The 56,438-nt window shown below is 72.3% G+C and carries 49 protein-coding genes and 2 tRNA genes (2 of these 51 running past the window's edge); 17 read left to right on the top strand and 34 right to left on the bottom strand.

The genetic code is table 11. The features are described from left to right. The 3 genes from ACIP4Z_RS10830 to ACIP4Z_RS10840 all read right to left on the bottom strand — a co-directional run. On the bottom strand, positions 1-448 hold the 5' portion of the coding sequence (locus ACIP4Z_RS10830; protein ID WP_401306491.1) for an HD-GYP domain-containing protein. The gene continues 896 nt to the left of window position 1, outside the view; the window shows 448 of its 1,344 coding nt (coding positions 1-448); it begins with the start codon at positions 446-448; its stop codon lies off the left edge, out of view. A gap of 317 nt (positions 449-765) precedes the next feature. After that, the gene (gene rsrA, locus ACIP4Z_RS10835) at positions 766-1,089 is read right to left on the bottom strand and encodes a mycothiol system anti-sigma-R factor (protein WP_355347335.1); all 324 of its coding nucleotides are present in this window, start codon (positions 1,087-1,089) and stop codon (positions 766-768) included. After that, entirely contained in the window at positions 1,086-1,751 is a 666-nt protein-coding gene (locus ACIP4Z_RS10840; protein ID WP_391044361.1) for a sigma-70 family RNA polymerase sigma factor, read from the bottom strand. The genes rsrA and ACIP4Z_RS10840 overlap by 4 nt, the downstream gene beginning before the upstream one ends. Before the next feature lie 408 nt (positions 1,752-2,159). On the opposite strand from ACIP4Z_RS10840, the gene ACIP4Z_RS10845 reads away from it, so the two are divergent. Continuing rightward, a complete protein-coding gene (locus ACIP4Z_RS10845) occupies positions 2,160-2,759 on the top strand; it encodes an XRE family transcriptional regulator (RefSeq protein WP_355347341.1) in 600 nt (199 codons plus the stop codon). On the opposite strand, the gene ACIP4Z_RS10850 is transcribed toward ACIP4Z_RS10845, so the two are convergent. Together ACIP4Z_RS10850 and ACIP4Z_RS10855 are read right to left on the bottom strand one after the other, a co-directional pair. After that, on the bottom strand, positions 2,698-3,405 hold the full coding sequence (locus tag ACIP4Z_RS10850) for an alpha/beta family hydrolase (protein ID WP_401306495.1): 708 nt from the start codon (positions 3,403-3,405) through the stop codon (positions 2,698-2,700). The genes ACIP4Z_RS10845 and ACIP4Z_RS10850 overlap by 62 nt on opposite strands. Next, positions 3,405-4,220: an SOS response-associated peptidase gene (locus ACIP4Z_RS10855; protein ID WP_401306498.1), complete on the bottom strand. Its 816-nt coding sequence runs from the start codon at positions 4,218-4,220 to the stop codon at positions 3,405-3,407. Before ACIP4Z_RS10855 ends, ACIP4Z_RS10850 begins: the two co-directional genes overlap by 1 nt. Before the next feature lie 108 nt (positions 4,221-4,328). On the opposite strand from ACIP4Z_RS10855, the gene ACIP4Z_RS10860 reads away from it, so the two are divergent. From ACIP4Z_RS10860 to ACIP4Z_RS10875, 4 genes are all read left to right on the top strand, one after another. Further along, on the top strand, positions 4,329-5,042 hold the full coding sequence (locus ACIP4Z_RS10860; RefSeq protein WP_355347350.1) for a M50 family metallopeptidase: 714 nt from the start codon (positions 4,329-4,331) through the stop codon (positions 5,040-5,042). Positions 5,043-5,287: 245 nt separating this feature from the next. Beyond that, positions 5,288-6,757: a 3-phosphoshikimate 1-carboxyvinyltransferase gene (gene aroA / locus ACIP4Z_RS10865; RefSeq protein ID WP_401306501.1), complete on the top strand. Its 1,470-nt coding sequence runs from the start codon at positions 5,288-5,290 to the stop codon at positions 6,755-6,757. An 8-nt stretch (positions 6,758-6,765) separates the two neighbouring features. After that, positions 6,766-7,767, top strand: a complete 1,002-nt coding sequence (gene rsgA / locus ACIP4Z_RS10870) for a ribosome small subunit-dependent GTPase A (protein ID WP_355347356.1) — start codon at positions 6,766-6,768, stop codon at positions 7,765-7,767. A gap of 99 nt (positions 7,768-7,866) precedes the next feature. Then, entirely contained in the window at positions 7,867-8,190 is a 324-nt protein-coding gene (locus ACIP4Z_RS10875) for a multidrug efflux SMR transporter (RefSeq protein ID WP_355347359.1), read from the top strand. Positions 8,191-8,226: 36 nt separating this feature from the next. Here ACIP4Z_RS10875 and ACIP4Z_RS10880 read toward each other — a convergent pair whose 3' ends face one another. Beyond that, a complete protein-coding gene (locus ACIP4Z_RS10880; RefSeq protein WP_401306506.1) occupies positions 8,227-8,775 on the bottom strand; it encodes a TetR family transcriptional regulator in 549 nt (182 codons plus the stop codon). A gap of 145 nt (positions 8,776-8,920) precedes the next feature. Here ACIP4Z_RS10880 and hisN point away from each other — a divergent pair, with 145 nt between their 5' ends. Further along, positions 8,921-9,730, top strand: coding sequence for a histidinol-phosphatase (hisN, locus tag ACIP4Z_RS10885; protein ID WP_401306509.1), 810 nt, complete (start codon positions 8,921-8,923; stop codon positions 9,728-9,730). A gap of 207 nt (positions 9,731-9,937) precedes the next feature. After that, positions 9,938-10,387, top strand: coding sequence for a cyclic nucleotide-binding/CBS domain-containing protein (locus tag ACIP4Z_RS10890; protein ID WP_401306512.1), 450 nt, complete (start codon positions 9,938-9,940; stop codon positions 10,385-10,387). 131 nt (positions 10,388-10,518) lie between these two features. Here ACIP4Z_RS10890 and ACIP4Z_RS10895 read toward each other — a convergent pair whose 3' ends face one another. Further along, positions 10,519-11,970, bottom strand: a complete 1,452-nt coding sequence (locus tag ACIP4Z_RS10895; protein ID WP_391044803.1) for a catalase — start codon at positions 11,968-11,970, stop codon at positions 10,519-10,521. A 187-nt stretch (positions 11,971-12,157) separates the two neighbouring features. Between ACIP4Z_RS10895 and ACIP4Z_RS10900 the strand changes: the two genes are divergently transcribed. Further along, positions 12,158-12,568: a Fur family transcriptional regulator gene (locus ACIP4Z_RS10900; RefSeq protein WP_355347371.1), complete on the top strand. Its 411-nt coding sequence runs from the start codon at positions 12,158-12,160 to the stop codon at positions 12,566-12,568. Here ACIP4Z_RS10900 and ACIP4Z_RS10905 read toward each other — a convergent pair. The 5 genes from ACIP4Z_RS10905 to ACIP4Z_RS10925 form a co-directional block, all read right to left on the bottom strand. Further along, on the bottom strand, positions 12,534-13,862 hold the full coding sequence (locus ACIP4Z_RS10905; protein WP_401306515.1) for a HEAT repeat domain-containing protein: 1,329 nt from the start codon (positions 13,860-13,862) through the stop codon (positions 12,534-12,536). The genes ACIP4Z_RS10900 and ACIP4Z_RS10905 overlap by 35 nt on opposite strands. Positions 13,863-14,137: 275 nt before the next feature. Continuing rightward, positions 14,138-14,211: transfer RNA gene (locus ACIP4Z_RS10910), tRNA-Met, on the bottom strand. A gap of 175 nt (positions 14,212-14,386) precedes the next feature. Continuing rightward, positions 14,387-16,324 (bottom strand): tetratricopeptide repeat protein, encoded by a 1,938-nt coding sequence (locus ACIP4Z_RS10915; RefSeq protein WP_401306517.1) that lies wholly within the window; start codon positions 16,322-16,324, stop codon positions 14,387-14,389. A gap of 249 nt (positions 16,325-16,573) precedes the next feature. Further along, a tRNA-Met gene (locus tag ACIP4Z_RS10920) sits at positions 16,574-16,647 on the bottom strand. A gap of 82 nt (positions 16,648-16,729) precedes the next feature. Continuing rightward, the gene (locus ACIP4Z_RS10925; protein ID WP_355347431.1) at positions 16,730-19,621 is read right to left on the bottom strand and encodes a UPF0182 family protein; all 2,892 of its coding nucleotides are present in this window, start codon (positions 19,619-19,621) and stop codon (positions 16,730-16,732) included. Positions 19,622-19,753: 132 nt separating this feature from the next. On the opposite strand from ACIP4Z_RS10925, the gene ACIP4Z_RS10930 reads away from it, so the two are divergent. Continuing rightward, on the top strand, positions 19,754-20,311 hold the full coding sequence (locus tag ACIP4Z_RS10930) for a PPA1309 family protein (RefSeq protein WP_355347380.1): 558 nt from the start codon (positions 19,754-19,756) through the stop codon (positions 20,309-20,311). 72 nt (positions 20,312-20,383) lie between these two features. Here ACIP4Z_RS10930 and ACIP4Z_RS10935 read toward each other — a convergent pair whose 3' ends face one another. The 4 genes from ACIP4Z_RS10935 to ACIP4Z_RS10950 form a co-directional block, all read right to left on the bottom strand. Beyond that, positions 20,384-21,457, bottom strand: a complete 1,074-nt coding sequence (locus ACIP4Z_RS10935) for a PDZ domain-containing protein (RefSeq protein ID WP_401306521.1) — start codon at positions 21,455-21,457, stop codon at positions 20,384-20,386. A 101-nt stretch (positions 21,458-21,558) separates the two neighbouring features. Next, the gene (locus tag ACIP4Z_RS10940) at positions 21,559-21,738 is read right to left on the bottom strand and encodes a hypothetical protein (RefSeq protein ID WP_355347386.1); all 180 of its coding nucleotides are present in this window, start codon (positions 21,736-21,738) and stop codon (positions 21,559-21,561) included. Between the two features lie 126 nt (positions 21,739-21,864). Continuing rightward, a complete protein-coding gene (locus ACIP4Z_RS10945) occupies positions 21,865-22,344 on the bottom strand; it encodes a molybdenum cofactor biosynthesis protein MoaE (RefSeq protein ID WP_401306525.1) in 480 nt (159 codons plus the stop codon). A gap of 87 nt (positions 22,345-22,431) precedes the next feature. Continuing rightward, on the bottom strand, positions 22,432-23,535 hold the full coding sequence (locus ACIP4Z_RS10950; protein ID WP_355347392.1) for an SDR family oxidoreductase: 1,104 nt from the start codon (positions 23,533-23,535) through the stop codon (positions 22,432-22,434). 167 nt (positions 23,536-23,702) lie between these two features. Here ACIP4Z_RS10950 and ACIP4Z_RS10955 point away from each other — a divergent pair, with 167 nt between their 5' ends. Further along, positions 23,703-25,145, top strand: a complete 1,443-nt coding sequence (locus tag ACIP4Z_RS10955; protein ID WP_355347395.1) for a zinc-dependent metalloprotease — start codon at positions 23,703-23,705, stop codon at positions 25,143-25,145. Continuing rightward, positions 25,142-25,681 carry an NUDIX domain-containing protein gene (locus ACIP4Z_RS10960; RefSeq protein WP_391044330.1) on the top strand — a complete coding sequence of 180 codons (540 nt, stop codon included), beginning with the start codon at positions 25,142-25,144 and terminating at the stop codon, positions 25,679-25,681. The genes ACIP4Z_RS10955 and ACIP4Z_RS10960 overlap by 4 nt, the downstream gene beginning before the upstream one ends. 112 nt (positions 25,682-25,793) lie before the next feature. Here the strand turns inward: ACIP4Z_RS10960 and ACIP4Z_RS10965 are convergent, their stop codons facing one another. The 4 genes from ACIP4Z_RS10965 to ACIP4Z_RS10980 form a co-directional block, all read right to left on the bottom strand. Continuing rightward, positions 25,794-26,555 carry an AIM24 family protein gene (locus ACIP4Z_RS10965; RefSeq protein WP_355348694.1) on the bottom strand — a complete coding sequence of 254 codons (762 nt, stop codon included), beginning with the start codon at positions 26,553-26,555 and terminating at the stop codon, positions 25,794-25,796. Between the two features lie 17 nt (positions 26,556-26,572). Further along, positions 26,573-27,256 (bottom strand): AIM24 family protein, encoded by a 684-nt coding sequence (locus tag ACIP4Z_RS10970; RefSeq protein ID WP_188285752.1) that lies wholly within the window; start codon positions 27,254-27,256, stop codon positions 26,573-26,575. A 6-nt stretch (positions 27,257-27,262) separates the two neighbouring features. Continuing rightward, positions 27,263-28,903 (bottom strand): TerD family protein, encoded by a 1,641-nt coding sequence (locus ACIP4Z_RS10975; protein ID WP_355348690.1) that lies wholly within the window; start codon positions 28,901-28,903, stop codon positions 27,263-27,265. A gap of 101 nt (positions 28,904-29,004) precedes the next feature. Beyond that, entirely contained in the window at positions 29,005-29,637 is a 633-nt protein-coding gene (locus ACIP4Z_RS10980) for a M48 family metallopeptidase (RefSeq protein WP_355348687.1), read from the bottom strand. 277 nt (positions 29,638-29,914) lie between these two features. On the opposite strand from ACIP4Z_RS10980, the gene ACIP4Z_RS10985 reads away from it, so the two are divergent. Together ACIP4Z_RS10985 and ACIP4Z_RS10990 are read left to right on the top strand one after the other, a co-directional pair. Beyond that, complete coding sequence (locus tag ACIP4Z_RS10985) at positions 29,915-31,108, top strand: ThiF family adenylyltransferase (RefSeq protein WP_401306608.1); 1,194 nt, start codon at positions 29,915-29,917, stop codon at positions 31,106-31,108. A 21-nt stretch (positions 31,109-31,129) separates the two neighbouring features. Further along, the gene (locus tag ACIP4Z_RS10990; RefSeq protein ID WP_355348681.1) at positions 31,130-32,479 is read left to right on the top strand and encodes an AarF/ABC1/UbiB kinase family protein; all 1,350 of its coding nucleotides are present in this window, start codon (positions 31,130-31,132) and stop codon (positions 32,477-32,479) included. Between the two features lie 95 nt (positions 32,480-32,574). On the opposite strand, the gene ACIP4Z_RS10995 is transcribed toward ACIP4Z_RS10990, so the two are convergent. The 5 genes from ACIP4Z_RS10995 to ACIP4Z_RS11015 form a co-directional block, all read right to left on the bottom strand. Continuing rightward, on the bottom strand, positions 32,575-32,760 hold the full coding sequence (locus ACIP4Z_RS10995) for a hypothetical protein (RefSeq protein WP_401306534.1): 186 nt from the start codon (positions 32,758-32,760) through the stop codon (positions 32,575-32,577). A gap of 105 nt (positions 32,761-32,865) precedes the next feature. After that, positions 32,866-33,114 carry a hypothetical protein gene (locus ACIP4Z_RS11000; RefSeq protein WP_188283322.1) on the bottom strand — a complete coding sequence of 83 codons (249 nt, stop codon included), beginning with the start codon at positions 33,112-33,114 and terminating at the stop codon, positions 32,866-32,868. A gap of 125 nt (positions 33,115-33,239) precedes the next feature. Then, positions 33,240-33,608 carry a WhiB family transcriptional regulator gene (locus ACIP4Z_RS11005; RefSeq protein WP_391044318.1) on the bottom strand — a complete coding sequence of 123 codons (369 nt, stop codon included), beginning with the start codon at positions 33,606-33,608 and terminating at the stop codon, positions 33,240-33,242. A gap of 155 nt (positions 33,609-33,763) precedes the next feature. After that, positions 33,764-34,135, bottom strand: a complete 372-nt coding sequence (locus ACIP4Z_RS11010; protein ID WP_355348677.1) for a hypothetical protein — start codon at positions 34,133-34,135, stop codon at positions 33,764-33,766. 133 nt (positions 34,136-34,268) lie between these two features. Beyond that, the gene (locus ACIP4Z_RS11015; protein WP_391044315.1) at positions 34,269-36,476 is read right to left on the bottom strand and encodes a UvrD-helicase domain-containing protein; all 2,208 of its coding nucleotides are present in this window, start codon (positions 36,474-36,476) and stop codon (positions 34,269-34,271) included. 250 nt (positions 36,477-36,726) lie between these two features. On the opposite strand from ACIP4Z_RS11015, the gene ACIP4Z_RS11020 reads away from it, so the two are divergent. Further along, positions 36,727-36,969 carry a mycoredoxin gene (locus ACIP4Z_RS11020; protein ID WP_355348671.1) on the top strand — a complete coding sequence of 81 codons (243 nt, stop codon included), beginning with the start codon at positions 36,727-36,729 and terminating at the stop codon, positions 36,967-36,969. Positions 36,970-37,088: 119 nt separating this feature from the next. Here the strand turns inward: ACIP4Z_RS11020 and nudC are convergent, their stop codons facing one another. The 4 genes from nudC to ACIP4Z_RS11040 form a co-directional block, all read right to left on the bottom strand. Beyond that, the gene (gene nudC / locus ACIP4Z_RS11025) at positions 37,089-38,009 is read right to left on the bottom strand and encodes an NAD(+) diphosphatase (RefSeq protein ID WP_391044313.1); all 921 of its coding nucleotides are present in this window, start codon (positions 38,007-38,009) and stop codon (positions 37,089-37,091) included. A gap of 84 nt (positions 38,010-38,093) precedes the next feature. Next, the gene (locus tag ACIP4Z_RS11030; protein ID WP_401306539.1) at positions 38,094-41,600 is read right to left on the bottom strand and encodes a UvrD-helicase domain-containing protein; all 3,507 of its coding nucleotides are present in this window, start codon (positions 41,598-41,600) and stop codon (positions 38,094-38,096) included. A 226-nt stretch (positions 41,601-41,826) separates the two neighbouring features. Beyond that, complete coding sequence (locus tag ACIP4Z_RS11035; protein WP_401306542.1) at positions 41,827-45,717, bottom strand: UvrD-helicase domain-containing protein; 3,891 nt, start codon at positions 45,715-45,717, stop codon at positions 41,827-41,829. Positions 45,718-46,076: 359 nt separating this feature from the next. Beyond that, positions 46,077-46,448, bottom strand: coding sequence for an MGMT family protein (locus tag ACIP4Z_RS11040; RefSeq protein ID WP_355348662.1), 372 nt, complete (start codon positions 46,446-46,448; stop codon positions 46,077-46,079). Between the two features lie 89 nt (positions 46,449-46,537). On the opposite strand from ACIP4Z_RS11040, the gene ACIP4Z_RS11045 reads away from it, so the two are divergent. Further along, positions 46,538-49,633, top strand: coding sequence for a YbhN family protein (locus ACIP4Z_RS11045; protein ID WP_401306546.1), 3,096 nt, complete (start codon positions 46,538-46,540; stop codon positions 49,631-49,633). A gap of 114 nt (positions 49,634-49,747) precedes the next feature. Here the strand turns inward: ACIP4Z_RS11045 and ACIP4Z_RS11050 are convergent, their stop codons facing one another. Continuing rightward, positions 49,748-50,338 (bottom strand): hypothetical protein, encoded by a 591-nt coding sequence (locus ACIP4Z_RS11050; RefSeq protein ID WP_401306549.1) that lies wholly within the window; start codon positions 50,336-50,338, stop codon positions 49,748-49,750. A gap of 396 nt (positions 50,339-50,734) precedes the next feature. On the opposite strand from ACIP4Z_RS11050, the gene ACIP4Z_RS11055 reads away from it, so the two are divergent. Beyond that, on the top strand, positions 50,735-51,427 hold the full coding sequence (locus ACIP4Z_RS11055; protein ID WP_401306552.1) for a hypothetical protein: 693 nt from the start codon (positions 50,735-50,737) through the stop codon (positions 51,425-51,427). After that, entirely contained in the window at positions 51,424-52,527 is a 1,104-nt protein-coding gene (locus ACIP4Z_RS11060) for a hypothetical protein (RefSeq protein ID WP_401306555.1), read from the top strand. Before ACIP4Z_RS11055 ends, ACIP4Z_RS11060 begins: the two co-directional genes overlap by 4 nt. Before the next feature lie 94 nt (positions 52,528-52,621). Here the strand turns inward: ACIP4Z_RS11060 and ACIP4Z_RS11065 are convergent, their stop codons facing one another. The 4 genes from ACIP4Z_RS11065 to ACIP4Z_RS11080 form a co-directional block, all read right to left on the bottom strand. Further along, complete coding sequence (locus ACIP4Z_RS11065; RefSeq protein ID WP_355348651.1) at positions 52,622-53,524, bottom strand: VCBS repeat-containing protein; 903 nt, start codon at positions 53,522-53,524, stop codon at positions 52,622-52,624. A 260-nt stretch (positions 53,525-53,784) separates the two neighbouring features. Next, a complete protein-coding gene (moeZ, locus tag ACIP4Z_RS11070) occupies positions 53,785-54,963 on the bottom strand; it encodes an adenylyltransferase/sulfurtransferase MoeZ (protein WP_355348647.1) in 1,179 nt (392 codons plus the stop codon). 212 nt (positions 54,964-55,175) lie between these two features. Beyond that, entirely contained in the window at positions 55,176-56,027 is an 852-nt protein-coding gene (locus tag ACIP4Z_RS11075) for a spherulation-specific family 4 protein (RefSeq protein WP_401306611.1), read from the bottom strand. A gap of 59 nt (positions 56,028-56,086) precedes the next feature. Beyond that, positions 56,087-56,438: the final stretch of an NAD(P)-dependent oxidoreductase gene (locus ACIP4Z_RS11080; RefSeq protein ID WP_188283310.1), read on the bottom strand. It continues 560 nt past the right edge of the window; the window shows 352 of its 912 coding nt (coding positions 561-912); its start codon lies off the right edge, out of view; the stop codon is at positions 56,087-56,089.

A 56,438-nucleotide genomic window follows, 5' to 3' on the forward strand; every position in this document is an offset into this window, starting at 1 on the left:
CGAGCGCGGCGGCGGTCGCGGGCAGCAGCGCGTACGGCAGGTCGGCGGCGGCCAGCGCGCGGGGGCCGTCGAGCAGCCGGGCGGCGAGCGCGGCGGCCCAGACGGCGACGGCCAGGTGGGCGGCGCGCCACAGCCGCCGTACGCGGCGCGGCTCCTGTTCCACGCGGCCCGCGAGCGAGCCGGGGACGGCCACCAGCGCGGCGGCGGCCGGGGGCAGCAGCAGGGCGGCGGCCAGCAGGACGGGCAGGAACGGGCCGACGGCGGCGGGCGGGTGGCGGCCCGCGGCGCGGTCGGGGAGCACGCCGGGCTCGCACAGCGCGTACAGGGCGGCGAGTACGGCGACGGTCCCCCACGCGGTGGCGGGTCGCAGGGCGGGCGCGGCGCACAGCGTCCCGGCGGCGCACACGGCGGCCACGGTGACCCGTGCGGGTGTCGGCATGGCGGACACGAGAGGCGGCCTCCTCCGTACGCGAACGTGCGCGAACGCGCGGCGGGCGCGGCCCGATTCGCTCCCGGCCCGTTGAGAGTCAGGAGGATAGGGCCGCGCCCGTCGTGGAAGAGGCGTTTGCCGGGGTTGGGCCGTCCGTGGGACCCGACGCTCACCCGCACGGGTGACGTGAGGCGTATGCGCCCTCGTCCGAACGCCCGAACCCCGTCCACAAGCGCAACGGGGTACGAGCCGGGACGAAGGGGTACCGGGGAGTGTCCCGGCGGTGGCCGACGGCGGCGGGGAAGCCCTGGCGCGCCCGGCGGTGGAGACAGGAGCTAGCGGGCCTCGGCCTCGGTCGGGGTGGCGAGGATGTCGGGCGCCTGGTCCGGGACCGGGGCGACCTCACCGGAGCGGATCAGCTCGATCCGCATCATGACCTTCGAACGGAGGTCGGTCGGCACGTCGTCGGAGCCGCAGCACCGCTTGACGAGCTTCTTGACGGCCTGTTCGAGGCCGTACTTCTCCAGGCACGGGTGGCACTCGTCGAAGTGCTCCTTGAACTTGGCGCAGCTCTCATCGGGCATCTCGTTGTCGAGGTACTCGTAGAGGTGGCCGAGCACCTCCGAGCAGTCCGTCTCATGTGCGTCGCCGCAACTCATGAATCCGCGCCCTTCTCATCCGCCGCGCCCGCGGGTACAAGACCGCGGTCCCGCGCATAGTCCTCCAGCAGCTCACGCAACTGGCGACGCCCGCGGTGCAGCCGGGACATCACTGTGCCGATGGGTGTTCCCATGATGTCCGCGATCTCCTTGTAGGCAAAGCCCTCGACGTCCGCGAGGTAGACCGCGATGCGGAACTCCTCGGGGATCGTCTGCAACGCCGCCTTCACGTCGGAGTCGGGCAGGTGGTCGAGCGCCTGGGACTCCGCGGAGCGCAGGCCGGTCGACATATGGGATTCGGCTCGTGCGAGCTGCCAGTCCTCGATCTCCTCCGAGCCGCTGCGCAGCGGTTCGCGCTGCTTCTTGCGGTAGGAGTTGATGAAGCTGTTGGTGAGAATGCGGTAGAGCCACGCCTTGAGGTTGGTGCCCTCACGGAACTGGTGGAAGGAGGCGTACGCCTTCGCGTACGTCTCCTGGACGAGGTCTTCCGCGTCGGCCGGATTGCGGGTCATCCGCAGCGCGGCCGAGTACATCTGGTCGAGGAAGCCAAGGGCGTCCCGCTCGAAGCGCTCGGTGCGCTCCGCGCTGCTCTCCTGTGCTGCCTCACCGGACGCACTCGCGTTTTCCGCCGTGCTGTCGTCGGTGCCGGTGACCGCACCCACCTCCTCAGAAACGTCAGCGCGCCCAAAAGCGGCCACGCCTGTTCCGGAGGATATCCCGCTGGAGATCGACGTGCCGGATGCGCCCTTGCCGTCGTCCTTGACCGGCCATTCGGCCCAGTTCAGGTAGGGCGCGGCTGCGTCCGGTCGCGCGGTGGCCTGTGCGGCCTCTGCGCGGGACCGGCAAGCGGCTGAAACCATGCGGCTGCCTCTCTCACAGATCTCACGGATTGCTTCGTCAATGCGGGATCGAATCGTTCTGCCGATTCGCACAACACCGGTATCGCGCGGCTCATTCCCGGTGGCACAGGGGGCGCGCGGGCGGATCGCGCGGAAGTCGCACGGCGGTCGTCCGCAGTCCGCGCCGGGGTCGTACGGCAAACGTGCTTGCTGGTATGGCAAAATCGACGCATGGCGGAGAAAGCACCCAAGGGCACGGACGACGGCGTCGAGCGCACTCTGGCCGAGGTCGGGCCGCGGTTGCGGGCGGCGCGGCTGGAGCGCGGGGTGACGCTGGCCGCGCTGGCGGAGGCGACCGGGATCTCGGTGAGCACCTTGTCGCGGCTGGAGTCGGGGCAGCGGCGCGCCACCCTCGAACTGCTGCTGCCGCTGGCCCGCGCGCACCAGATGCCGCTGGACGAACTGGTGGGCGCGCCCGAGGTCGGCGACCCGCGGGTGCGCACGGTGCCGCGCAAGATGGACCACATGACGGTGCTGCCGCTGACCCGGCACCCGGGCGCGCTCCAGGCGTACAAGATGATCATCGAGCCGAACAAGCCCTGTGAGCAGCGCACCCACGAGGGCTACGAGTGGATCTACGTACTCTCCGGGCGGCTGCGGCTGCTGCTCGCCGACAAGGATCTGGAGCTGCGGGCGGGCGAGGCAGCCGAGTTCGACACCCGGCTGCCGCACTGGTTCGGGCCCGCGGGGCACGAGACCGTCGAGGTGCTCAGTCTTTTCGGCCGCCAGGGCGAGCGGATGCATGTCCGAGCCCGGCCAGCCAGTCGCTGACGGCCCCGGTCAGCACGGCCAGCGCCGCGTCCTGCGTCAACTCCGCGCGCTTGGGTACGGCGAACGAGTGATCGCCGTACGGCACCTCGACCGGTTCGTACCCGGCGGGGAACTCCGCGGGCCGCCCGAAGGTGTCGTTGCCGCCCTGCACGATCAGCAGCGGCCCGGCCGCGGCGCCCAGGTCCAGCTCGGCCGCGCGGGACTTCTCCGGCTTCCCCGGCGGGTGCAGCGGGAAGGACAGCGCGAGGACGGCCGCGGCGCCCAGCTCCTTCGCCGTACGGCAGGCCACCCGGGCGCCGGCGCTGCGTCCGCCCGCGACCACCGGCAGCCCCGGCTCCGCCAGCGCGGGCCACACCGCCGTCCACCCGGTGTCCAGCGTCTTGGGCGCGGGCGCCAGCTTCTTGCCCGCCACCCGCCAGGGCTGCTCGACCAGTGCCACGGTCACGCCGTGCGCGGGCAGCGCCGCCGCGAGCGCGGCCAGGTCGCGGGCCTCGATGCCGCCGCCCGCGCCGTGGCCGAGCGCGAGGACCGCGCGGGCGGCGCGGGCGCGGTGCCAGGTGACGCGGGCCTCGCCCGCGGGGGTGCCGACCGTTTCCACCGACCGCTCGGGGGACGGGGACGCTGTGTGTGCTGCGCGTGCTGTCATCAGAACAGCGTCTCCTCCTCGGGTGCCTCCAGCTCCGTCAGCAGCTCCGGTCCGTTGTTCTTCACACTGCTCACACCGGTGCCGACCGGATAGGCGCGCATCAGGCCGCCGGGCGGCGGGGCGAGCAGGGCGCCGAGCGTGTCGGGGTCGGTGGTGGCCGGGTCGAGCCAGGCGTTCCAGCGGTCGGGGGTCATCATCAGCGGCATCCGGGGGTGGATGTCGGTGAGCGAGCGCGGACCCTCGCCCGCGTATCCGGCCAGGGTGTCGGTCTCGGCCGCCGTGGTGATCACCGTGCAGGTGGCCCACCAGGCCATCGGGTGGTCGTCGGGCAGCGTCCGGTCGCGCCAGAACTCGTACAGCCCGGCCATCGCCATCACCGAGCCGTCGGCGGGCGTCACGAAATACGGCTGTTTGCGGGACCGCTTCTTCCTGCCCTGCTCCTCCAGCGCGCGCTCCTCGGGCGCCGTCACCCACTCGTAATAGCCGTCGGCGGGTATCAGGCAGCGCCGGGCGGTGAGCGCGCGGCGGAAGGACGGCTTCTCGTGCACCGTCTCGGCCCGCGCGTTGATCAGCTTGGCCGCTCCTTCCGGCGACTTGGCCCACGACGGGACCAGGCCCCAGCGCAGCACGCGCAACTGTCTGACCGGTTCCGGGGAACCGGAGTCGCGCACGGGACGGTCAAGCACCGCGTAGACGTCCTTCGTCGGCGCGACGTTCCAATCGGGGGCGATGGTCTCGGTGGGGTCCCACTTACGGACTTCGAAGAGTCCTGCGAGATCCTCTGGTTTCCGGCTCGCCGCATATCGACCGCACATAGGTGCCAGACTGCCACGACCGTGGACCCGAACGGCCCACGGTCCGCCCTTTCGCAAGCCCCCGGCACTCCCCTCCGCAGCCCCCTAGTAGCAAGGACTGGCCACGTCATGAACGTCGCGAGCGTCACCGAGATGTGGGACCGGCTGACGGGGACACAGCCCGATCCCTCGCGCTGGCTGATCGGCGCGACGGCGCTGCTCGCGCTGGCGGCCGTACTGCTGCGGCGGGTGTGGCACGTCACGCGCAACGCGGTGACGATCGCGCACGAGGGCGGTCACGGGCTGCTCGCGCTGCTGACCGGGCGGCGCCTGGAGGGCATACGCCTGCACTCGGACACCTCGGGCCTGACCGTCTCGCGCGGCAAGCCGCACGGCGTGGGCATGGTGCTGACGGCCGCCGCCGGGTACACCGCGCCGCCGCTGCTGGGCCTTGCGGGCGCGGGGCTGCTGGCATCCGGCCACATCACCGCGCTGCTGTGGGGCGCGACGGCGCTGCTGCTGGTCATGCTCGTGATGATCCGCAACGCGTACGGGGCGCTGACCGTGGTGGTCACCGGCGCGATCTTCCTGTTGGTGTCCTGGCTGACCAAGGCGCAGGTACAGGCGGCGTTCGCGTATCTGGTGGTGTGGTTCCTTCTGGTCGGCGGCGCGCGGCCGGTCGCCGAGCTGCAACGTACGCGGCGCCGTGAGCGCTCCGGCACCTCGGACGCGGACCAGCTCGCCCGGCTCACGCACACTCCGGCGGCCCTGTGGCTGCTCCTGTTCTACGCGGTCGCGATCTGCTCGCTGGTGGGCGGCGCCCGGTGGCTGCTCCTCCAATAACGCGGTGACCGCGGTGACGGGAGTGACGGGGAACACCCACCGTGACGGCCGTGGCGGCCCCGGCGGAGAGAACGGCCGGGGCAACGGGGGCAGACCGGCGCACAGACCCACGGCACTGGCCCCGCGCATGAGCCCGGCGCACGACCCCGGCGCATGTGGCCGAGAGTGACAGCACCTGTTTCCGGCAGATTTCGCCGCATTCGGCGTCCTATCTCCCTGTGCCTGAGCCACTACGCTTGGGCCCCATGAGCGACAGCACCGCGCAGACCGCCCTCTGGCCGGCCCCGACCGCGCCCCGCGCCGTGGACGCGACCGTCACGGTGCCCGGCTCGAAGTCGGTGACCAACCGCGCTCTGGTGCTCGCCGCGCACTCCACGGAACCCGGATGGGTGCGCCGTCCGCTGCGCAGCCGCGACACGGTCCTGATGGCCGACGCGCTGCGCGCCATGGGCGTGCAGATCGACGAGACGGTCAACCCGTCCGGCGGCGAGGCGTGGCGGATCATCCCCGCCGGGCTGCACGGCCCCGCCCGGATCGACGTCGGCAACGCGGGCACCGTGATGCGCTTCCTGCCGCCGGTCGCCGCGCTCGCCGACGGCCCGGTCCGCTTCGAGGGCGACGCGCGGGCGTACGAGCGTCCGCTGCACGGCGTGATCGACGCGCTGCGCGCGCTGGGGGCCAGGATCGACGACGAGGGCCGCGGCTCCCTGCCGCTGACCGTGAACGGCGCGGGCTCGCTGTCCGGCGGGAGCGTGTCCGTGGACGCGTCGTCGTCCTCGCAGTTCGTCAGCGCGCTGCTGCTGTCCGCGCCGCGCTTCAACCGGGGCCTCGAACTGCGGCACACCGGCCGCAGCCTGCCGTCCCAGCCGCACATCCGGATGACCGTGGACATGCTGCGGAAGGCCGGCGCCAAGGTGGACGCCCCGCAGGACGGCGGCGCGCGCAATGTGTGGCGGGTGGCGCCGAGCGCGCTGCTCGGCCGGGACCTGACGGTGGAGCCCGACCTGTCCAACGCGGCGCCGTTCCTGGCCGCCGCGCTGATCACCGGCGGCCGGGTGACCATCCCGGACTGGCCGCGCCGCACCACCCAGCCGGGTGACGCGCTGCGCACGCTGTTCACCGCGATGGGCGGCTCGTACGAGCTGACCGAGCAGGGGCTGACCCTCAGCGGCACCGGCCGGGTGCTCGGCATCACCGCCGATCTGCACGAGGTCGGCGAGCTGACCCCGGTGATCGCGGCGGTCGCGGCGCTGGCCGAGGGCGAGAGCGTGCTGACCGGCATCGCGCATCTGCGGCTGCACGAGACCGACCGGCTGGCCGCGCTGGCCAAGGAGATCAACGAGCTGGGCGGTAACGTCACCGAGACCGAGGACGGCCTGCGCATCCGGCCGACCACCCTGCACGGCGGGGTCTTCCACACCTACGAGGACCACCGGCTGGCGACCGCCGCGGCCGTCCTGGGCCTGACCGTGGACGGCGTCCAGGTGGAGAACGTGGCGACGACCGCGAAGACCCTGCCCGAATTCCCCGAGCTGTGGACGGCGATGCTCGCGGGCCGCGCGCCCGCGCCGGGGATCTCCACGCCGGGCGCCGTCAGCCCTGGCGCCGCCGCACCGGAGACGACGGAGACAGCGGAGACAACCGGCACGGCGGACCCGACGGATACGGCGGACGCGACGGACACGGCGGACACCACCGCACCGGGCCGGGGCTGAGGACCGCCGTGCGCCGCTACGGAAAGAACCCCGACGAGGACGACGTCAGAGTCCGCCCCAACGCCAAGGGCAACCGGCCGCGCAGCACGATCAGGCCCAAGCACGAGGACGCCGCCGAGGGCATGGTGCTGACCGTGGACCGCGGGCGGCTGACCGTGCTGGTCGACGACCGCGAGGTGGTCGCGATGAAGGCCCGCGAACTGGGCCGCAAGTCGATGGTGGTCGGCGACCGGGTCGCGGTCGTCGGCGACCTGTCGGGCGCGAAGGACACCCTGGCCCGGATCGTACGGATCGAGCCGCGCAAGTCGGTGCTGCGGCGGACGGCCGACGACGACGACCCGTTCGAGCGGGTGGTGGTCGCCAACGCCGACCAGCTCGCGATCGTCACGGCGCTGGCCGACCCCGAGCCGCGCCCCCGGATGATCGACCGCTGCCTGGTCGCGGCCTTCGACGCGGGCCTGAAGCCGCTGCTGGTGCTCACCAAGTCCGATCTGGCCCCGGCCGCGCCGCTGTTGGAGACGTACGGAGCGCTGGACCTGGCGTATGTGGTGACCAACAGGGACGACTTCCTGACCGGCGGGGTCGACCAGATCCGCGAGCGGCTGGCCGGGCATGTGACGGCCTTCGTCGGCCACAGCGGCGTCGGAAAGACCACACTGGTCAACGCGCTGGTGGAGCGTCAGCGCACCACCGGCTCGGTGAACGCGGTGACCGGGCGCGGCCGGCACACCACCACCTCGGCGCTCGCGCTGCCGCTGCCGGGCGACACGGGATGGGTGATCGACACTCCGGGCGTACGGTCGTTCGGCCTGCACCACATCGATCCGTCGCGGGTCATCCACGCCTTCCCCGACCTGGAGCCGGGCACCGAGGAGTGCCCGCGCGGCTGCTCGCACGACGAGCCGGAGTGCGCGCTGGACGCGTGGGTCGCGGCGGGGCACGCCGAGCCCGCCCGGCTGGACTCGCTGCGGCGGCTGCTGGCCACCCGCGAGCGGCGCGAGGGAGACTGACGCGCTTTCGGCGACCGGAGGGGCGGTTTCCGGGCAGGCTGTGTGATGATCGACAGCGCACACAGGTTTCGGAGACGGAGTGGGAACGGGAGGCACCCGATGGCCTGGCTGCTCGTGGTGGTCGCAGGCATCCTTGAGACGGGGTTCGCGGTCTGCCTCAAGCTGTCGCACGGCTTCACCCGTATCTGGCCGACCATCGCCTTCGCCCTGTTCGCGCTGGGCTCCTTCGGTCTGCTGACGCTGTCGCTGAAGAAGCTGGACGTCGGCCCGGCGTACGCCGTCTGGACCGGCATCGGCGCGGCGGGCACCGCGATCTACGGCATGATCTTCCTCGGCGACGTCGTCTCCACGCTGAAGATCGTGTCCATCTCGTTGGTGATCGCGGGCGTCATCGGCCTCCAGATCTCCGGCTCGGCGCACTGACGGTTCACGGGCGGCGCCCGCGCGGACCGTGCGCCGCTACGGCTCCTCCCCCGTCGCGGGCCACGACAGCAGGCTGCGGACGAGCTGCGCCACCCGCAGACACGCCTTCTCGTCACTGGCGGCGGGCGCGATCACGTACGACAGGGTGAGCCGGATCGCCGCCTCGCAGGCCCATCCGATGTCCTGGGGCCGCAGCCGCGGGTAGCCGCGGACGAGCGCGTCGACCGTACGGGCCTTGAGGGATTCGACCAGGCCGCCCTCGGCGCCGGTGAGGGCGGCGGCGACCACCGGACTGCGCCGGGCGGACCGCAGGGTCCAGCCCGCGGCGCCCGCGAAGCACTCCCCCGCGTCGGCGCCGACCCGGCCCGCGGCGGCCAACTCGCGGTCGACACCGGCCAGATAGCCCTCGGTCTCGCGCCGGGCGAGGGCGCGCGCGAGCCCTTCCTTGCTGCTGAACTCGTTGTAGAGGGTCTGCCGCGACACCCCGGCCGCCGCCGCGACCTCGACCATCCGTACGGCTTCCCAGGGCCGGTCGCCGAGCGCGGCGAACGCCGCGTCCAGGAGCGATTCCCGCGCTGTAGGCATCATTGCCTCCAAGGCGCCACGAGGTGTCCGCGCGATGGCGCGGACAGCGGCCGTGCGGAAAGAATTGACGCGCTGTCCTGGTCTGTCAAGGTTGCGCGCAGGGCGGAGATGACCGGGACCAGGCGAGATCGCTACTGTTCGGCTTATGCCCGAATTCAACGACGATCTGCGCCTGGCCCACGTGCTGGCCGATGCCGCCGACGCCGCGACCATGGCCCGCTTCAAGGCGCTCGACCTCAAGGTCGAGACCAAGCCCGACCTGACGCCGGTGAGCGAGGCGGACAAGGCGGCCGAGGAGCTGATCCGGGGCCAGTTGGCGCGGGCGCGCCCGCGGGACGCGGTGCTCGGCGAGGAGTACGGCAGCCAGGGCGCGGGGCCGCGGCGCTGGGTGATCGACCCGATCGACGGCACCAAGAACTATGTGCGCGGCGTTCCGGTGTGGGCGACCCTGATCGCGCTGATGGTCCGCGGCGAGCAGGGCGACGAGAGCGTGGTCGGCGTGGTCTCCGCGCCCGCGCTCGGCCGCCGCTGGTGGGCGGCGAAGGGCGACGGCGCGTACACCGGCCGCAGCCTGTCGTCGGCGACCCGGCTGCACGTCTCGGGCGTGAGCCGGCTGGAGGACGCGTCCTTCGCGTACTCCTCGCTGAGCGGCTGGGAGGAGCGGGGGCGGCTCGACGGCTTCCTGCGCCTGTCGCGCGATGTCTGGCGCACCCGCGGCTACGGCGACTTCTGGCCGTACATGATGGTCGCCGAGGGTGCGGTGGACATCTGCGCGGAGCCCGAGCTGAGCACGTGGGACATGGCGGCCAACGACGTGATCGTGCGCGAGGCCGGTGGCCGCTTCACCTCGCTCGACGGCGAGCCGGGCCCCTTCGGCGGGAACGCGGCGGCCTCCAACGGCCTGCTGCACGAGGAGCTGCTGGGGTACGTGGGCGGTTCGGACGGCGTCGCCTAGCAGGTCGGAGCGGCGCGGCGCGAGCCGCGCGCGGCGGCGGGTCACCTCGCGGCGGGAGCTTCGCGCGCCCCCTTGCCGGTCCTCCGGGGGCGTGTGACTATGAAGGTGCCCCCGCTTGTGAACTTGTGAAACCGTTCACGCGAGCGTCTCCCGGCTCGCCGGACGGCGGTCCCGTGTGAGGGCTTCACACAAGGAGGTGCCCGTCCCATGCTGGTCCGCGACGCGATGAGCACGGTGGTACTCACCATCGGCCCCGCCCACACCCTCCGCCAGGCCGCCCAGTTGATGTCCGCCCGCCGAGTCGGCGCGGCCATAGTCCTCGACACCGACACCTGCGGTCTCGGCATCCTCACCGAGCGCGACGTCCTCGACGCGATCGGGGACGGTCTCAGCCCCGACCGCGAACTCGCCCACGCCCACACCACGACCGATGTCGTCTTCGCCGCCCCGCAGTGGACCCTCGACGAGGCCGCCGCCGCCATGCTGCACGGCGGTTTCCGTCACCTGGTCGTCCTTGAGGGCCGCGATCCGATCGGCGTGGTCTCCGTCCGCGACATCATCCGCTGCTGGTCCGCGCAGCGGCCCGCGACGCCGTCCGCGTCGCCGTCCACGACACCGGCCACGACACCGACCGCGACCGCCCTGACCAGCGCGTAGCCGCTTTTCGGAACGGCCGGCACGCTCGGCTTCGGAACGGCACGCACGCGCCTTCGGTTCCGCACGCGGACGCGCAGAAGAGGCCGGAGCCCTTTGGCGTCCGGCCTCTTCGGCCAACGGCGAGCGACGGGTCAGGTGCGGAGGGCCTGGACCGCTGCCTCCAGTCGCTTGCCGTAGTCGGGGTCCGCGCGGCGGAAGTTGTCGACGGCGCGCTCGACGACGTCCTCGCGGGAGACCTTGGCGATGAAGCCCGCCAGGTTGTCGATCAGCCGGGTCTTCTCGTCCTCGGACATGAGCCGGTACAGGGTGCCCGCCTGCCCGAAGTCGTCGTCCTCGGCATGCGCGGGCGCGGCGGAGTACCGGGTCGCGCCGGACACCTCGACGGGCTCCCACAGCGGGCGGCCGGTCTCGGCCGGACCGCCGAAGCTGTTCGGCTCGTAGTTCTTGGCACCCTGGTGGCGGCCGTCGTAGAGGGCGCCGTCCCTGCTGTGCGTCCGCGCCTCAGTGGCGTGCGGGCGGTTGACCGGCAAGTGGTCGGCGTTGACGCCGACCCGGTAGCGGTGCGCGTCGCCGTACGCGAACAGGCGGCCCTGGAGCATCTTGTCCGGGGACGGGCCGATGCCGGGCACGAAGTGCGCGGGGCTGAAGACCGACTGCTCGACCTCGGCGAAGACGTTCTCCGGGTTGCGGTTCAGCTCCAGCCTGCCGATCTCGACCGGCGGGTAGTCCGCGTGCGGCCACACCTTGGTGAGGTCGAACGGGTTGAAGCGGTACGTGGCCGCGTCCGCCGCGGGCATGATCTGCACCTGCACGGTCCAGGACGGGAACGCGCCGCGCTCGATCGCCTCGCGCAGGTCGCGCTGGTGGGAGTCGGGGTCCATGCCCGAGACGCGCACGGCCTCCCCGGTGGCGAGGTTCCTGATCCCCTGGTCGGTCTTGAAGTGGTACTTGACCCAGAAGACCTCTCCGGCCTCGTTGTTCCACTGGTAGGTGTGCGAGCCGTAGCCGTTCATGTGCCGGTAGCTGGCCGGGATGCCGCGGTCGCCGAAGAGCCAGGTCACCTGGTGTGTCGACTCCGGGCTGAGCCCCCAGAAGTCCCAGACGTTGTCCGCCTCCTGGGAGCCGGTGTACGGGTCGCGCTTCTGGGTGTGGATGAAGTCGGGGAACTTCAGGGCGTCCTTGATGAAGAACACCGGGGTGTTGTTGCCGACGAGGTCGTAGTTGCCCTCCTCGGTGTAGAACTTCAGCGCGAAGCCGCGCGGGTCGCGGACGGCGTCGGCCGAGCCGAGGTTGCCCGCGACGGTGGAGAAGCGCAGGAACGTCTCGGTCCGCTTGCCGACCTCGGAAAGGAACTTCGCCCGCGTCCAGCGCGAGACGTCACGGGTCAGCGTGAAGGTGCCGTACGCACCGGCGCCCCGCGCGTGCACGACCCGCTCCGGGATGCGCTCGCGGTTGAAGTGCGCGAGCTTCTCCAGCAGGTGCTGGCTCTGGACGAGCACCGGGCCGCCGAGGCCCGCCGTCTCGCTGTTCTGGTTGTCCGCGACCGGCGCCCCGGCCTCCGTGGTCAGCGCACTCGTGGTCAGCGGACCCGTCTCCTGAACCGTCACGTGCTTCTCCTCCAGATCGTCCGGCCCCCCGGCATGCCCATCGGCTCGCGCCGGAGCCGATCCTACTCTGGACAATGTCTAAGTCAAGAAGAGAGCCAATAGAGGATGGGGGTCAGGAACAGACCCTTTCGATCCAGGTTGCCCCGCTGTTACCCTGGCTCGCATGAGCGACCTGCTGGAACGACTGCGCGAACGCGGCTGGCGGCTGACCGCCCAGCGGCGCGTGGTGGCGGAGGTCCTCGACGGCGACCATGTCCATCTCACCGCCGACGAGGTGCACGCGCGTGCCATCGCACGGCTGCCGGAGATCTCCCGCGCCACCGTGTACAACACGCTGGGCGAGATGGTGAGCATCGGCGAGATCATCGAGGTCGCCACCGACGGCCGCGCCAAGCGCTACGACCCCAACGCGCACCGGCCGCACCAGCACCTGGTCTGCTCCCGCTGCGGCACCATCCGCGACGTCCACCCGCACGGCGACCCGCTCGCGGCCCTCCCCCCGACCGAACGCTTCGGCTTCGCGGTCCAGGCGGCCGAGGTCACCTACCGGGGACTGTGCCCGGACTGCTCGTAGGCACGATCCGCTCGCAGGCCCTGCCGCCGATCCGCTCGGCGGCCCTGCGTACGGCCGGTTCCGTACGGGTCCTGCCGACCCACAGGGTCTCCACCGGGACATCGGCCGGCACCCGGGCCAGCGCCTCGAACACCTCGCGCGCCACGCCCGGATCGGGGTCGGTCGCCAACGGGCCGAGCAGGCCGACCAGTTCGGCGGGCTTGGCCAGCCGCCCGATCGCGCGGGCGGCGGCCCTGCGCACCATCGGCGGCCAGTTCTCGGCATGATCGCGCTCGCGGGGTCCGAGCAGCCGCGTCAGCAGCGCCGCGTCGGAGGCGTCCCCGCACTCCCCGAGACCGGCCGCCAGTCCCGCGACGAGCCGGGGCGCGGTCGTCCTGCCGACCTTGCGGAGCTGCCTGCGGTAGACGTCGGCGGGCGGCTCCCCGCGCCGGTACAACTGCCAACGGGCCTGCGCCCGTACCATCCTGGCCCGGTCGGCCAGCGGCGCGACCAGCCGCGTGGCGGGCACGTCGCCGGGCAGCGCGGCCACCGCCAGCTCCCGTACGCCCGCGCCGCGCGCCCACATCAACCGGCCCGCCTGGTCGGGGTCCAGCTCCAGCAGCCGCTGCGCGCAGAGCCTGCGGCAGACCTGGTCGCGGTCGTGCAGCGCGGTCCGCAGCAGGTCGCCGCGGACGTAACTGCCGAGGTCCAGGGCGAGTTCGACGCCGAAGCGGCGGGCCAGCGGGTCGGAGTCGGCGGCCAGCGCCCGCACGGCGCGGCGGTGCGGAGGCTCGCTCAGCACCGCGCGGTACGAGGCGAGCAGCCCGCCCGCCCGGCGCCTGCCGCCGAGCCTGAGCAGCACGCGGACGGCCGCCGCCACCTCGTCCGGCGCGTTGCGGGCCACCAGGGCGGCGGTGGCGCGCTCGCTCACCTCCGGCACCCAGTCGACCGTCCGCAGGGCGAGCGCGGCCACGGCCAGCGGCCCGCCGCATCCGGCCAGGCTCTCGACGGCCCCGGCCCGCACCCGGCCGTCCTCGTCGAGCGAGGCCAGCAGCAGACGCAGCGGATCGACACCGGCGTGGCCGCCGGCGGCCCAGCGGTGGGCGCCGCCGCCATGCCAGGGCCTGGCGTGCCGGTCGAGCAGCAGCAGAAGGTCCGCAGGAGCGTCGCCGAGCGCGGCGAGCGCCGCGGCCCTGTCGTACGGCGGTCCGTCCTCGACGACCGCGCGCAGGCCCGCGAGCAAGGTCACCGCGTCCTCGCGACGCCCGCCGAGCGCGGCCTCGCACCAGCGCTGCCAGCGTCCCGTGTCCACCACGGTGACACCCGCCTCGGATCGCCCTCGCCGCCTGCGCAGCAATCCCGCCTCCTCGCCCGTCGTACCCGACCAGGATCGCGCGCGAAGGTGCCGCGCCCAAGACGGTTCGGCGGGTCTTTGCCCGAATAAGAAGCCCGCACAAGGAGACTAAGAGAAAGCGCGCGGTGCCGCCGCGCGCGCAGCGCCCAGCGACCCGGCCCCGCAGCCCGGCCGACGACCGGTGTCGCACAGGAAGAAGGCCCGGAAGCCAATGGCTTCCGGGCCTTCTCTTTCCGTAGCGGGGACAGGATTTGAACCTGCGACCTCTGGGTTATGAGCCCAGCGAGCTACCGAGCTGCTCCACCCCGCGTCGTTGTGCCCTCACTGTAGACCAGCGTTCCTGACCAGCGCAAATCCATAGGCGGGCGGCCGTCGCAGCGGGTGGCCATTCCGGCTGAGGGGTGCCCCGGGCGGGGCGCCCCTCAGCCGGAAACGGTCAGGAACCGTACGGATGACCTGGTCAACCGCCGCTGACGACCGTCGGCTCACGCGGTCAGCTCGTGCTTGACCGCGGCGGTCAGCCGGGCCGCGCGCTCGGCGACCTCGGCGGGCCCGTAGGTGACCGCGCGGGAGCACCAGTGCTGCGCCTCGGCCAGCTCGCCGCGCCGGGCGGAGAGCAGCGCCATCCGCAGGGCGGCGCGGCCGTGCCCGGCGTCCGCGGCCCGCGTCCACCACAGGGCGGCCTCGGGCTCGGCGCCCTCGCGGGCCAGCAGCAGCCCGAGGTTGAAGGCCCCGTTGCGGGAACCGGCCTCGGCGGCCTGCCGGTACCAGTGCGCCGCGTCCACCACGTCCCCGCGCTTGGCGGCGCACATGCCGAGCCGTACCTGGGCGCGGCGGTGCCCCTGCCGGGCGGCCCGCTCGTACCACTCCTCGGCCTCGACGCTGCCCGTGGCCTCCGCGCCCGCGTCGCCCTCGTCCCGCTCGCGCTGCCTGCGCTCCAGGAGCGCGCCGAGCCGGAAGGCGGCCTCCGGGCTGCCGCCGCCCGCGGCGCACCGCAGGTGCCGCTCGGCGGCGTGGTGGTCGCCGTCGCGCTGGAGCGCGATGGCCACCTGGAGGGCGGCCTCGGCGTGCCCGGCGGCGGCGGCCCGCTCGTACCAGGCGCGCGCGGTGTCGGCCTCCTCGCGCCCGGCGTGCAGGATGCCGAGGTTGAAGGCGGCGTCGATGCTGCCCGCCTCCGCGGCCTTGGAGAACCACGGCTCGGCGCCCATCGCGTCGCCGCGCTGGAGCAGCAGCACGGCCAGCGCGTTGGCGGCCTCGCGGTGCCCGGCGTACGCGGCCTTGCGGTACCACTGCTCGGCCTGCGCGTTGCGGCTCTGGCCCGCGCAGAGCAGGCCGAGGTTGTAGGCGCCGTTGATGTCGCCCGCGTCCAGGGCCGTGCGGTACCAGCGCTCGGCGGTCTGCGTCTCGCCCTCCTGGGCGTGCAGCGCGCCGAGCGCGTTGGCGGCCTGGCCGTCGCCCGCCTGGGCGGCGCGCCGCCACCAGGTGGCGGCCTGGTCGATGTCGCCCGCGTCGCGCAGCAGGAACGCCAGCGCGCAGGCGGCCCGCGCCTCGCCGTCCCTGGCGGCCGTCAGATACCAACGGCCCGCCTCCGCCTGCTCGCCGCGCTCCTCCAGGAGCGTGCCCAGGCGCAGCGCGGCCCGCCGGTGGCGGCGCGCGGCGGCCTGCCGGTACCACTGCTCTGCCTCGTGGTTCTGGCCGCGCGCGGCGCATATCCGGGCGAGGCGGTACGCGGCCTCGCGGTGGCCGTGCTCGGCCGCGGCGCGGAACCAGCGCTCGGCGCCGCTCTCGCGCCGGTGGTCGAGCAGGTCGGCCAGCGCGTACGCGCCCAGCGTGTGGCCGGACTCGGCGGCCTGCCGCAGCCAGTACTCGGCCGCGGGCTCGTCGCCGCGCTCGCGGTAGTGCCGGCCCAGCGCGTGCGCGGCGGGCGCGGAGCCCGCCACGGCGGCGGTCCGCCACCAGTCGGCCGCCTCGTCGGCGTAACCGCGCTGGTGCAGCAGCAGGGCCAGGTTGTTGGCGGCGGCGCGGTCCCCGTGCGTGACGGCGGCGCGCAGGTACGGCTCCGCGCCGTCGAGGTCGCCGCGGCGCAGCAGCAGCGTGCCGAGCGCGCTCATGGCGTACGGGTCGCCGAGGTCGGCGGCGTGCCGGTGGCGCGCCTCGATCTCGGCCTCCTCGCGGAGCGCGAGGCCGTCCTCGTCGGTCGGTTCGGGAAGCCCGGGCAGGTCGTTGAGCCCGGCGGCCGGGGCGGCGACGGGCCCCAGGGACCGGGTGGCCACCGTCCCGGTGGACGCGGTGAGTTCGGCGGACGCGGGCTGCTCAGCCGACGGGCGCGGTGCGGGCAGCAGCGCGGTCGCGGTGACGGGCACGGTCGCGGACGCGGTCACGGGCGTCGAAGCCGACTCCTGGGCCAACCTTTCGGTCGACATGTCGACATCGCCCGTAGAACCACGCCGTTCGTGGATCTGACGAGTGTTCAGCAGTCTTGCACCATCCCCCATGAGGTCCATCGTCGCACCGTCCACTACCGCCGTACACCTGGTATACCGCAACCCGATTGGTCACTTCAGCGGTTTGTCGACTTCCCGACAAGGCGGCTTGCGAAACCCCGTTCACCGAACATCCCCCATATAAGTGAAGAGGGCCAAAGTCAGTTGACTTTGGCCCTCTTCGTACAGTAGCGGGGACAGGATTTGAACCTGCGACCTCTGGGTTATGAGCCCAGCGAGCTACCGAGCTGCTCCACCCCGCGTCGTTGTGTCCTCACCGTACCACGACGCGGAGTGTCACCCGATCAGCCCGCTTGTCGACCCATCAGGTCGATCGGCCCCGTCTTATGTCCCCTTGGCCGCCTTCTCCGCCTCCCGCGCCTGCTTCAGCGCCTCGGAGAGCTTCTTCTGCGCCTCGCCGTACGCCTGCCAGTCGCCCTTCTTCAGCGCCGCCTGACCGTCGTCGTACGCCTTCTGAGCGTCCGTCAGGGCCTGCTCCAGCGTCGCGTCGCCCGGTGGGCTGGTGGTCGGCGGGCTGGTCGTCGTCGGCGGCTGCGTGGTGTCGTCCGGCGGCGGCTTCGTCGTCGACTCGCCGTCGGGGCCGAACACCTCGTCCAGCGCGGCCTTCAGCGTGGGCTGGAAGCCGATCCGGTCGCCGAAGAGCACCACCACGCTCTTCATCAGCGGGTAGTTGTTGCCCGCGCCGCGTACGTACACCGGCTCCACGTACATCAGCCCGCCGTCCATCGGCACGGTGAGCAGATTGCCGTACTCCACGGTGGTGTCCGCGCCCGCCCGTTTGAGCTGGTTGATCTGCGGCGCGACCTTGTTGTCGGAGTTGAGCTTGGCCTGCACCTGTTTGGGCCCGTCGACCGTGGTGTTCGGCGGCAGTTGCAGCACTCTGATCGTGCCGTAGTCCTTGCTGGACGCGTCGGCGTTCACCGCCATGAACGCGCTCAGGTTGGAGCGGTCGTTCGGCGTGAAGGTGGACGTCAGCGAGAACGCCTGCTCCGACTGGTCGGGCATCTTCAGACTCAGGTAGTACGGCGGCACCGCCTTGCCCGTCTGGGCGGCCGGGTCGTCCGGGACCTCCCACACCTCACTGCCGGTGTAGAAGGTGGACGCCTTGGTGACGTGGTACTTGGTGAGCAGTTGCCGCTGCACCTTGAACAGGTCCTGCGGGTAGCGCAGGTGGTCCATCAGCTCGGCGCTGATCTTGTCCTTCGGCTGCACCGTGTGCGGGAACGCCTTCATCCACGTCTTGAGCACCGGGTCCTGGGTGTCCCACTGGTAGAGCGTGACCTCACCGGTGTAGGCGTTCACGGTCGCCTTGACCGAGTTGCGGATGTAGTTGACCTGATTCTGCTGCGCGATGACGGACCGCTGGTCGTCGGTGAGCGAGTCGGTCGTGGTGTCGCCGAGCGTGGTGCGCGACGCGTACGGATAGCCGTTGGTGGTGGTGTAGGCGTCGACGATCCACTCCACCTGGCCGTTGACCACGGCCGGGTACGGGTCGCCGTCGATGGTCAGCCAGGGCGCGACCGACTCCACCCGCTCCTTGGGAGTGCGGTTGTAGAGGATCTTCGAGCCCTTGCCGATCGCCCCCGAGTACAGGATCTGCGGCTCGCCGAACTGCACCGCGTACGCCGCCCGCGTCAGCGGGTTGGACAGGTCCACGCCGCTCTTGCCGGTGTACGTGAACGGCTTCTCGCCGCCCGCGTCGGTGTAGTCGATCTCCTGGGTCGGACCGCCGACGATCGAGTACTGCGTCGTCCGCTCGCCGTAGTAGACCCGCTGCTCGTACGTGCCGAGCTGGCCGGTGGTCGGCAGGTCCTTCTCGGTGAAGGCCGGCGAGCCGTCACTGGACACGTCGGTGCCCTTGGCGGCGACGATGCCGTAGCCGTGGGTGTACTTGAAGTGGTCGTTGATCCAGTTGTTCTCGGGGATGCCGTTGATGTTCAGCTCGCGCAGGCCGACGACCGTGTCCTGCTCCTTGCCCTTGGCGTCGCTGTAGCGGTCGACGTCGAGCGTGGAGGGGAAGGCGTAGTAGCCGCGCGTCTGCTGCAACTGCTGGTACGTGGGCGAGACCACGTTCGGGTCCAGCACGCGCACGCTCGCCGTGGTGTCCGCGTCGGCCCGCAGCTTTTCCGTACTGGACTCGCTGGTGCCGCTGTACGGCTTCACCTGGCTGTCCTTGATGCCGTACGCGGCACGCGTGGCATCGATGTTCTTCTGGATGTACGGCGCTTCCTTGGCCGCCTCGTTCGGCTGCACCTGGAACTTCTGCACGATGGCCGGGTAGAGGCCGCCGATCAGGATCGCCGAGAGCACCATCAGGCCGAAGCCGATCATCGGCAGCGACCAGGTGCGGCGCCAGAGGGTCGCGAAGAACAGCAGCGCGCAGATCACCGCGATGCAGAACAGGATCGTTTTGGCGGGCAGATACGCGTTCGCGTCCACGTACCGCAGACCGGTCCAGTTGTCAGTGGCCTTGAAGCCGCTGGACTTCACCGCGAGGCCGTAGCGGTCCAGCCAGTAGGCGACCGCCTTGAGCGAGATGAAGATGCCCAGCAGGACCGACAGATGCCCGGTGGCGGCGGCCGTGGCCCGGCCGCCGGGCGAGGTGATCCGCAGCCCGCCGTACAGGTAGTGCACCAGGGCGGCGGCGACCAGCGAGAGCACCACGGCCGCGAAGCCGAAGCTCAGCAGGAAGCGGTACCAGGGGAGGTCGAAGGCGTAGAAGGACACGTCCTTGTGGAACTGCGGGTCCTTGACGTTGAACTTCGTGGCGTTCGTCCACAGCAGCCACAGCCGCCACTGCCCCGAGGCCGATCCGCCGGCGATGAGCCCGACCACCGCGCAGACCCCGAGGAGCACCCACTTCTTGTACGGCGCGAGACCCATCCGGTAGCGGTCGAGGCTCTGCTGCTCCAGCGACATCGCGCTGAGCGGCGGGCGGAGCCGGTGTGCCAGATAGATGTTCACGCCGACCGCTCCGGCCATCAGCAGGCCGAAGACGAAGAACAGACCGACCTTGGTCCAGAGCGTGGTGGTGAAGACCGACGAGTAGTGAACCGATCGGTACCAGAGCCAGTCGGTCCAGAATCCCGCGAAGATCACGAACGCGATCATCAGACCGGCGAGCACGCCGATCGTGATGAGCAACGTCCGGGTCCGCCGGGATGGGCGGCCGACTCTGATCCGTGGCCCCGACGATCCTCCGCCGCGGTCCGGCATCTCGAATACCAAGGTGCGCACCTCGAATTGTCCGTATTTCTGGGGTGTCCCGGGTCGGACTCCCACTGGTGCAACTTACCTACGCTTTGGCCGGTTCCCGATTCCGGCAAGGGAAGAGGCAGGATACTGACCATGTCCAACAATGCGACCGATGGTGCACCGCTCGCGGCGAGCCCGCTGACCCGTGCCGTACTGGAAATCGACGAGTACGCGTCCGGCCTCGGCTGGGACCGGCCCGCACGGCTGTTCGCCCTTGTCGACACCGCGCAGCTCCGTACGCAGGAACCCGGCCTCGCCGATCAACTCGGCCTGACCGAGACGAACGAGACGGGGTCGCTGACCCCGATCGAGCAGGACGAGCTGCCGTCCGGCACGGCGCTCGACGAGTTCCTGGCGACGATCGCGTGGCCCGAGGTGATCGCGGGCTGCGCGCTGACCGTGGAGCGGCTGATGCTGCCGCCCGCCGCCGAGGCGGCCATTCCCGAGGGCCTGGACGACGCGTCGCTGGCCACGTGGGTGGCGGCGCACCCGCAGCGCCAGGAGGTGCGGATGACGGTCGCGGTGCTGCGGGACGGCGCGCGGGAGTCGGCCGTACGGCTGCGGGCCAAGGACACGCCGACCGAGGTGCTGACCGGTTCCGATCTGGTGCCGGGTCTGGCGGAGGCACTGTCGGCGACCTTCGAGGTCTGAGCGCCCGGTGGCGCGGCCGGGCTGAACCGACCTGAGCTGACCGGGACTGAGCGGACCGGGACTGAGCCGGTCTCAGCTCTTGCAGCTCGGCAGCGCCGCGTCGTTGCCCGACTTGATGTCCTTCAGCGCCGCCAAGGCGTCGTCCAGGGTCTTCACCTTCACCAGGGTGAGGCCCGAGGGGATGCTCTTGGCGGCCTCTTCGCAGTTGTCGGCCGGGGTGAGGAAGAACTGCGCGCCCTTGTCGCGCGCGCCGATCGTCTTCAGGCTGATGCCGCCGATCGGTCCGACCTTGCCGTTGTCGTCGATGGTGCCGGTGCCCGCGACGAATTTGCCGCCGGTCAGGTCGTCGGGCGTCAGCTTGTCGATGATGCCGAGCGCGAACATCATGCCCGCGCTGGGTCCGCCGACGTCGGCGAGCTTGATGTCGATGGTGAACGGGTACAGGTGCTCGACGCCCGCCTGGATGCCGACCACGGCGCGCGACGGGCCGCCGTCGTCCGAGGCGCGGGTGGTGATGGTCACCTTCTGCGTGGTGTCCAGCTTCTTCTTCGCGTCGGCGGCCGGGATGATCGTGAAGACCACCTTCTCGCCCGGCTTGTGCTTGGTGACCAGGCCCGCGACCTGGTCGGCCTTGGTGATCGCGGTGCCGTCGACGGCCTTGATCACATCGCCCGCGTGCAGTTCGCCCTCGGACGCCCCGCCGCTGACGACGGCCGCGACGATCACCCGTGAGGGCACGGGGATCTTCAGCGAGGTCAGCGCCGCGTACTTGGCGCTGTCCTGTGACTGGCTGAACTCCTCGGCGTTCTGCTGGTCGGCCTCCTGGGCCGTCTGCCCCTTCGGGTACAGCGTGTCGTGCTCCACGACCTTGTCGTCCCGCCGCGCCCAGCCGAGCAGCGACTCCACCAGGTTCATGGAGTAGTCGGCGCCGGTGACCCGCACGGTGGTCATGTTGAGGTGACCCGACGTCGCGTACGTCTTGTGGCCGCCGATCTGGATGACCATTTCGCCGTCGTAGCTCCCGAGTGTGTTCACCGTCGGTCCCGGCGACATCTCCGAGTACGGTGCGGGAGCCAGCAGCGCGATGCACAGCAGCGCTATCAGCGTCAGTGTCGAGGCGAGCAGCGTCGCGGTGCGGCGTGGCATGGCACGACCCTACGGGAACCGCCGGACAACCGGCCCGCGGGGTGAGTCCGGACGGGTACGCGGCCGTGCGGCGCCTGTTCTGCCGTCCCGGTGCCCGGTCCTCAGACCGTCTCGGTGTCCGGCTTCTCCGCCGACTCGGCCTGCATGGCCTGCCGGAACCGCTCGTACCCGGCGAGCGACGCGCCGTCCCCGGTGGTGCGGGTGTGCGACGCCCAGCGTGCCCAGACCGCGGCGAACACCGCGGCGACCAACGGAATGAGCAACCAAGCGAGTGCTGCCACGTCGAACTCCCGACCCCATGTACACCAAAACGGACGTATGAGCAGATTAACCGCTCTGTGCACCAACGGCCCGGTGGGGTACGGGGTTACGCCCCCGCGCGTCGCTCACGATCCGCCGGACAGGCCCTAGACGCCGACCCATTCCTCGGTGCCGTCGGTGAACGTCTGGTGCTTCCAGATCGGGACCTCGCTCTTGAGGTCGTCGATGAAGCGGCGGCTGGCCTCGAACGCCTCGCCGCGGTGCGGGCAGGAGACGGCGACGATCACCGCGATGTCGCCGACCCGCAGTTCACCCACCCGGTGGACGGCGGCCAGCGCGCGTACCGGGTAGTCGGCGGCGATCTTCTCGGCGATCCCGCGCAGTTCGGCCTCCGCGCTGGGGTGCGCCGAATACGCCAGACCGGTGACCTCGGCGGCCGAACCGCCGTCGTGGTCGCGTACCGTCCCGACGAACAGCGCCGTGCCGCCGGCCGCGTCGTCGCCGACCGAGGCGAAGACCTCGTCCAGCGACAGCGGGGTGTCGCGGATCGCGAGCAGCCGGATCGGACCGTCGGCGGCCCGGGCGCGGTCGGCGGGGGCGGCGTGTTCGTCGTGCGTGGATGCCATGCGGCACATGCTGCCTCATATGCCCGCGATACGGAAAGTGGCTTCCACCACCGCGGGGCGACGGACGCGCCTTCGGATCTATCGGATCTAGAGGCCGCGCCGCTTGCGGGCCCTGCGCACCAGCGCCGCCGTACCGACCAGCGCGACCGTGGCGCCCGCCGCGCCCAGCGTCGTGGCGTCCTTGCGGCCGAGCCTGCGGCCCGCGAGCGAATTGCGGCCCTCGACCTCGGCGAGCAGCTCGGCCAGCACCTCCTCGTTGGACCACTGCGGGCGCCAGCCCGCCTCGTGCAGGCGGCTGCCGCTGACCACCCACGGGTGCATCGTGTACGCGAGGTCCCCCGCGGGCGACGGGGTCAGGCCGAGGCGGTGCAGCCGGGCGGCGGCGCCGAAGGCGATGGCCGCGGGCAGTTCCATGCGCCGGATCCCGGTCAGCTCCTCGATCTCCTCCTGCTCCAGCCAGCCGTCGCAGCCCACCGCCATCTCGCCGTCGACCTTCTCCAGGACGGCGTACTCCAGCGCCGACACCAGGTCCTCGACGTGGCAGAACTGCCAGCACGGCCTGCTGCCCGCCACCACCAGCAGCCGCGGCGACTCGAAGTAGCGGGTCAGCGCGGTGTCCGTGCCGCCGACCAGGACGGCAGGGCGCAGAACCGTCACATTGAGGCCGGGGTGGGCGCGCGGGGCGCGGCGGCCGAGCCGTTCAATCTCCAGCAGGTCGTCCACGAAGCTGGCCTCCGAGGTGGCCCGCAGCGGGGCGTCCTCGGCGAGCGGCACGTCGTTGTCGGCCTGGGCGCCGTAGACCATCGCCGAGGTGCACAGCACCACACGGTGCACGCCCGCGGCAGCGGCGGCGGTCAGTACGGTCTGCGTACCGCGCACATTGAACGCGGACCGCGCCTTGGCGTCGGATTCCAGGTCCAGGTCGAGCGCGAGGTGGACGACGACGTCCGCGCCGCGCAATTTGTCGGCGATGACCGGGTCCCGCACGTCGAGCACCCGCCAGGTCGCACCGGGCACGTCACCGCGCCGTTCGTCGATCGCCACGACCTTCTTGACCTGGTCGGATTCCACGAGCCTGAGCGCCAGCTGGCGGCCCACGCCGGACGCGGCGCCGGTGATCGCGACCACCGGTCCCGACGCGGCCCTGCCCGCGCTCCGCTCTGGGCGAACGTGTCCTTCTGGGGAACTCACCGGGTGTCTCCCACGGTTGTTTCAAGTACGGGTGCGGCTGGCGCACGCCATCGGCGTGACGTCGGTACGCAGCCATCCTGCCTGACACGTGTCTAGGCTGGAGGTACTGCCCGTACACCGAGCCCGACACAACCCCAGCCCATCACAACACAGAGCCGAGGAATCCCGTGAGTGACAACCCATTCGGATTCGGCGTCCCTCCCGAGGAGCCCGAGGACGGGGACGACGGCCGGAAGAACAAGGGCGAAGGGGGCCAGGGCGGAGCGCCGAACCCGTTCGGCTTCGGTGGCGTCGGCGGCGGCGCCGCCGGCGACAACCCGTTCGCGGCGATGTTCGGCTCGCTCAACCCCAACGACCTGGGGGCCGCCTTCCAGCAGCTCGGCCAGATGCTGTCCTACGACGGCGGCCCGGTGAACTGGGACATGGCCAAGGACATCGCCCGCCAGACGGTCGCCCAGGGCACCCAGGACGGCGTCAAGGACGCGACCGTCGGCCGCGCCGACCGCTCGTGGGTCGAGGAGGCCGTACGGCTGGCGGATCTGTGGCTGGACAGCGCCACCTCGCTGCCGTCCGGGTCCGGCTCCGCGGTGGCCTGGAGCCGCGCGGAGTGGGTCGAGGCGACGCTTCCGGTGTGGAAGGAGCTGGTCGACCCGGTCGCCGAGCGCGTCGCCGGGGCGATGGGCGATGTGCTGCCCGAGGAGATGCAGGCCATGTCCGGCCCGCTGATCGGGATGATGCGCTCGATGGGCGGCGCGATGTTCGGCTCCCAGATCGGGCAGGCGCTCGGCACCCTGGCCGGTGAGGTCGTCGGCTCCACCGATGTCGGCCTGCCCCTGGGCCCGGCGGGCAAGGCGGCGCTGCTCCCCGCGAATGTGACCGCCTTCGGCGAGGGCCTGGGCGTCCCGCAGGAGGAGGTGCGGCTCTACCTGGCGCTGCGCGAGAGCGCTCACCAGCGGCTCTTCGCGCACGTGCCGTGGCTGCGCGCGCATCTGTTCGGCGCCGTGGAGGGTTACGCGCGCGGGATCAAGGTCGACACCGCGCGGCTGGAGGAGGCGGTGGGGCAGCTCGACCCCTCGCAGCCCGAGCAGCTTCAGGAAGCGCTTCAGCAGGGCATGTTCCAGCCCGAGGACACCCCGGCGCAGAAGGCGGCGCTGGCCCGCCTGGAGACGGCCCTCGCGCTCGTCGAGGGCTGGGTGGACGCGGTCGTGCACGAGGCCGCCGCCCCGCACCTGCCGTCCGCGGGCGCGCTGCGCGAGACGCTGCGCCGCCGCCGCGCCACCGGCGGTCCCGCCGAGCAGACCTTCGCCACCCTGATCGGTCTTGAGCTGCGGCCCCGCAGGCTGCGGGACGCCTCCCGGCTGTGGGCCTCGCTGACCGACGCCCGCGGTGTCGACGGCCGCGACGGCCTGTGGGCGCACCCCGACATGCTGCCGACCGCCGCCGACCTGGACGACCCGGACGGCTTCGTGCACAGCGAGGGCGTCGACTTCTCCGAGCTGGACAAGATGCTCGGCGAGGCCGCGAGCGGCGGCGACCGCAAGCCCGAGGCGCCCGGCGACGCGGCCGACAAGGGCGAGAACCCCGACGAGGACGGCGACTCCGGCAAGTGAGCCTTCTGCACGCGGACGCGGTCGGCGTCCTGGAGCGGTGGAGTGCGCCCGACGAGGGGCAGGAGCGGCTGCGCGAGGAGTATCTGGCGCACCTGGCGGCGTATCCCGACGGCATGTGGAAGGCGTGCGCCGACGGGCACATCACGGCGAGCGCGCTGGTGGTCGACCCGCCGCGCGAGCGCGCCCTGCTGACGCTGCACGCCAAGTTGCGCATGTGGCTCCAGACCGGCGGCCACTGCGAGCCGCAGGACACCACCCTGGCCGGGGCGGCGCTGCGGGAGAGCGCGGAGGAGTCCGGGATCGCCGGTCTCGGCCTGCTGCGGCCCGAGCCGGTGGCTCTGGACCGGCACCGTACGCCCTGCGCGTGGCATCTGGACGTGCAGTACGCGGTCGTCGCCCCCGAGGGCGCCGTCGAGGCGATCAGCGACGAGTCGCTGGATCTGCGCTGGTTCGGCTACGACGAGGTCGCGGCGGTCGCCGACAGCTCCGTACAGGCGCTGCTGGGCCGGATACGCGCGCTGACGCGGAGCGCCTGACACGGGCCGGAAAGAGGTGGCCGTTCAGGACCCGGGTCCTGAACGGCCACCTCTTTTGTGCGGCTTTTCACGGCCTTCGTACGACGAGGTCGGCGGCTCTCGTGCGGCGAGGTCAGTTGGACCAGATGTTGCCCTGGTTCTGACCGTGGCCCTGCGGGCCCATGCCGTACTGGGCGCGTACGCCCTGGCCGATCACCGCGTTCTGCGGCGGCATCAGCTCGCTGGGCTGGACCAGGACGTACCCCTGGCCGACGAAGTTCAGCTCCCAGCCCTCGCCGGTGTTGCCGCGGCGGCGGAAGACGGAGGAGCTGCTGGTCTGCGCCTGCATCTGGACGCGCAGGCTGGTCGACCAGGCGACGACGGCGTCCGCGTCGCAGGACACGTACTTGTCGGGCGTGACCGGCATCAGCAGCGGCTTGCCCGAGGTCATCAGGGCGACCTTGCCCTGCCCCGAGATGTTGAGGTTGTACGCGCCCGTGCCGGACAGGCCGAACTGGCTGTCCACCGCGATCACGTCCCAGTGCAGCCCGGAGTCGAGCGCGAGGACGTACGCGCTGTCGACGGTCAGGCCCTCGTGGTCGACGTCCAGGATGTGGATCTGCTGGGCGAGGTTGGCGAGGTAGACGGTGCCCTGCCCGGAGCAGCGCATCAGGTCGAGGCCCTCGCCGGTGTGGCGGCGGGCGCCGCGCTGGCCCTGCGACTGGTACTCGCCGTCGAATTCGATCATGCCCTGGTAGGCGACCATCGAGCCCTTGCGGGCCAGGCAGTCGGGGCCGGTGTTGCCGTCGAGGCGGACCCGCAGGAGGTAGGAATTCTGCAGGGTGTAGTGGTCCTGGTTCTGGACCTCGGTGAATGCGAAAAGCGGGCTCTGCATGATGGTGTCGCTCCCCCTCAGCCCCGGATCCGGAGACGGTCAGTGCTGTCCTCGCTGGGCTGGACGACCACGAAGCCCTGGCCGGAGAAGGCGATCTGGAAGGCCTCCCCGCTGCCGCGGCCGATCAGCGCCCCGGCCCTGAAGCTGCGCTTAGCCTTCATCTTCAGCCCCGACGACCAGGCGACGAGCGCGTCCGGGTCGACGTAGGTCTCGTCGGCGCCGCTGCCGCAGTCGACCACGATCGGCGTGCCGCGCGAGGTCACCGCGACCCAGCCCTGACCGCTGACCCCGACGTTGAACAGGCCCTGACCGGCGAATTTGGCCAGCCCCTTGACCCGCTCGACACCCCAGGTGAGGTGGGCGTCGAAGGCGAGCAGATTCGTGCCGTTGACGGAGACCGACTCGTTGTTGAGATTGAGACAGACCACGTCGGCGCCGTAGTCGGCGAGGTAGAGCAGGCCGTCACCGCTGCACTTCATCAGCGGGGCGCTCTCGCCGGTCAGCCAGGCCGAGGCCATCTGCCGTACTGCGGGCGGGTTGGGCTCGTACTGCACGAAGCCCTCGTAGGCGACCATCGAGCCGGTGCGCGCGAAGAGGTCCTGGCCGGTCACCATGGCGACCTTGAGCATCGACGAGCCGTGGTTCTCCATCCGGGCGGCCACCGGTGCCGGTGCGTAGCCCGCGATCATCTGCTGGTCCATGGCGGGTCACACCTCGTAGGGCTGGACGACGATGAAATTACCGGGGGCGCCGCGGAACTGGAGGTTCACGGTCTCGCCGCTGTGGCCGGGATACGCGGTCCTGCGCAGCCGCACCTGGCTGGAGACGATCACCTGCGAGGCGGCCGACCAGGCGACGATCGCGTTGCTGTCCGCGTAGGTGGTCGGGGTGACGGGCAGCACCACGGGGGTGCCGTGCGTCTTCACGATGACCGTGCCGGTGCCCTGGAACTGCATGGTGAACAGGGCGCCGCCGGGGATGCCGTGGCCCTCGATCCTGCGCACCTCGTGCTGGAGGGATTCGTCGAAGGCCAGCACATTCTCCGCCGAGACGCAGATGGCGTCGCCCTGGAGCTCGATGGGGTGCAGATAGGCGGCGTTCTCCGCGAAGAAGACCTGGCCGCCCCCGGTGCAGCGCATGAGCTGCATCTCCTGGCCCGTGGCGTTGCCGACGATGCGGCCGGTGAAACCGGCACCCTTGTAGCCGAAATCGACTTTGCCCTGGTAGAGGACCATGCTGCCCTGCCGGGCGAGGACCGGCTGGCCGCCGCCCTGGCCGAGGTCGGCGCGCATCATCTTCGGATTCTGCTGCGTCCAGCGCTGGCCGGTGGGCGTCTCACGGTACTTCTGCATGGCGGCGGCGAGGCCCGCGTTCTGCGCGGGGACGGCGGGGGCCGCGTAGCCGCCGCCGGGCGGGCCGGGGGGACCCGGCTGGCCCGGCACCTGGCCGAAGGGCGGCTGACCGCCGAATCCGGGGGCGGCGGGGGGCGCGCCGGGCGGCGGGACCTGGCCGAAGGGCGGCTGTCCCGGCGGGGCCTGGCCGGGCGGCGCGGTCAGGGGCGCGACCATGGTGGGCGCCTGGTGGAGGCCGGGGTTGCCGGGCGGCGGCGCGAAGCCCTGGGGCGCGGGCGCGGCGGGCGGGCCGGGAGGCGCGCCGAAGGCGGGCGCGGGAGCCGGGGGCGGTACGGGGGCGGCCGGCGCGGGTGCTCCGAAGGCCGGAGCGGGGGCCGCCGCGGGGCCGGGCGGGGGTGCGAAGCCGGGTACGGCGCCGGGCGGCGCGAAACCGGGAGCCGCGGCCTGCTCGGGCGCGGCGGGCTCGTCCTCGGCGACCTCGCCGCCGAAATTCCGCAGCAGCGCGTCGAGCCCGCCGTCGAAGCCCTGGCCGACGGCGGCGAAACGCCACACGTCCTTGAGATAGATGTCCGCGACCATCACGGCGCGTTCGGTGGTGAATTCCGCGCCGGTGAAGGCGTACCGCGCGACTTCCTCACCGCCCGCGACGAGCCGCAGATAACCGGGGGCGACCTGCGACATCTGCCCGTTGCCGTCGATCGTCGCGGTGAAGGCCAACTTGTGCACGTTCGCCGGTATGCGGTCGAGAGTGACGCGGAAGGACTCGGTGTCGCCGGACTGGGCGCCGAGGAGCTGGATCGACTCCTCGGGCGACTTGGGCTGGTTGAAGAAGATGAAGTAACGGTCGTCCGACAGTTGTTCCTTGTCGTCGAGCCCGAAACAACTGATGTCGAAGGTCAGGCCGGGGCCGGAGATCTGTACACCGACATACAGATCCGTCCCCGCCGTCAGATCACTGATCTTGGCCTTGTGGCCACGCTGGAATTCCCTGGCCATGGATACGACCGTCCCCCATCCCCTCATTGTTGCGCTCGCGATGCGGCGCTTGTGCTGCCGCGCCGACGTGGCGACAGGCTAACCGGTCGTGCCGACAGCGGCTATTCCTCGCGGGAACCGGGCGGATGCGGCAGCCGGTCGGCCGCCACGACGCCTTCCAGGAAGCCGCGGGCGCGCTCGGTGCGCGGATAGCTCTCCAGCAGTCGCCAGAAGCTCGGGCCGTGTCCCGGCACGAGCAGGTGCGCCAGCTCGTGCAGCAGCACGTAGTCGATGACGTACTCGGGCATCCCCTGGAGGCGGTGCGACAGGCGGATGCTGCCCTCGGAGGGCGTGCACGAGCCCCAGCGGGAATTCTGGTTGGTGACCCAGCGGACCGTGTCGGGCACGGCCCGGCCGAGCAGATACTGCTCGGACAGCCGTTCCGCGCGGGCAGCCAGCTCGTCGTCGCCGGGCATCCGGCGGCTCTCCTGCGCCGCCAGCTTCTCCAGCATCGTGGTCACCCAGCGCTGCTCCTCGGCCGCCGACATTCGGGCCGGAATCAGCACGACAGTTCGGTCGCCGTCGCGATATGCCGAAACCGTTCGGCGCCTGCGGGCACTGCGGCGCACTTCCACCGCATTGGTCCGTAGGCCGCTTGCGGGCTGGCTGGAGAGGCTACGCGCTGGATCGGCGGACACGCCTTCGACGTTACCCGCTGCGTGTCCGGGAAGTCCCGTCTCCCGGCCGGTTCGCATGGGAATCACCTCGCTTCATACGCATATTGAACGACTATCCCCCACAACCTGTGGATAACTCTCCGGGAGTTTCGCCGGGAAATGGCATGCTGAGTTCTGTCGCTTACGGAGAGTGACGAGGGAAGTCGGAATGGGGAATTTCGCCGGGCGGGCCGGATGGACGGGACGGGCTGGCCGGTGGGCGGCTCTCCCGGTGGACCTTCTTGCGGACGTCCTGGTGGACGTCCTGGTGGACCTCCCGGTGGATCGAGTGAACGGATGGACGGGGGTGACGGTCATGCGTCCCATGCTCAAGAGCGCGCTGCGCCGCAGTTGGCGGGACAGGGAGAGCGTGCAGTTCGGGGTGGACCCGGCGCACGCGGTGGTGCTGGAGCCGGTCGACGGCGCGGCGGCCGGTTTTCTCGACCTGCTCGACGGCACGCGCGGCGCCGACACGCTGACCCGTGACGCGGGTGCGCTGGGCCTCGGGCCCGCGCAGGTCAGACGGCTGCTGGGGCTGCTCGCCGAGGGCGGCGTGCTGGACGACGCGGCGGCGCACGGCGCGCTGGCGGAGGCGGTACGGCACCGGGCGGCGGCCCTGGACCGGCTGAGACCCGATCTGGCGGCACTCTCGGTGGTCCACCCGGGTCCCGGCGGGGCGGCGGGCCGGATACGGCACCGCAGGGCGGCACGGGTGCGGGTGCACGGGTCCGGGCGGGTCGGCGCCGCCGTGGCCTCGGTGCTGTCGGCGGCCGGGGTGGGCTCGGTGGACGTGCTGGACAGCGGGCGCGTCGAGCCGTGGGACACCGGCCCCTGCGGCATCCCGGCCGACCACATCGGGGACCGGCGGGACGCGGCGGCCCGTGGCGCGGTACGGCGGGCGGCGCCGGGCCCGCGTACGACGCCGGGCGAGCGCGGCAGACCCGGCGCCACGGTGGTGGTGATCGCGCCGAGGGACGGGCTGGACGCCTGGGCACCGGATCCGGGCGAGTCCCGGCGGCTGGTCGCCTCCGGGGTGCCGCATCTCTACACGGGTGTGGTCGAGGGGACGGGCGTGGTCGGTCCGCTGGTGCTGCCGGGGCGGACGGCGTGCGGGGAGTGCCTGGGGCTGCGGCTGGCCGACGAGGACCCGGCCTGGCCCCGGATGCTGGCCCAGCTCAGGTCGGGGCGGCAGCCCGCGGTGCCCGCCTGCGACATCGCGCTGGCCACCTCGGTGGCCGGGCTGGCGGCCGGACACGTGCTGGCGCACCTGGATGGACGGGTGGCGCCGGGGGTAGGCGGCCGGGTGGAGATGTCGCTGTCCCGGCTCACCACCAAGGTCAGGGCGCTGCCCGGTGACAGCCGCTGCGGGTGCGGTGCCGGGACCGCCCGCGGGGCGCGGGACGGCCGGGACACCTGGGGCGACGCAGACGGGGGCAAAGCGGCGGAGCCGACGACAACCGGTGCTCGCTGGGACGGGGCGCCGGTGGCGGGGGGCACAATGGCCATGTGACCGACGGGAAATGAGGGGCGCATGTCTGATCTTCCGCGCAAGGCTGTGACCCGTACCGCGAAGCTGGCGGCGCTCCCTCTCGGGTTCGCCGGACGGGCCACGCTCGGACTGGGAAAGCGGCTGGGGGGCAGACCGGCCGACGAGGTCGCGACCGAGTTGCAGGAGCGGACCGCGGAACAGCTCTTCAAGGTGCTCGGCGAGCTGAAGGGCGGGGCCATGAAGTTCGGCCAGGCCCTGTCGGTCTTCGAGTCGGCGCTGCCGGAGGACATCGCCGGGCCCTACCGGGCGGCGCTCACCAAGCTCCAGGAGGCCGCCCCGCCGATGCCCGCCCGCACCGTGCACAAGGTGCTGGCGGAGCGGCTGGGCAAGGACTGGCGCTCACTGTTCAGCGAGTTCGAGGACACCCCGGCCGCCGCCGCGTCGATCGGCCAGGTGCACCGGGCGGTGTGGAGCGACGGGCGCAAGGTGGCGGTGAAGGTCCAGTATCCGGGGGCGGGCGACGCGCTGCTGTCCGACCTGACGCAACTGGGCCGGGTGGCACGGCTGTTCGGGCCGCTGGTGCCGGGGGTGGACGTGAAGCCGCTGCTGGTGGAGTTGCGCGAGCGGGTCGAGGAGGAGCTGGACTACGCCCTGGAGGCCAGGGCGCAGCACGCGCACGCGGAGGAGTTCGCCGAGGACCCGGACGTCCACGTGCCGGATGTGGTGCACCAGGCCGACGAGGTGCTGGTCACCGAGTGGATGGACGGCGTGCCGATGTCGGAGGTGATCTCCGGGGGCAGTCAGGAGATGCGGGACCGCGCGGGGCAGCTCCTGGCGCACTTCCTGTTCGCCGGGCCCGCCCGCACCGGGCTGCTGCACGCCGATCCGCATCCGGGGAATTTCCGGCTGCTGGTCGACGACGGGCCCGCCGAGGGCTGGCGGCTGGGCGTGCTGGACTTCGGCACCGTCGACCGGCTGCCGGAGGGGCTGCCGCTGCCGATCGGCACCGCCCTGCGGCTGGCCCTGGAGAGCGACGCCGACGAGGTCTACGCGATGCTCCGCCAGGAGGGTTTCGTGAAGCCGACGATCAAGCTGGACGCCGAGGCCGTGCTGGACTATCTGCGGCCGATCATCGAGCCGGCCGGGCGCGAGGAGTTCACCTTCGACCGGGCGTGGATGCGCGCTCAGGCGGCCCGGATCGCCGACCCGCGCTCACCCGCGCACCAGCTCGGCAAGCAGCTCAATCTGCCGCCCTCCTATCTGCTGATCCACCGCGTCACCCTCAGCACCGTCGGGGTGCTGTGCCAGCTCGGCGCGACGGTCCGGCTCCGCGACGAGCTCAACGCGTGGCTCCCCGGCTTCGACCCCGAGGGCACGGCGGAGTCGGCCTGAGCGGGCACGGACGCCGGGCGGCGGCGGACGGCCAGCGCTGAAGGCTGGGTGCTGGGGCGGCCGGGCGGCTGGGCGGCCGGCGGTTGGGAGCCGCGCTACCACCACGCGGAGTCGAGGCGGCTCTCGATGCTGCGGAGGTGCTGGCGCGCGCACGTGACGCAGAAGTACACGCGGTGTCCGTTCTCGACGGAGCAGGTCCACGTCAGCGGCAGGCCATCGTGGGTCTCGCCGCAGCGGGCGCACGTGGTCGTGGTCGTGGCCTGAGAGTTCTTCTGATCCACTGGTTGACGATACCTCCGCATGCGCCGCGTTTGTCGCCGTAACGCACCGCGGGGCCGGTCCTTTCGGACCGGCCCCGCGTCAAATGTTGGTAACTGCCTGACTGGTTACTGCATGACGGCCATCGCCAGTGCCCGGCGGGCACGGAGCGAGGCGCGTTCGGCACGGCGCTGGAGTCGGCGGGCGGCGAGCAGCCGCACGGACCTTCGTTCGTGTTCGGCCTCGTACAGGCGCTGTTGCATATGGGCACGCGCCAGTGCTTCTGGCATGAGTTGCATTTCAAGGTTCCTGTTCTGGTACGACGCGGGGGCGTCGGAAGTACGGGCTGCGGGGATCTCGGTGAGTGTGGGGTTCATCGGGGCCTGATTCTTCGGGTCGAGCGTGAGTGGGCGGTCAATCGTTCCGGGCAGATGCGCCGTGGTGGCGCTTCGGGTGGTGCGGGCCTTCCTGACGTTCCGGGTCGGCCGGGTCCTCCTGGCGGTCATACCGCGACCGCGTCCTTGCGCGGACGGCCACGGGGCCGCTTGCGGGGCACGACTACACCCTGGATGAACAGCTCGCCGCCCCAGACACCCCAGGGCTCGCGGCGGTCCTTGGCCCCAGCGAGGCATGCCTCACGGACGGGACAGGTCTGGCACAGGGACTTCGCGTACTCGACATCCGCCGGCGACTCGGCGAAGAAGACCTCCGGGTCGTAGGTGCGGCACGGGACGGGCACGCCGAGTCGCTCGATCTCGTCGTCGAGCTCGGTGAGGGGCAGCAAGGGAGTCTCCGGGTCGTGGTGTGCTTCTGCGGGCGAGCGGTTCAGGTCGGGCTGGGGTCCGGACGGGGCGTGCTGGGCGGTAGGCACGGTTGGTTCGTTCCTCGTCTGTCGGTCCGGCCGGTGGGCCGGTTTTCTGTTTCTGCCTGTCCTGCGGAACAGGCTTTCTGTCTGGAGAGAAAACAGAAGGGCCGCGGATCCCGGTCTGGGATTCCGCGGCCCTGAGGCGCCGACCTGATGCGTTATCAGGCTGGATCACTCCAGGGTTCGAGCCCGCGGAAGGCCCACTTGCCGTACTGCTGCGTCTTCTGCTGTCCATTGCCATTGGCGAAGCCGCCGCTGGCGAAGCCGTCGATAGCGCCCTTGGCCTCGATCGCAGCCTTGGCGGTACCAGCGCCGGCGCCGTTGGCCGCCGCCGCGAAGGCAGAGGCATGCGCCAGAACCTTCGCCGCTACCGCTGCCGCGGGCGCCTGCATCGGTCGCTCGTTCCGCTCACGGATCGGCAGAACCGGGAGCAGGGCGGAGGACAGACGGGTGGCACGCGGCGAAACGCCGAGCGGGCAGGTGGCGACGACCGAACGATCGGTCATTTTCACGGTGGTCATGATGCTGATCATTGGGCTCGCCTCCTCTCGGCGTCGTAGTGCGGATGGAACGGACTGCTAGTACATCACGATCGGACCCGCTCTTGGAAGAGCCGCTCTCGACCGTGCTCCCGAAGGCTATGGGGACTTCCTCGGGATGCGCAAACTATTTTTCCGCCTCTTCTTCAGTTTCTTCGGAAGATCCTTCGGCGGCCTCGTTTCCGCCCGGTTCCTCCCCCGCGCACAACGCCAGAACGTCCGCGCCGAACTTGTCGAGTTTCCGCGCGCCGACCCCCGCGATCTGCGACAACTCCGCCTCGCCGCCCGGCCTGACCTCGGCGATGGCCAGCAGCGTCTTGTCGGTGAAGACGCAGTACGCGGGCTGGCCGAGCGCCTTGGCCTGTTCCATCCGCCACTCGCGCAGCCGTTCGTACAGCGCCTCGTCGAGATCCGAGGGGCAGTCCTCGCAGCGCATCAGTTTGATCTCGCCCGCCTCGGACAGCGTCCGGCCGCAGACCCGGCACAGCACCGGGCCGCGCCGCTTGCGACCGCCGGAGCCGCGCTCCGCGCCGCCGCTGCCGCCCGCGCCCGCGCCGCGTGCGCCGCGCGGCGCGGAGCCGGGGCGCAGCCCGTCCAGGAAGCGCGAGGGCCTGCGCCCGCCGCGCCCGCCGGGTGAGCGGGACAGCGCCCAGGACAGCGACAGGTGCAGCCGGGCCCTGGTCACCCCGACGTACAGCAGCCGCCGCTCCTCCTCGACCTGCTCGTCGGTCTTGGCATAGGTGATCGGCAGCGTGCCCTCGGTGAGGCCGACCAGGAAGACCGCGTCCCACTCCAGGCCCTTGGCCGCGTGCAGCGAGCCGAGCGTGACGCCCTCGACGGTCGGGGCGTGCTGCGCGTTGGCCCGCTCGTCCAGCTCCGCGACGAAGTCCGAGAGGGTGGCGTCCCGCCGGGCCGCCGCGAAGTCCTCCGACAGCCGGACCAGCGCGGCCAGCGACTCCCAGCGGTCCCGTACCGCCCCGGAGCCGGCCGGCGGCTCGGAAGCCCAGCCGCGGGAGCTGAGCACCGCGCGCACCTGCTGCGGCACGGTGTTGTCGGCCTCTTCCGGGTCGGTGGACGCGCGGGCGGCGCCGCGCAGCAGCAGCCCGGCCTCGCGCACCTCCGGCCGTTCGAAGAAGCGTTCCGCGCCGCGGAGCTGGTACGGCACCCCGGCGTCGGCCAGCGCCTGCTCGTAGACCTCGGACTGGGCGTTGATCCGGTAGAGGACGGCGATCTCGCTGGGGCGTACGCCGGAGGCGATCAGCTCCTTGATCCGGCGCGCGGCGCCCTCGGCCTCCGCGGGTTCGTCCGCGTACTCGGAGTACACCGGCTCGGGTCCGGCCTCGCGCTGCGAGATGAGTTCCAGCCGGTGGGCGGCGGCCTGGCCGCGGGCCTTGCCGAGCAGGCCGTTGGCGAGGCCGACGACCTGGGGGGTGGAGCGGTAGTCGCGGACCAGCTTGACCACGGTCGCGTCGGGGTGCCGGGAGCGGAAGCCGAGCAGGAAGTCCGGGGTGGCGCCGGTGAAGGAGTAGATGGTCTGCGAGGCGTCGCCGACCACGCACAGGTCGTCCCGGCCGCCGAGCCACAGCTCCAGCAGCCGCTGCTGGAGCGGGCTGACGTCCTGGTACTCGTCCACCACGAAGTGCTGGTACTGCGACCGCACGGTGTCCGCCACGTCCGGCCGGTCCTGGAGCACCCCGACGGTCAGCAGCAGCACGTCCTCGAAGTCGATCACCCCGCGGTCCCGCTTGAGCTGTTCGTACGTGGTGTAGATCTTCGCCACCTCGGCCGGGTCGCGCGGCACGTCACGGCCGGTCTTGGCCGCCGCGGCCGCGTACTCCTCCGGCACCGTCTGCGTGACCTTGCACCACTCGATCTCGCCGGTGACATCGCGCAGTTCGTTGCGGTCCAGCCTGATCCGGCAGCGGGCTCCCGCCTCCGCCACCAGTTGCACCTTGCGCTCCACCAGCCGCGGGATCTCCCCGCCGATCGCCCGCGGCCAGAAGTACTGGAGCTGCCGCAGCGCCGCGGAGTGGAACGTCCGTGCCTGCACACCGCCCGCGCCGAGCTGCCGCAGCCGCCCCCGCATCTCCCCCGCCGCCCGCGCGGTGAAGGTCACCGCGAGCACGCTCGCGGGTTGCAGGATTCCGGCCCGCACCCCGTACGCGATCCGGTGCGTGATCGCCCGGGTCTTGCCCGTACCGGCCCCCGCCAGCACGCACACCGGCCCGTGCAGCGCCGTCGCGACGGCGCGCTGCTCGGGGTCGAGTCCGGCGAGCACCGCGTCCGCGGAGTCGGGTTGCGCGGGAAAGAGCGATTCGTGGGTTGTCGCAGTCACCCCGCCACTCTGCCAGGTCCGACCGACACCCCGGCGAAGTTATCCACAGCCGCCCGCGAAACCCGCCGCGAACCCCGCCCCGGTACCCACGCCGGTACGTGCCCCGGTACCTGCCCCTGGACCCGCACTCGCAAGCCGCCCCGTAACCCCCTCGCGGCCGACCGGCCGCCCCCCGGAATGCCCACTCCCGCCATGGTGTTCTACTGGCGCAGAACCCCCTTCACCCGCAGGCGACGAGGAGCGAGAAGCGATGTCGGGCACCGTGACCATGTACAGCACCACCTGGTGTGGCTACTGCCGTCGGCTGAAGAGCCAGATGGACCGCGAGGGCATCGCGTACACCGAGGTGAACATCGAGGAGGACGCGGAGTCGGCGAAGTTCGTGGAGAAGGCGAACGGCGGCAACCAGACGGTGCCGACCGTGCTGTTCCCCGACGGCTCCACCCTCACCAACCCGTCGCTGGCGCAGGTGAAGCAGAAGATCGGCGCCTGACCCGCACCGTACGTACGAGCCCGTCGTCGCCGTGAGGCGCGGCGGGCTCAGGCGTTGCTGCCGCTGAGGGCTCGGGCCTTGGCAGCGCTGAGGGCTCAGGCGTTGGCGCCGCAGCAGGCTCAGGCGTTGGTGCCGGGGCGAGGCAGGGGCTTGCCGTACCAGAGCTCGATGAGCCGGGCGGCGATGGAGATGCCGAAGGGCGGCAGCACTTCGCCGGACTCGAAGGCGGCGCGCAGATCCTCGCGGGAGAACCAGCGGGCCTCGTGGATCTCCTCGCCGTCGACGGTGATCTTCGACGAGGTGGCGTGGGCGTTGAAGCCCAGCATGAGGCTGGAGGGAAAGGGCCAGGGCTGGCTGGCGACGTACTCGACGTCGCCGACGACGACGCCCGCCTCCTCGAAGACCTCGCGGCGTACGGACTGCTCGATGGACTCACCGGGCTCCACGAAGCCCGCGAGGGTCGAGAAGCGGCCTTCGGGCCAGTGGACCTGGCGGCCGAGCAGGGCGCGGTCCTCCTCGTCGGTGACCAGCATGATCACGGCCGGGTCCGTACGCGGGTAGTGCTCGGCGCCGCAGGCGGGGCAGCGGCGGATGTGGCCCGCGGCGGCGATGACGGTGCGCTCGCCGCAGCGGGAGCAGAAGCGGTGCATCCGCTGCCAGTTCTCCAGCGCCACCGCGTGCACCATGAGTCCGGCTTCCAGCGGCGACAGCAGCCCGCCGACCTCGCGCAGCCCCGCGGGACGCGCCTCCTCGTCCATCCGGCCGGGAAGGGTGTCCTTCTGGAGCGCGAAGTAGCGCACGCCGTCCGGGGCCGTGCCCAGGAAGTAGCGGTGCGTCTCGGTTTCCGGGGCGTCGAAGGCGGGGGTCATCACCAGGGCCGTACGCCCGTCGGGCCCGTCCTCGACCAGCACCTGGCCGCCGGAGACGACGAAGACGCGGGTTGTCGGGTGGCTCCAGGCAGCGGCCAGCCACGCCTCGTCCAGGCGGTGGTGCGCGGCTCGGTCGACGCCCTCGTGGGTGAGGGCGAGCGGTTGCGACATAGCGTCGAATCCGGTCAAGGCTGCTTTCAACTCCCGGTGGTCGTGCACATACGTGCAGCCTAGCTTGGCGGGGGTGGTCCCGATTTACGCGGTCGGGCCCCGCTTTCCCGCGGTCGGGCCCAGCAGCCGCTCAAGACCCTCCCGGTCCGGCAGGTCCGGCGGCCGGATGACCGTCGCCGTGCGGATGTGGAGGAAGGCGGCGGTGACGCGGTCGAGCGGGACGCCCTGGTGCTCCGACCAGGCCAGGCGGTAGACGGCGAGCTGGAGGGGGTCGGCGTCGGTGGCGCGGCCGGTCTTCCAGTCGAGGATCTCGTAGCGGTCGCCGTCCCGGTACACCGCGTCCATCCGGCCGCGGATCACGCGGCCCGCCAGGACCAGGTGGAAGGGGAATTCGACCCGGTACGGGGTGCGGTCGGCGTACGGGCCGCGCAGGAAGGCGTCCTTGAGCGCGGCGAGGTCGCGTTCGTCGGCGATGTCGTCGTCGCCCTCGATGCCGGGGAGGTCTTCGGGCCCGAAGAGCGGGCGGGCGTCGAACCGCGACTCGACCCACGCGTGGAAGCGGGTGCCGCGCCGGGCCGCGGGCGCCGGGGGGCGCGGCATGGGCCGGGCCAGGTCGCGGGCGAGACCGTCGGGGTCGGCGGCCAGCCGCAGCAGCTGCGTCGCGGTGAGCGCGGCGGGCAGCGGCACGTCCCGTACGCCCGCCCGCGCCCGCCGCAGCTCGTCGGCGAGCGCGTCGAGGTCCCGGTCCCAGGACGCCACCAGCCGCGCCTCTTCCGCTACGAGACCGGGTTCAGCGTCCCGTGCGGGTTCACGTACGGGTGCGTCCTGCGCCACGGGGCCGCGCGCCGGTACGTCCTCGCGTACGCCGTGCGGCTCCCGTACCGGCGGGCGCTGGGTGGGGAGCGCGTCCCAGTCCGCGATGTCGTCCACGTCACCCACGTCGTCCATGTCACCCACGTCGTCGTACGGCGGCTCGTCGTCCGGCTCCTCGTCCGGCTGATCGTCCGGCTCGTACGACGGCTCGTACGGCAGCGGCGCCGGGGAATCCGCGCCGGGGTCGGAGCCCGCTGACTCCAGGTAGGTGAGGACGGTCTTCGCCGCCCGGCGCCGCCGTTCCAGGGCGGTCGGGTCGAGGGGCAGCGGCCAGGGGGGCTCGACGGGGGCGGCGAGGGCGGGATTCTGCTCGTCCTCGGCCGGGGGCTCCGCCCAGTGCTCGATCTCGCCGTGGCCCGCCTCGCAGTGGGTGCGCAGGGCGTCGAGGAAGGCGGACGGCTCGAACGGCTTCTTCTGGGTGGAGCCCCAGCGGTGGCCGGAGCCCAGCAGCAGGGAGCGCGGGCGGGTGAAGGTGACGTAGCCGAGGCGCAGCTCCTCCACGCGCTGGTGTTCCTTCATGGCCGCGCGGAAGCCGTCGAGCCCGGCGCGGCTCCATTCGGCCACGTCCGGGAGGGTGGCCGCGTCGCCGCGCAGCCCGTGCGGCAGCACTTTCGCGTTGGCGGGCCACAGTTCGCGTCCGCGTTCGCTCGGGAAGCCCTTGGCGACCAGGCCCGGCACGGCCACGACGTCCCACTCCAGGCCCTTGGACTTGTGGGCGGTGAGCACCTTGACGGTGTTCTCGCCGCCGGGCAGCGAGCTGTCGAGGCCCTTCTCGTACTGGATGGCGGTGTGCAGGAAGCCGAGGAAGGCCAGCAGCGTGGCCTCGCCGTCGAGGGCGGCGAAGCCCGCGGCGATGTCGAGGAAGGCGTGCAGGGTCTCGCGGCGGCGGGCGGCGAGCGCGTGCGGGGACGCGGACAGCTCGACTTCGAGGCCGGTGACGGCCAGGACCCGGTGGAGCACGTCCATCAGCGGGTCGGCGAGCGCGCGCCGCAGATCCCTTATCTCCGCGGCGATCCGGGCGAAGCGGACCCGTGCCTCGGGCGAGAACGGCAGGTCGTCGTCCGGGCCGTCGCTCCCGTCGGACCCCGGGGACGCCGATGCGAGGAATGTCTCCAGCGCGTCCGCCAGCGAGATCACCTCCGCCGGGTCGACGCCCTCGACGGCCGCCGCCAGCGGATCGCGCCCGTCCCCCGCGGCCCCGTACCGCACGAGCTGCCGGGCGCGGCGGCCGAGGAGGGCCAGGTCGCGGGGGCCGATCCGCCAGCGGGGGCCGGTGAGGAGGCGGACGAGGGCGGCGTTCGCGGTGGGGTCGTGCAGGACTTCGCAGACGGCGACGAGGTCGGCGACCTCGGGCAGGTGCAGCAGCCCCGACAGGCCGACGACCTCGACGGGGATGTCGCGGGCGACGAGCGCGGCGTGGAAGTCGGCGAAGTGCGCGGCCGTACGGCACAGGACGGCGATCTCGCCCGCGGGGGTGCCGGTGCGCACCAGGTGGGCGATGGAGTCGGCGAGCCAGGCCGTCTCGTCGTCCTGGGTGGGCAGCAGGGCGCAGCGCACCAGCCCGTCGCGTTCGGCGCCGGGGGCGGGCCGCAGGGCCTCGACGCCTTCGTGGCGGGCGCGCAGTTCGACGGCGAGGGTGTTGGCGAGGTCGAGCAGGCGCCCGCCGGAGCGGCGGTTCTCGCTGAGCGAGTAGCGGTCGGCGGGGCGGCCGTCGGCGTGGGCGAAGTGCCGGGGGAAGTCGTCGAGGTTGGCCACGGAGGCGCCGCGCCAGCCGTAGATGGCCTGGCAGGGGTCGCCGACGGCGGTGACGGCGTGTCCGGTGCCGCCGCCGAACAGCCCGGCGAGCAGCAGCCGCTGGGCGACGGAGGTGTCCTGGTACTCGTCGAGCAGCACCACCCGGTACTGGTCGCGCAGGATCGCGCCGACCTCGGCCCTGTCCTGCGCGAGCGTCGCGGACAGCGCGATCTGGTCGCCGAAGTCCAGCAGGTCGCGGGAGCGCTTCTCGGCCCGGTAGTCGGCGGCGAGCCCGGCGAGGTCGAGCCGGGCGCGTACCGCCTGTTTCACCTCGCGCGCCCAGGCGTAGCCGCGCGTGGCCGGGTCGATGTCGGCCAGCTCCTCGGCCAGGCGCGTGTCGTACGCCGTCAGCCGCTCGACCGGCACCAGGTGCTCGGCCAGTTCGCCTTCCAGCGCCAGCAGGTCGCCGACGAGTGCGGGCAGGCCCTTGGTGAGCGCCGGATACGGTCCCGGCGCGCGGCGCAGCACCTTCGCGGCGAGCTGGTAGCGGGTGGCGTCGGCGAGCAGCCGCGCGCCGGGCTCCAGGCCGATCCGCATCCCGTGGTCCTTCAGGAGCTGCCCGGCGAAGGAGTGGTACGTGGCGATCTGCGGGTCGCCCGGCGGGTGTTCGGGGTCGCCCTCCGCCGCCGGGTCCGGGTCGGGGTCGGTGATCCCGGCCCGCGCGAGGGCTCTGCGGACCCGCTCGGACAGCTCGCCCGCCGCCTTGTTGGTGAAGGTCAGGCCCAGCACCTGCTCGGGCGCCACCTGTCCGGTGCCGGTCAGCCACACCACCCGCGCGGCCATCACCGTCGTCTTCCCCGACCCGGCCCCGGCCACGATCACGCCCGGCGCGAGGGGTGCGGTGACGCACGCCATCTGCTCCGGGGTGAACGGGATGCCCAGCAGCTCCTTGAGCTGCTCGGGGTCGGTGAGGGGGGTTGCCACTCGGGTGAGGCTATCCGGCTCCGCCGACAGCCGTGGCGGCGGAACCCCTCATTCCGTGATCCGTACGACACCGCCGTCCGCACGCTGGGTGGCCCGTACGGCGGCCGTCGCTCACACCGGGGCGCGGCCGTCGCTCGCACCGGGGCGCGGCCTTCGCTGACTCTGGGGCGCGGCCGTCGTTCGCACCGGGGCACGGCCATCGCTCGCGCCGGGGCACGGAGGTCGTTCACTCCACCACCTGGCGTCCCTCCGGTCGCGCCGTACAGGCCGCCCGGAAGGCGCAGTTGGCGCAGTGCTGGCCGGTGGACGGGGTGAAGCGCTCGTCCAGGACGCGGCCCGCGGCCTCGGCCAGCAGCTCCTGCGCCCACTCCCCCGCCAGCGGTTCCTGGCGCTGCACGGCCGGTACGGTCTCGCCGCCTTCCTTGCGCGTCGCGCCGAGCCTGAGCTGGACGAGTTCGGCGCCGCCGGACGGCGGGCGGGTGTCGTTGAAGAGCGGGTCGACGGCGCCTTCGCGCACGGCGAGCTGGTAGACGGCGAGCTGCGGGTGGTGGGTGACCTCGGCCGCGGTGGGCTTGGAGCGGCCGGTCTTGAAGTCGACGACGTACGCGTTGCCCTCGGCGTCGGTCTCGACGCGGTCCATGCTGCCGCGGATCCGTACCCGGGCGTCGCCCGCCTCCAAGGTGACGTCGAAGCCGTGCTCGGTGGCGACGGGGGTACGGCCGCGCTCCATGACGTGCCAGCGCAGGAAGCGCTCCAGGGCCGCGCGAGCGTTCTCCTTCTCCTGCCGGGACTTCCACGGCGCGTCGAAGGCGAGGGCGTCCCAGACCGAGTCCAGCCGTTCCATCAGGACGTCGAGGTCGGCGGGGGCGCGTCCGGAGGCGACCTCGTCGGCCAGGACGTGGACGACGTTGCCGAAGCCCTGGGCTGCGGTGGACGGCGGTTCCGCCTTGACCTCGCGGCCGAGGAACCACTGGAGCGCGCAGGTGTTGGCGAGCTGGTCGAGCGCGCTGCCGGACAGGACGACGGGCTGGTCGCGGTCGCGCAGCGGGACCGTCGAGCGGGTCGGCTCGTACAGGCCCCACCAGCGGTCGGGGTGCGCGGCGGGCACGAGCGCGTACCCGTCGTCGTTGAGCGCCGCGAGCTTGGCCAGCCGGCGCGCGGCGGCGTCGCGCAGGGCCGGGGACGCGGCGGGGTCGACGGTGGTGGCCCGCAGCTCGGCGACGAGCGCCGCGACGGCCAGCGGGCGGCGCGATCGGTGGGTGACGTCCTGCGGGGGCACGCCCAGCTCGGCCAGGAAGCGGGAGGGCTGGTCGCCGTCGTCGTTGGCCGACTTCACGGCCGTGACCAGCAGGCGCTCGCGGGCGCGGGTGGCCGCCACGTAGAACAGCCGCCGTTCCTCCGCGAGGAGCGCGCCCTGGCTGAGCGGCGGCGCGAGGCCGTCGGTGCCGATCCGGTCCGCCTCCAGCAGCGAGCCGCGCCGCCGCAGGTCGGGCCAGACGCCGTCCTGCACCCCGGCCACCACGACGAGCCGCCATTCCAGGCCCTTCGACCGGTGCGCGGTCATCAGGCGTACGGCGTCAGGGCGTACGGCCGGGCCGCCGAGCGTGTCGGCGACGATGTCGTGCGCCGACAGCTCCTCGATGAGGTTCAGCGCGCCCCGGCCGCCGGTGCGCTCCTCGGCCCGCGCCGCCGTCTCGAACAGCGCGCACACCGCGTCCAGGTCACGGTCGGCGTGGCGTCCGCCCGCCCCGCCCCGCAACGCCGCCCGCTCCAGCCTCCCCGGCCAGGGCGAGCCGTCCCACAGGCCCCACAGCGCCTCTTCCGCCGTGCCGCCGCCCGCCAGCGTGTCCCGCGCGGCCCTCAGCAGCCCGCCCACCCGCAGCGCCCCCCGCGCATACGCAGGGTCGTGCGCCACCAGCCGCTCCGGCTCCCCCACCGCCTCCGCGATCAGCTCGTCCGACCCCCGCGGCACCGCGTGGCCTGCGGCCCGCTCCTCCTCCCGCAACGCCCGCCCCAACCGCCGCAGATCCGCGGCGTCCATCCCCCCCAACGGCGACGTCAGCAGCGCGACGGCGTCCTCCACCCCAACAACCACCCGCCCCACCCCCCGCCCGTCGCCCCGCGAAGACCCGTCGGGTGCCGCCGACGAAGCAGCGACCTCGCCCCGCCCCTGCGGGCCGCCGAACGGCGCCGGCCCGGAAAGGGGGGCCGACGATCGGCCGGGCTCGGCGGGGCCGGCCGCCGACGCCGAGTACGCGCCGGGCCCTCCCAGCCCCCCGGACAGCGCGGCGTCCACGTCCTCGCCGGACGCTCCCAGCCCACCGGGCAGCACGGAGTCCACGTCCCCGCCGGGCGTTCCCGGGCCGCCGGGCAGAGCAGCGTCCACATCCCCGCCGGGGATTCCCGGCCTACCCGGCCGAGCGGGGTCGGCGGACCGCCCGTCCGCGTCCTCGCCGGACGCTCCCAGGCCGTCCGGCCGAGCGGAGCCCACGCCTCCGCCGGGCGTTCCGGGCCCACCGGGCAGAAGGGCGTCCGCGTCCTCGCCGGGCGCTCCCAAGCCGCCAGGCCGAGCGGAGTCTGCGTTCTCGCCGGACGCTCCCAAGCCGCCAAGCCGGGCGGGGTCCGCGCCCCCGCCGGGCGTTCCCGGGGCGCCGGGGAGGGTGGGGGGCTCAGGGGCAGCCGACTCGGCTGCTAGGCGGAGGGCGAGGAGGAGGGGGGCGACGGCGGGCTCGGCGTGGAGGGGGATGTCGGGGGCGTCGAGGTGGACGGGGACACCGGAGGTGGTGAGGGCGCGGCGCAGGGCCGGGAGGGGCGAGGCGGAGCGCAGGAGGACGGCCATGTCGTGCCAGGGGATGCCGTCTTCGAGGTGCGCGCGGCGCAGGGTGTCGGCGATGCCGTCGAGTTCCGCGCCGGAGGTCGGATACGTGCGGACGGCGACCGCGCCGTCGGACCGTACGGCGTGCAGCGCGCGGTGCTGCCGTACGGCCGCGGCGGGCAGCTTGGGCAGCGGCATGCGGGTGGTGAGCCGCCGGGTGGCGTCCAGGAGTTCGGCCCCGGCGCGGCGGGAGACGGTGAGGACGCGGACGGCGGCGGCCTTGGCGTCGCGGGGCGGGAAGTCGGTGGGGAAGTCGAGGATGCCGTTGATGTCGGCGCCGCGGAAGGCGTAGATCGACTGGTCGGGGTCGCCGAAGGCGACCAGCGTGCGGCCCTGCCCCGCCAGCGCCTGGAGGAGCCGTACCTGCGCCGGGTCGGTGTCCTGGTACTCGTCGACGAAGACGGCGTCGTACCGCCCGGCAAGCTCCCGGTGCGTCTCGGGGCGTTCGGCGAGCAGCGCGGCCCGGTGGACGAGTTCGGTGTAGTCGATGACCCCCTGGAGGTCGCTGACCTCCAGGTATTCGTCCAGGAAGGCCGCCGCCGCGGTCCAGTCGGGCCGCCCGATGCGGCGGGCGAAGTCCGCGAGGGCGCGCGGGCCGAGCCCCAGTTCGCGGCTGCGCGCGACCACCGCGCGCACCTCGTCGGCGAATCCGCGCGTGGTGCGCGCGGCCCGCAGGTCGTCCGGCCAGCGGAATTTGCCGCGCCCGTCGCGTTCGAGCACGGCCTCTCCGGCCAGCAGCTCGCGGACCAGCAGGTCCTGCTCGGGGCCCGACAGCAGCCTGATCGGGTCGGCGAACAGCTCGGGCGCCTGGTGCTCGCGGACCAGGGCGTAGCAGAAGGAGTGGAAGGTGGTGGCGTGCGGTGCCACCACTCCGCCGGTCGCGCCGCCCGGACCGTCGGGTTCCGCCGCCGCCCGCGCCGCCAGCCGGTCGCGCAGCTCGACGGCGGCCTTGCGGCTGAAGGTGAGCACGAGAATCCGGTCGGGATCCGTCCCGGCCCGCACCCGCGCCGTGACCGCCTCGACGAGCGTGGTCGTCTTGCCGGTGCCGGGCCCGGCCAGCACCAGCAGCGGCCCCTGCCCGTGCTCAACCACCGCGCGCTGTGCCGCGTCCAGCACAGGAGGCGTCGCGGCCACCGGCGGCGTCCGCACCAACCGGTACCCGCCGCCGCCCGCACCCCGGTGCGCCTGGTGCGGCACTGCCGAGGTGGCGGAGGAGGCGGAGGAGACCGAGGAGGATGTCACGTGGTTCGCCGGTTCTGTCGGGGCCAGGATCAGATGCGCGTACGGAGTCGGGTGCGGGATCGGTCACGTAGTCGGTCATGGGGTCGGTCACGGATTCTGCCGCGGGCTCTGGCACAAGCTCGGGCAGGAGGTCGGTCACAGGACCGGTCGCGGGATCGGTCACTTAGTCGGTCGCGGGCTCTGGCGGTCGTACGGGGACGCGTACGGGACCGCGTACCGGGTCACGTACGCCGCCGGGATCGCGTTCCCGGACGGGAGCTGTCGACGCTACGCCACGCGCGGGATGTACTCCGTACGGACGGCCGATGCCATCGCGGCGGCGCCGATGACGGAAGCTGGAGGACATGAGTCCCCGGCCGTCAGCCGCTGCCGCCCCCCGCGAGGTCGGCGGCGCCCCCGTCCCAGCGGGCCCTGCGCATGTCGACGCGCGGTATGTGCCCCTCGGCGGCCGGGCCGCGCTCACGCAGCGGGGTGCCCTCGGCGCGGTACGCGTCCAGCGCGCTCAGCTCGTGGCCGGGCAGCAGCGTCCCGTCGGAGCGCACGACACGCCACCAGGTCACGCCGCCGCCGTACAGCGCCATGACCCGGCCGACCTGTCGCGGACCGCCTTCGCCCAGGTATTCCGCGACATCGCCGTATGTCATCACGCGGCCGGGCGGGATCAGTTCTACGGTGTCCAGCACCCGCTCCGCGTACTCCGTGGGGGCACCGGGGTCGTACTCCTCGCTCATCCGAACAATCCTGCCCCAGACCACCGACAACGGGGGGTTCCGGTCCCATTCGCAGACCTCTCATGCCACCATCGTCCGGGCGGTGACTGGTGATACGAGATCAAGAAGAAGAGACGGCTGGGGAGCAGCAGCCGGGCGCGGAGCAGGCCGGACCGGCCGACCGCGCCCCCGACGCGCTGCCCGCGCACCCCGCCGCGCCGGCCGCGAACGGGGCCCACAGGGCGCGCCTGTCCGACCTGCCCGTGCCCGACACCACGCGTGACGCCGTGGCCGAACCCGCGACGGACACCGGCCCGGACGCCGACCGGGCCGCCGCAGACGACCCGACGCCCGAGGCCACACCCGACACCGCGTCCGGCACCACGTCCGGCACCACGCCAGGCACGGTGTCCGGCGCCACGCCCGAGAAGACCCCGGACACCGCGTCCGGCACCGCCCCCGGCCCCGCTCCCACCCTGACCCCCGGGCCGGGACCCGGCACCGTCCTGGTCGACGAACCGCTGCTCGCCGCCCGCGTGCACCGCCCCGCCGACCTGATGCGCTTCCTGTTCGGGCTGCTGGGCATCGCGGTCGTGCTGGCCATCGCGGGCTTCGCGCACGCGACGACCACCGGCCTGGAGACGGACATCTCCAAGGGCGCCGACCACGCGCCCGACGCCCTGTCGTCCTTCGCGGGCCTGACCGCGAGCATCGCCGTACTGATCGTGCCGGTCGCCTTCGCGATCGAGCGGCTGGTCAAGCGGGACGGGCTGCGGATCGCCGACGGCGTCCTGGCGGCCGTCCTCGCGCACGGCGCCGCGCTCGCCACCGACTTGTGGGTGACCAGTTCCGCGCCGAATCCGATCCAGGAGGCGCTGACCCACAGCGCGCCCGGCGGCACCGGCCTCACCGACCCCGTGCACGGCTATCTCGCGCCCGTCATCGCCTATGTGACGGCGGTCGGGATGGCGCGCAGACCGCGCTGGCGGGTCGCGCTGTGGTTCGTGCTGCTGCTGGACGCCTTCGCGGTGCTGGTCGGCGGCTACACGACACCGTTCTCGATCGCCGTCACCGTGCTGATCGGCTGGACGGTCGCCTACGGCACGGTCTACGCGGTCGGCTCGCCGAACGTCCGGCCGACCGGGCAGCACCTGCTCGCGGGCCTGCGCCGGGTCGGCTTCGCGCCGCAGACCGCGCGCCGGGTCGAGCTGGACGGCCCGGAGACCGCGGACTCCGACCGCGGCCGGGCGTATCTGGTGACGCTGGAGGACGGGCCGCCGCTGGACGTCACGGTGGTCGACCGGGAGCAGCAGGCGCACGGTTTCTTCTACCGGCTGTGGCGGCGGCTCGCCCTGGTCGGCGGGATCACGCAGCGGCGCAGTCTGCTGTCGCTGCGGCAGGCGCTGGAGCAGGAGGCACTGCTGGCGTACGCGGCCATCGCCGCCGGGGCCAACGCGCCGAAGCTGATCGCCACCTCCGAGCTGGGCCCCGACGCGGTGATGCTGGTCTACGAGCACATCGGCGGCCGGCGGTTCGACTCGCTCGCGGACGACGAGATCACCGACGACCTGCTGCGCGAGGCGTGGACGCAGGTGCGGGCGCTCCAGTCGCGGCGGATCGCGCACCGGCGGCTGGTCGGTGAGTCGCTGCTGGTGGATCGTTCCGGCAAGGTCGTGCTGACCGAGCTGCGCGGCGGTGAGATCGCGGCCGGGGACATCGTGCTGCGGATGGACATCGCGCAGATGCTGACGACGCTGGCGCTGCGGGTGGGGCCCGAGCGCGCGGTGGCCTCGGGGCTCGCGGTGCTCGGTCCCGACCGGGTCGCCAACTCGCTGCCGCTGCTCCAGCCGATCGCGCTGAGCCGGGAGACCCGGGCGCGGCTGAAGGTGCTCGGGCGGGCCCGCGCGCAGCGCGAGCGGGACGCGGTGCTCGCGGCGTCGGCGGCGGAGAAGGAGGCACGGGCCGCGGAGCGCGCGCACGGCGCGGAGGTGGCGCACGGCGGCGCGACGGCGGCGGTGCCGCCAGGGGACCTCAGAGCCGGGGACCTCAAGACCGGGGATCTCAGAACCGGAGACCTCAGAACCGGAGACCTCAAGGCCGGGGACCTCAAGGCGGGCAGGCTCAAGGCGGGCCGGAAGGCCGAGCGCAAGGCCGAGAGCAAGGCGGAGAAGCGGGCCATAGAGGACGCGCTGGAGGAGGCCCGCGAGGACGACCTGCTCTCCCTCATCCGCCAGCAGGTGCTGCTGATCCGTCCGCAGGCGCCGGTCGAGCCGGTCCGTCTCGAACGCATCAAGCCGCGCACGCTGATCACGGTGATCGCGGGCGCCTTCGCCGCGTATTTCCTGCTCTCCCAGCTCAGTTCCGTGCCGATCGGCGACGCCATCGCCAACGCCGACTGGCGGTGGGCGGTGATCGCGGTCCTCGGCTCCGCGGCCAGTTACGTCGCCGCCGCGTGCGCGCTCTCCGGGTTCGTACCGGAGCGGCTGTCGCTGGTGAAGACGGTCCTCGCGCAGGTCGCCGGGTCGTTCGTGAAGCTGGTCGCCCCGGCCGCGGTCGGCGGTGTCGCGCTCAACACCCGCTACTTGCAGAAGGCGGGCGTACGGCCCGGCCTGGCGGTGGCGAGCGTCGGCGCCTCCCAGCTCGTCGGCCTCGGCTCGCACGTGGTGCTGCTGATGGCGTTCGGCTTCATCACCGGTACGGAGAAGACGCCGTCGCTGTCGCCGTCCCGTACGGTCATGGCCGGGCTGCTGACCGCGGGCGTGCTGGTGCTGGTCGTCACGGCGGTGCCCGCGCTGCGGAAGTTCGTCTCGACGCGGGTACGCGCGCTGTTCGCCGGGGTCGTGCCGCGCATGCTGGACGTGCTCCAGCGGCCCGCGAAGCTGATCACCGGCATCGGCGGCACGCTGATGCTGACGGTCACCTTCGTGATCTGCCTGGACGGCTGCGTACGGGCCTTCGGCGGCCACCTCAGTTACGCGGCCATCGCCGTCGTCTTCCTCGCGGGCAACGCGCTGGGGTCCGCCGCGCCCACCCCCGGTGGCGTCGGGGCCGTCGAACTCGCCCTCACCGGTGGCCTGATCGCCGCCGGGCTGCCGAAGGAGGTCGCCACTCCGGCCGTGCTCTTCTTCCGGCTGCTGACCTTCTGGCTGCCGGTGCTGCCCGGCTGGGTCTCCTTCCACCACCTCACCCGCAAGGGCGAGCTGTAGCGGGCGGGTTGACGTACTCCGCGGTCGGCCGGACCCCGGCGCCGTACGACGCCGGGAGCCGGCCGGCCGACCCTGCCGACCGGTCCGAAGGACCGAATCAGCGGGCCCCGCGCGCTACTTGATGTCGGAGATCTTCTTCGTCGCCAGGTCCGACCGCACCTTGAGCGTCTGGTACGTCTCGTGGCCCTTCCCGCCGAACGTCAGGCGCACATTGGTGAAGGCGTGTCCCGCGCCGCTGCCCGCGTACGTCACGCGCCACGCCGTCGGTACGTCCTGGGCGCGCAGCACGCCGTCCGCGTGGTTCTTCTTCTCCCACGCGGCGAGCTTCTTCTGGAGGCCCTTGGTCAGGAAGTGCGACCGCAGGTCGGCGCCGAGGTGGCCGCTGTCGGTGTCCCAGACGGCGTCGATGTAGGACCCGTAGAAGTCGGCGACGCGTCCCGTCGTGGACTGCGGGCTGCCGGAGCCGATCACCGGCTCGGCCTTGGCGCCCTTGTGGGCCTTGTGCGCCGTGGGCGCCTGGTGCGCGACCGCGTGCCCGTGCCCGGTCGTGCGGGACTGCCCGGTCGTGTGGGACGCGGTCCGCGGCTGGGACTGCGCCTGCGCCGCGGCGGCGGGTACGGCGACCGCGAGCGCCACCGCGGCCGTGGTGAGGGCGATACGGCGGACGGTACGGGTGCGGGTACCGGTGGTGCGGCTCTGCTGCATGACGTGCCTTGCCTTTCGAAGGTTCTTCGAGGGCTCGGGTGCTCCGCGCCACGCGAAGTCGTCGTGTTCTCCGCGGTGTTCGACGCGTTCGAGCCCATTCGCTGCTTTTACGGCGTTTGTTCGGGACCCACCACTTGTATCCAATAGGTCGCCGACTATCCGTTAGGAGGGGTTGTGTCCTTGCCGGGTTGCGCGGCATCCGGGTGGAATCGGCGGCTGTGCCGTCGCGGTGACCCGCACGTGACCGAACCAGCACACTTCCCCTCTCAACACGGGCCGCCGCCTTGGGTACGTTGGATTCCACTTGGATACGGGGCCAAGGGGTGTTCGGCGTTCGATGTTTTGTTCGGCCGGTGCCCGTCGGTGCCCGGTGAGCACCGATCGGGAGCGTTGACCATGCGAGTCCACTGCGGCGCCACGGCCGCCGCGTTGACGGCGACCGCCGTCCTGACGCTGTCCGCCTGCGGCGGCGGTGGAGGTGGCGGATCCGACACGATCGACGGGGATTCGGCGAACACCGCCTCCCCCACCGCGACGGCCGCCTCTCCCACGGCGTCGGCGTCCGCCGAGCCGACCGCGCCGCCCGTGACGCAGGATCCGAACCTGGCGCTGCCGGGCGATCTGAAGCTGGTCTTCGACTGGCCCGCGCCGACCGGTCACGCCGAGGCCGCCGCGCTGGGCAACGCCGCCAACTTCATGCGCAGCATCGCCCACGGCATCGTGAAGCGGAATGTCAACGAGCCGCTGGTGGCGCAGTACGCGCAGCCGGGCGGCAGCGCCGCCGCGTATGCCCGTACGCAGATCGGGCAGGCGGTGGACGGCGGCTGGACCGAGACCGGCACCGACCGCTTCTACCGGCCCACGGTGAAGGTGACCTCGGCGAAGACCGCCGCCACGGTCGGCTTCTGCGACTTCCAGGGCAAGGTCTACGGTAAGGACGTCAGGTCGGGCAAGCTCCTCGGCACCGCGGTCACCGACAGCAGTTACGTGTACTTCACGATCGTCATGGCCAAGTTCCCCGCGGGGGCCGACCTGTGGCAAGCCGTGTCCGTCGATGCGAAAGCGAAGGCAACGCAATGCAAGGAGTGACCACCCCATCGGGCCCGGCAACGGGCCTGCGCCGTGCGGCTCTTGGCGCGGCCACCGCGATCCTCGTGACGGCCGCCACGGCCGCCGTCGCCGCCCCGGCCTTCGCCGACGTGCCCGGCGGCAAGACCAGCGGCTCGGGTGACGACAAGGGCAATCTGAGCGCGGGCGTCCAGGTCACCTATCCCACGGACACCAGCACGAAAGGCTCGGGAGGCCATTCGCTCGGCGCCGCCGACAATGTGACGTGGACGCCGCCGCCGTGCTGGATCGGCCCCGTCGCCGGCCCCGCCGAATTCAAGAAGATGGTCGAGAAGCAGGTCAAGGAGACCAACGAGTATCCGGGCCAGGCCAATTACGCCATGCAGGCCATGGACGAGTACAAGAAGCACTACTCGGAGGGCAGGACCTGGAGCGGCAACGGCGAGAAGGCGTACAAGAACTTCAACCTCGACCAGCAGGGCAAGGGCGCTTTCTGGGGTCCGGTGACTAATCCCAACTCCGACAGCCCCGACCGCTTCGACTGCAACGGCACGCTGCCCTTCTGGGTGCCCAACGGCCAGCGCCCGCCCGCCGGTACGCCGAACGTGATCACCACGGAGATGCTGGCCAGGCTCGCCTTCGCGCACACCAAGGTGCCGGGCGTGGACATCCGGACGAATCCGGTGGGCACCCAGACCGTCAATCTGCCCACCTGGGTGACGCTGAACGAGAACTACGCGCCGGTCACCGTCAGGGCCGAGCTCAACATCCCCGGCGCGCAGGCCATGTGGGCCGAGACGACGGCCACGCCGACCAGCGTCCACATCGATCCGGGGACGTCGGACGCCACCGTGTACCCGTCCTCCGCCGAGTGCCCCATCGGCAAGGGCGGCCAGGTCGGCGCCCCGTACACCGAGGGCGCCACCGGCAACCCGCCGTGCGGTGTGACGTATCGGCGCTCCACGCAGAGCACCGGCGCGTACGACCTGAACGTGACGGCCACCTGGAAGGTCTCCTGGCGCGGTTCGGACGGCGCGGCCGACAACCCGCCGCTGCCGAACGGTGTGATCACCCAGGACCACCCGGTCACGGTCCAGGAGATCCAGACCGTCAACCGCTGAACCGGACCATGTGAGAGGCCCGCCGCCCGGAGGAGTTCCGGGCGGCGGGCCTCGTTTCACGGTTCGAACGGCGCGATCCGGAGGACGGCGCGGCTTAGAACAGGTAGTTGTACGTGTTCCAGCCGCCGCCGATCTTCACGCGGGCCGCGAACGGGGCGCCGGCGTTGCCGGTGCCCTTGTACAGCCACAGGACACCCGACGTGTCGCGGGCGATCAGGTCGTTGCGACCGTCACCGCTGGTGTCGCCCAGGCTGAGGATCTTGTTGTAGGTGTTCCACCCACCGCCGATCTTCGTCCGCGCGGCGAACGGCGCGTCGATGTTGCCGGTGCCCTTGTAGAGCCAGAGCGCACCGCTGCTGTCGCGGGCCACGATGTCGGGCTTGCCGTCACCGGTGAGGTCACCGCGGCCGGCGATCTGGTTGTAGGTGTTCCACCCACCGCCGACCTTGCGCTTCTTGGCGAACGTGCCGTCCGCGTAGGACAGGTAGAGCCACAGCACGCCGCTGCTGTCACGGGCGAGCAGGTCCGGGTTGGCGGCGCCGCCGACGTTGCCCGGCGTCACGAAGGCGTTGTAGACGTTCCAGCCGGTGCCGATCACGGTGCCCTCGTCGGGCGAGGCCGCCGAGAAGATCCGGAGCGTGCCGCCGAACCGCGCGTAGACGTTCACGTGCGTGTCGTTGCCCGAGTTGTTCTTGAAGAACGCGTTGGCGCTGCCCATCCCGTAGCCGGTCTGGGTGCGGGAGCCGAAGCCGTTCGCCTTCGGCGGGTAGCTCCAGATCCGGCCGCTGGAGTCGCGGCCGTCGATGCCGAACGACCAGATCTTGTCGTCCTGCGCGGCGTTCGTGGAGAACGTCGAGACGCCGGGTGCGGCGGTGTGGCTCTGCGCGTCCTTGACGGTGGTGAGCGCGGGCGAGCCGCCCTCGGCGCTGGCGGCGACGGAGGCGCCCAGCACCATGGCGAGCGTGCCCGCCGTCACCGCGGCGGCCCTGGCCTTCATTCCCCGTCCGGTCCGCCGGTTTTTCTGCGTTTTCACGTAGTGGTCCCCCTCAGTGAAATGTCCCTGCTCCGTACGGATCACTCCGCACGGGAGCCCCTGACGCTACCTCCTTCGCCCCCCGGCTCTCTCATGGGCAGGTCATGGGTCCGTCACAGTTTCGATACCGTCAAGGGCATCTGGAACAACAGGACATGACGGGACGGCGGAGGGGCCCGGTGCGTGGCACCGGGCCCCTCCGCCGTGAGACCGCTTCAACTGGCTTAGTACACCGGCTTGTCGGGCTCGATCGTGTTGACCCAGCCGATCACGCCGCCGCCGACGTGCACGGCGTCGGAGAAGCCCGCGGACTTCAGGACGGCGAGGACCTCCGCGGATCGCACACCGGTCTTGCAGTGCAGGACGATCCGCTTGTCCTGCGGCAGGTGCTCCAGGGCGCTGCCCATCAGGAACTCGTTCTTCGGGATGAGCTTCGCGCCGGGGATGGAGACGATCTCGTACTCGTTCGGCTCGCGGACATCGATCACCTCGATGTTCTCGCCGTCGTCCATCCACTCCTTGAGCTGCTTGGGAGTGATGGTCGAGCCGAGCGCGGCCTCCTGGGCCTCCTCGGACACGACGCCGCAGAACGCCTCGTAGTCGATCAGCTCGGTGACGGTCGGGTTCTCGCCGCAGACCGCGCAGTCCGGGTCCTTGCGGACCTTCACCGTGCGGTACGTCATCTCCAGGGCGTCGTAGATCATCAGGCGGCCGAGCAGCGGCTCGCCGATGCCCGCGAGCAGCTTGATGGCCTCGGTGACCTGGATCGAGCCGATGGACGCGCACAGCACGCCGAGGACGCCGCCCTCGGCGCAGGAGGGGACCATGCCGGGGGGCGGGGGCTCCGGGTAGAGGCAGCGGTAGCAGGGGCCGTGCTCGGACCAGAAGACCGATGCCTGGCCGTCGAAGCGGTAGATGGAGCCCCAGACGTAGGGCTTGCCCAGCAGCACGCACGCGTCGTTGACCAGGTAGCGGGTCGCGAAGTTGTCCGTGCCGTCGACGATCAGGTCGTACTGGGAGAAGATCTCCATCACGTTCTCGGCTTCGAGCCGCTCTTCGTGCAGGACGACGTTCACGTACGGGTTGATGCCCTTGACGGAGTCGCGGGCGGATTCGGCCTTCGAGCGGCCGATGTCGGCCTGGCTGTGGATGATCTGACGCTGGAGGTTCGACTCGTCGACCTCGTCGAATTCGACGATGCCGAGCGTGCCGACGCCCGCGGCGGCCAGGTACATCAGGGCCGGAGAGCCGAGCCCGCCGGCGCCGACACACAGCACCTTGGCGTTCTTCAGCCGCTTCTGGCCGTCCATTCCCACGTCGGGGATGATCAGATGGCGCGAATACCTGCGGACCTCGTCAACGGAGAGCTCGGCGGCCGGCTCGACCAGGGGTGGCAGCGACACAGGGACCTCAGCAATACGGTTGGTCGGTCATCAGTCAGTACGTGCGGTACGTGCTGTCCCTGCAACACTGCCACGCCGGTCTTCATTCCAAGACACCCGGTCCGAGGACCGAGACGGAATCGGCTCACATCCCGGTCACGTCCCGGTCACGCTCCGGCCGCGCTCCCCCCGCGCCCTGGCCGTACCCGGTCCGAGGGGCCGCCGCGCCGGTGCTACGTGCTCGGCGACGGCTGTTTGCGCAGCATACGGACGGATTCGTGCCAGTATCCGGCCAGGCCCGCCCACGGGTCGGCGCCGTCCCGGTCCGTGCGGTCGGTGAGGCACACCGTGGACGCGCCCTGCCAGCGGGCGATCCGCAGGGCGGTGTCCAGATGGGACCTGGGCAGGCCGTGCACCAGGTGCACGAAGCGTTCCGGCGGGTACGCGGCCGTCCACTCCGGCGCCTCCGACCAGCGGTAACTGGTCCAGGGCCCGCAGAAGGTGACGAGCTGGTCGGCCAGCTCGGCGTATCCGGGCCACGGGTGCTCGCCGTGGCCGAGGACGATCTGGCCGCCGCCGCTCTCCGGCAGGCGCGAGGCGGCGGCTCCCGCTCTCCCGCTGGCCCCACTGGCCCCGCTGCCCCTTCTGCCTCTGCTGTCCCCGTTGTCCCCGCTGCCCTCGGCGGTCTCGTTGCCCTCCGCGCCCCCGGTGTCCTCGTCGTCCGCGTGCAGCAGTGCCCGCAGCGTGGTCACCACCCGGCGGCACTCGGCGGCGTCGGCGCGGCCGGTCGGGGCGCGGTCCAGGTAGAAGCCGTCGACCCGGTACCAGTCCAGGTAGTGGGAGGCGTCGGCGAGCAGGTCGCCGAAGGGCCGGGTGCCGTTGCGGCAGTCCAGCAGTCCGAGGACCGGGACGCCGTTCTCACGGACGCGGCCGACGACCTCTCCGTACAGCGGGTCGGGCCGCGTACCGGGGCCGCGGGCCACGTCGAAGGCGGCCCAGTGCAGCGGCGCCCCCGGCCGGGCCAGTTCGGCCCATTCGGTGGGGGCGACCAGCGGGTGCGCGAACGCCGGGACGCCGAAGCCCATCGCGTCCCGGCCCGCGCCCGCACGGCGGCGCAGTCCCGTGCCCCACTGGTGCGGTCGCGTCAGACGCGACATGCCGCCTCCATCCACACATCGGCCAGGGACTCCTCCAGGCCGATCCGGGGCCGCCAGCCGAGCCGGTCCCTGGCGGTACGGACGTCGGCCTGCTGCCAGCCGCCGCAGCCGTCGGGGTACGGGGGCGGCCCGGCGGAGGCGGGCGTCTCGTCCAGCTCGTGCAGCGAGCCCTCGTAGCCCGCCACATGGGCGAGGGCCGCGGCCATCTCACGCATACGGACGGCCCGGCCGCTGCCGATGTTCACCACGCCCTGCGCGGCGGACAGCGACGCGGCGTGCACGGCGCGGGCCACGTCGCGGGCGTCGATGAAGTCGCGCTGGACGCCGAGGCCGCCGAGT

It is taken from the genome of Streptomyces sp. NPDC088910 (assembly GCF_044749865.1).
Classification (GTDB): domain Bacteria; phylum Actinomycetota; class Actinomycetes; order Streptomycetales; family Streptomycetaceae; genus Actinacidiphila.

Excerpts from the sequence above, each read along its gene's own strand:
- rsrA (WP_355347335.1), bottom strand. The coding sequence starts at position 1,089 with ATGAGTTGCGGCGACGCACATGAGACGGACTGCTCGGAGGTGCTCGGC.
- ACIP4Z_RS10845 (WP_355347341.1), top strand. The coding sequence starts at position 2,160 with ATGGCGGAGAAAGCACCCAAGGGCACGGACGACGGCGTCGAGCGCACT.
- ACIP4Z_RS10850 (WP_401306495.1), bottom strand. The coding sequence starts at position 3,405 with ATGACAGCACGCGCAGCACACACAGCGTCCCCGTCCCCCGAGCGGTCG.
- ACIP4Z_RS10855 (WP_401306498.1), bottom strand. The coding sequence starts at position 4,220 with ATGTGCGGTCGATATGCGGCGAGCCGGAAACCAGAGGATCTCGCAGGA.
- ACIP4Z_RS10860 (WP_355347350.1), top strand. The coding sequence starts at position 4,329 with ATGAACGTCGCGAGCGTCACCGAGATGTGGGACCGGCTGACGGGGACA.
- aroA (WP_401306501.1), top strand. The coding sequence starts at position 5,288 with ATGAGCGACAGCACCGCGCAGACCGCCCTCTGGCCGGCCCCGACCGCG.
- ACIP4Z_RS10875 (WP_355347359.1), top strand. The coding sequence starts at position 7,867 with ATGGCCTGGCTGCTCGTGGTGGTCGCAGGCATCCTTGAGACGGGGTTC.
- ACIP4Z_RS10880 (WP_401306506.1), bottom strand. The coding sequence starts at position 8,775 with ATGCCTACAGCGCGGGAATCGCTCCTGGACGCGGCGTTCGCCGCGCTC.
- hisN (WP_401306509.1), top strand. The coding sequence starts at position 8,921 with ATGCCCGAATTCAACGACGATCTGCGCCTGGCCCACGTGCTGGCCGAT.
- ACIP4Z_RS10890 (WP_401306512.1), top strand. The coding sequence starts at position 9,938 with ATGCTGGTCCGCGACGCGATGAGCACGGTGGTACTCACCATCGGCCCC.
- ACIP4Z_RS10900 (WP_355347371.1), top strand. The coding sequence starts at position 12,158 with ATGAGCGACCTGCTGGAACGACTGCGCGAACGCGGCTGGCGGCTGACC.
- ACIP4Z_RS10915 (WP_401306517.1), bottom strand. The coding sequence starts at position 16,324 with ATGTCGACCGAAAGGTTGGCCCAGGAGTCGGCTTCGACGCCCGTGACC.
- ACIP4Z_RS10925 (WP_355347431.1), bottom strand. The coding sequence starts at position 19,621 with ATGCCGGACCGCGGCGGAGGATCGTCGGGGCCACGGATCAGAGTCGGC.
- ACIP4Z_RS10930 (WP_355347380.1), top strand. The coding sequence starts at position 19,754 with ATGTCCAACAATGCGACCGATGGTGCACCGCTCGCGGCGAGCCCGCTG.
- ACIP4Z_RS10935 (WP_401306521.1), bottom strand. The coding sequence starts at position 21,457 with ATGCCACGCCGCACCGCGACGCTGCTCGCCTCGACACTGACGCTGATA.
- ACIP4Z_RS10945 (WP_401306525.1), bottom strand. The coding sequence starts at position 22,344 with ATGGCATCCACGCACGACGAACACGCCGCCCCCGCCGACCGCGCCCGG.
- ACIP4Z_RS10965 (WP_355348694.1), bottom strand. The coding sequence starts at position 26,555 with ATGCAGAGCCCGCTTTTCGCATTCACCGAGGTCCAGAACCAGGACCAC.
- ACIP4Z_RS10970 (WP_188285752.1), bottom strand. The coding sequence starts at position 27,256 with ATGGACCAGCAGATGATCGCGGGCTACGCACCGGCACCGGTGGCCGCC.
- ACIP4Z_RS10975 (WP_355348690.1), bottom strand. The coding sequence starts at position 28,903 with ATGGCCAGGGAATTCCAGCGTGGCCACAAGGCCAAGATCAGTGATCTG.
- ACIP4Z_RS10980 (WP_355348687.1), bottom strand. The coding sequence starts at position 29,637 with ATGCGAACCGGCCGGGAGACGGGACTTCCCGGACACGCAGCGGGTAAC.
- ACIP4Z_RS10985 (WP_401306608.1), top strand. The coding sequence starts at position 29,915 with ATGCGTCCCATGCTCAAGAGCGCGCTGCGCCGCAGTTGGCGGGACAGG.
- ACIP4Z_RS10990 (WP_355348681.1), top strand. The coding sequence starts at position 31,130 with ATGTCTGATCTTCCGCGCAAGGCTGTGACCCGTACCGCGAAGCTGGCG.
- ACIP4Z_RS11000 (WP_188283322.1), bottom strand. The coding sequence starts at position 33,114 with ATGAACCCCACACTCACCGAGATCCCCGCAGCCCGTACTTCCGACGCC.
- ACIP4Z_RS11010 (WP_355348677.1), bottom strand. The coding sequence starts at position 34,135 with ATGATCAGCATCATGACCACCGTGAAAATGACCGATCGTTCGGTCGTC.
- ACIP4Z_RS11020 (WP_355348671.1), top strand. The coding sequence starts at position 36,727 with ATGTCGGGCACCGTGACCATGTACAGCACCACCTGGTGTGGCTACTGC.
- nudC (WP_391044313.1), bottom strand. The coding sequence starts at position 38,009 with ATGTCGCAACCGCTCGCCCTCACCCACGAGGGCGTCGACCGAGCCGCG.
- ACIP4Z_RS11040 (WP_355348662.1), bottom strand. The coding sequence starts at position 46,448 with ATGAGCGAGGAGTACGACCCCGGTGCCCCCACGGAGTACGCGGAGCGG.
- ACIP4Z_RS11050 (WP_401306549.1), bottom strand. The coding sequence starts at position 50,338 with ATGCAGCAGAGCCGCACCACCGGTACCCGCACCCGTACCGTCCGCCGT.
- ACIP4Z_RS11055 (WP_401306552.1), top strand. The coding sequence starts at position 50,735 with ATGCGAGTCCACTGCGGCGCCACGGCCGCCGCGTTGACGGCGACCGCC.
- ACIP4Z_RS11065 (WP_355348651.1), bottom strand. The coding sequence starts at position 53,524 with ATGAAGGCCAGGGCCGCCGCGGTGACGGCGGGCACGCTCGCCATGGTG.
- ACIP4Z_RS11075 (WP_401306611.1), bottom strand. The coding sequence starts at position 56,027 with ATGGGCTTCGGCGTCCCGGCGTTCGCGCACCCGCTGGTCGCCCCCACC.